The organism is Variovorax sp. J22G73, assembly GCF_030317035.1.
Classification (GTDB): domain Bacteria; phylum Pseudomonadota; class Gammaproteobacteria; order Burkholderiales; family Burkholderiaceae_C; genus Variovorax.
This window is the reverse complement of the sequence record NZ_JASZYK010000021.1, coordinates 57,672-111,621: the sequence shown is the minus strand read 5'-3', so window position 1 is coordinate 111,621 and position 53,950 is coordinate 57,672. Positions and strand designations below refer to the sequence as shown.

Below are 53,950 nucleotides of genomic sequence, written 5' to 3'. Positions count from 1 at the left end.
GTCGGTCTGACGCGTTTGCCCAGCTTGACGTAGAGCTCAACCGCTCGAATCCGATCTTCGTAGGAATACACGAACTACCTCCTGGTAGTCCAAGTTTTCGTCCGCACCCCCGCGTTTTCTGCGGAAAACTGCTCGCGCCACATTCTTGGGATGTCCGCACTGGGCAAGAACAAGGCGGTGATGATGGCCGAAAGGCTGAACTTGGAAATCCCCGGGACGCGAGTGCTAGGTGTCGCCGCGCTTGCCGTGCCCTGGATAGACCAGGTTTGCGTGCCTGGGGACTACGATCTCGTGATCGAGGCCACTGGGGAAAGCAGCGTGCGTACGGCGATCTCGCAACTGAAGGCTCGCTCGCTCGGTGCAGTTCCCGTTGTGTACGCCTGGATGGAGCCTCACTGCGCCGCGGCGCACGCGGTACTTGAGTGCGCCAGCGATTCTTGGCCTTCGAGCGATCCTGCAGATGAGCTTGTGAACGCGGCCGGCTGGCCAGAGCACACGCAAGTCGAACTGCCGGCATGCAGCGCTGGATTTCATCCGTATGGCGCTGCGGATGCCTTTTTTGCAGCGAGCTTTGTAGCAGAGCGCACGATTGCGGTGCTCGATGGCATGGTAGGTGAATCCACCGTCTGGTCATGGGTGCGCACGCAGGCGTTCTTCGATTCGCTTCCCGTGAAGCCGTCCACGCGGCACATTGTCCCGATCAACGGCGGTCATTTCGACTCCGCGACGCTCACGCGATCCTTTGATGAAGTTCTTCGCCAAAGCAAGTGAGCGCCGTAGTAAACGCGATAGTACGCGCGGTATTGCGTACCGACTGCCGGGTGCTGCTTGGTCTCTTGAGTTCGATCCGACAGTGATCGACTTCCTTGACAAGCACGTGCAGAGGACGCGCTGGGCGAGGGAGGCAACAGGTCAACTCTACGCGCGCGATCTGGCGCCGACCCCGTGCGTATTGAGCTCGCGACCGAATTGTGTGAGACGCGTGCTACGCGAGCGAGCGTTTTTGTCGATCTCTCACACGCGGAGGCCGAGCGTGCGGCTCAATTCGCGCAAGGCCTTCATTGCCTAGGTTTTTGGCACTCACACCCAGAGCCTGTACCGCGCCCCTCAGGCGACGACCTTGCGTTCGCCGCGGACCATGCGCGAGCTGCTCGATCGCACCTGAGCGCACTTGTATTCGTTATCGTGGGGACGGCACGCTTTCCGCAGGGACTATGCGTTGGGCTGCACGACGGCACATGCTGGATGCCGGCAGATTCAATATGTTCCCCATGACAGCCGCGTCGACCGATCCTGATCCTGAGTACCGATACCGTTTTGACAACCTGCACGGCTTGCGCTCGCTGGAAGGCGACTTCGGTGCTAGACGCTGGGACAACGATCCAAAGCGCTCGCCTCACAAGCCACTTTTTCAGGCATTGCGCCGCAAGCCCGATGGTCACGGTATTTATCGAATCTGCTTTTGGATCAATGAGGAAATCGCTCGAAGAGAATGGAAGATGAACCGAGGCGGCAATGACGTGTCGATCCTCTTGCGTGTCAGTGTGCATACGTTGCATCAAGTGTTCTACGGCTGGTCCTTTGCAGAAGATGACGCTCTTGTGGGCAAGGCAGACATGATCTGGACGATCGAAGCAACCCGTGCTGCAGCGGAGGCCGAGGAGGAATTTCGAGAAGGGGGCATCCCTCTGGAGTCGATCGAAGTCTGGTCCCAGGGCGGCGGCTGGCAGCCGTGGCATCTCGTGCCCGCCTTGTGGCCTGAGCCTGTGCGCATGGCGCGCATCGGCTGGGGCCGTATCGCTTACCGTGACGCGTGGAATCACGTGAAAGGTTGTTACTGGCAGATGCTGGCGGACCCCAGGCAGGACCATTCCAAGGTTCTGGAGCCTGTTGACTTCGGACGAATTGCTTGGCGGCACCTTGGTCAACGATTTGCGGGGTCTTTCGCGCGTCGTTGAGCAACTCGTCGCAGGTCCTGCAGCAGCCTATGTTGGAGCCGTGTGCGGTGTATTGGTCGTCGAGGTGGTGCGGCAGCCGCTGCCCGAGGTGTGGACTCGACAGTATGGTGTCCTGTGGTCGCCGATCGAGCAAAACAGATTCAATCATTGGCCTTGGGGCATTCGGCATTTCGCAGAATATTTAGTCACCTCTCGACGTGTCTTTGTGCCTAAAGTCGAGGCATGTTCTGTCCTCAAGTTGCCCGAGGTGCAAAAAATTATCGAGCGCTCAGGTCTGCGTTTGGCAAAAGAGGCGCCCAACGAAGCTTGGCTGTCGCGTCTAAGGTGAACGCCGTCGCGACGACGTGTGCGTCGTATGTGTCACGCGACAAGGGGCCGAGTGCCCGCTGTGCAGAAGGTGGAAGGTGTTGGGATTGTCGGGGTGTTTACCAAGGTGGTGCTGCTGCCTCTGCCGTGCCCACTGCCCCCTTGCGCAAGCGTACCCGTACGCAGGCTGAGAGCATCGTCCGCTCGACAAGACGTCGCGATCTTCGGCAAGGCTTGTTGCCATCGAGCAGGAAGTCTAGGTTGTTCGAAATCCCAGGAAGCGCAGGCATGAGTCATGCGGAGGCGAAATCAGCCGGGCGCTTGAGAGCCTCATAAATTGAGACTCTAGTGGGAGAGTCGATGAAAATTGACGATCTTGCGAAGCTGCGCGGGCTCTTTTGAGAACTTTGATTTTCAACAAGGTGCGCAAGAGCGCCGAGCCGCAAGCTTTTCTTGTCAGTCAGCTCCTACTCAGGTATCTTGATGTTTCAAAAAGATAATCTGGGGACCAAAAATGGGAGTGGTGGAGACGGTCGTGCAACAGCACGGAGATGATGGCGCGCCACGAAAAGCGGTCGAATCAGGCTTTGCTGCTGCGCCGGCGCTCGTCGCCCTGTGCACCATTGCGCGCTTTCATCAGGTCTCAGCGGATGCGCCTTTGCTGGCGCACCAACTGGGCCTTTCGTTGTCAGAGGTCCCTAACGCCGCGACACTGATTCTGGCGGCGAAGCACCTGGGGCTTAGAGCCAAGTCCTCCCAGAACACCATCGAGCGTCTATCGTTAACGCCATTACCTGCCTTGGCTGTGATGCGCAACGAAGACGGTAGCGATCGGTTCGTGATTCTTGCTCAATGCGACACGCAACGCGTCCTTCTTCAAGATCCTGCGGCAGACAGTGCACGGCCTGTGATCGAGCCGCTGGACGTCTTTGCCGCCCATTGGACTGGACGACTCATTCTCATCGCCAGCCGCGCCAGCCTCGCAGGCGAACTCGCCAAGTTCGACTTCTCCTGGTTCATTCCCAGCCTGGTCAAGCATCGCAAGCTGCTAGGCGAAGTGCTTTTCATCTCTTTCATCCTGCAGCTTTTCGCGCTGGTCAGTCCGTTGTTCTTCCAGGTCGTGATGGACAAGGTGCTGGTGCATCGCGGGATGACCACGCTCGACGTGCTCGTGATCGGTCTGCTGGTCGTAGTCGTCTTCGAGTCGTTGCTCAATGGCTTGCGCAGTTACGTCTTCAGTCACACCACGAACCGCATCGACGTCGAGCTTGGCGCACGGCTGTTTCGCCACCTCGTGCAGTTGCCCCTGGCGTACTTCCAGGCTCGACGCGTCGGTGATTCTGTGGCCAGAGTGCGCGAACTCGAGAACATCCGCAGTTTCCTTACGGGCAACGCGCTCACCGTGCTGCTCGACGTTGTCTTCTCCCTGGTCTTTGTAGCCGTCATGCTGTTCTATAGCGTGCCGCTGACCTTGATCGTGCTCGTGAGCATGCCGCTGTATTTTGGTCTGAGCCTGGCTGTTGTTCCCATCTTGCGCCGTCGCCTGGATGAGAAGTTCGCCCGCGGAGCGGAGAACCAGGCCATGCTAGTGGAGACCGTCAGCGCCATCCAGACCGTGAAGGCCACCGCACTAGAGCCGGCGTTCGGACGCCGATGGGACAACCAACTCGCGGCATATGTCTCCGCCAGCTTCAGAACGCAGAACTTGGCGAGCTGGGCCCACGAGGGAGTCAACCTTATTGGCAAGCTCGTCAATGCCGCCACTCTTTGGTACGGCGCACATCTCGTGATGAACAACGACATGACGGTCGGCCAATTTGTCGCCTTCAACATGTTCGCCCAACGCGTGTCCCAGCCCATCATGCGTATGGCGCAGCTGTGGACCGACTTCCAGCAGACCGGCATTTCGATGGCGCGCTTGGGCGACATCCTGAACACTCGCACCGAAGTCCCGCCGAGCACAGCTGCTCAGCTGCCGGCCCTCAAGGGCCGCGTCACGCTGGACAACCTGACCTTCCGGTACCGTCCTGAGGCTTCACCGGTGCTCAATGGCGTCAGCCTCGATGTGAGGCCCGGCGAAGTCATCGGCATCGTTGGGCGCTCTGGCTCCGGCAAGAGCACTCTAACCAAGCTGATCCAGCGCCTGTACTCGCCCGAGCAAGGCCGGCTGCTGGTCGACGGCATAGACATCAGCCTCATAGACGCGGCACAGCTCAGGAGGCAAGTGGGTGTCGTCTTGCAGGAGAACACGCTCTTCAATCGCAGCGTGCGAGAGAACATAGCCATCGTAGACCCAGCCGCTCCGCTTGAAGCCATTATTCATGCGGCCCGGCTGGCCGGGGCGCATGAGTTCATCAGCGAACTGCCTGAGGGTTACGACACTGTGGTCGGTGAGCAAGGTGCAAGCCTCTCAGGAGGGCAGCGCCAGCGAATCGCCATTGCACGGGCCCTGTTCACCCAACCGCGCATCCTGATCTTCGACGAAGCGACAAGTGCGTTGGACTATGAGAGCGAAGCCATCGTGCAACGCAACATGGCCCAAATCTGCAAGGGGCGAACGGTCTTCATCATTGCCCACCGACTGAGCGCGGTGCGGCGGGCAGACCGAATCATCGTCATGGACAAGGGGAGGATCGTCGAGGGCGGAACCCACGAGACCTTGTTGACGCGGCCCAATGGCATCTATGCCCACTTGTGGGCAATGCAAGATGGTGGCTTACCCACAGAGGGCGCAGGAGTGGGGGCCGGGGTATGACGACAGACGTCTCCACTGCGACGCCGGCCGCCAATGCGCCAAGCGTTCGCCATCCGGTCTTCGAGCTGTTGGGCCGTTACCGCGCGATCTTCAACGCCGCGTGGAGGCACCGTCACGAACTCGCTGGGCCTCGGCGCCTGGCTGACGAAGCAGCCTTTCTTCCCGCTGCGTTGAGCTTGCAGGACACACCCGTGCACCCAGCGCCGAGACGCCTGGCGTACGCGTTGATCGCACTGTTTGTCATGGCGTTAGCGTGGTCCATCTTCGGGCAGATTGACATCGTGGCCGTGGCGCCCGGCAAGATCATCGTGAGTGAGAGGACCAAGATCATCCAGCCGCTGGAGGTGAGCGTTGTCAAGCGCGTACTGGTGCGTGATGGCGACCACGTTGAGGCGGGCCAGGCGCTGGTCGAGCTCGATCCCACGAGTGCAAACGCTGATAAGACCAGCATCGATGAACAATTGAAGTCCATGCAGTCGGAGGTGCTACGCACGCGGGCGTTGCTGCAAGCGCTCAATGCGTCTGCTCGCAGCCCTGAGTTGGGCAAAAGCGTTCCGGCGGGTTGGACAGATCCTGATCTCAGTTCAGCGCGCGTACAACTGATTGACGAGTGGAGCGACATCACGGCCAAGCTCGCAAAGGCGGCCTCCGAAATCAACCGCCGCCAAGCCGAGATTTCCACAGTACGCGAGATGGTTGCCAAGCTCGAAACGACGTTGCCTATAGCCAAGCAAAGGGAAGCTGACTTCCATCAACTGGCCAACCAAGGCTTCATGTCCAGTCACGCGAACCAGGATCGCACGCGTGAACGCATCGAACTGGAGCGCGACCTAGCCACTCAGCGAGCAAGGTTGGCTGAGGCGAATGCCACGCTAAGGGAAAGCGAAAACACACGGGCTGCTTATATCGCCGAGACCAAGCACAGTTTGAGGACACGTGAGGCGGCGGCCGAACTCAAGCGTCAGCAGGGAACGCAAGATCTAGCCAAGGCCGGGCAGCGAGAACGCCTGACAACTCTGAAGGCTCCGGTAGCGGGCACAGTTCAGCAATTGGCTACGCACACGGACGGCGGTGTAGTCACAGAAGCACAGCCCTTGATGGTCATCGTGCCAGACGGCGCACAGATGACCGCCGAGGTGACGCTGGACAACAAGGACATCGGCTTTGTCAACACCAACCAGGAAGCAACGATCAAGCTGGAGACCTTCCCATACACGCGCTACGGCACGGTCAACGCGACGGTGAAGACCGTGACGGCAGATGCAGTGAATGACGAGAAGCGTGGGGCAATCTTTCCCGTCACGCTGAACCTCAACAACACAACCATCGATGTGGATGGCAGGTCGATCAAGCTATCTCCAGGGATGAATCTCACGGCGGAGATCAAAACGGGGAAGCGCCGAATCATTGAATTTCTGCTTAGTCCTGTGCAACGGGCTACGAGCGAGAGTCTGAGGGAGCGATAAGCGAGGCATCCGGCTCACAGTGCTGTCCATGGGTCGACAACTGCGTCATAGACCAATATGAAACCAACCAAACTAGTTTTCTTAACTTTAGCGACTGCGCTCGTCCATGTCTCGCTTCTATTGCCTGCCAACGGACAGGAGTCGACACCTGGCGGAACCTCATGCGAGGCCGATTGGAGCAACCGAAGTCGGTTTGACACGATGGGAAGCCTCGTCGAGCTTCGGAACCTTGAGCGGTTCGCGCAGCGCGGCGATGTTGGGCCGCAGCTTCGACTGGGAATGGTGCGCAGAACGCGCGATGGCAAGTGGAACGCCCCTGAGGACCGAAGCTACAACATTCAGTGGTTAGAGAAAGCGCAAATGCAGGGGAGCAAGACGGCATCCTGGGAAATCGCGCAAATCAGACAAAGGGAGATATCGCGCGAGCTTTATCTACGCAGCGCGGTTGCCGCTGCAGAAGAAGGCAATCCGTGGGCAGCGACAGAGCTGATGAATTTGACCAACGGGAGGTGGGGCAATGCAAAACCGACCGCATGCGCAGGGGGCGTGACCATTGGTGACAAGTGCGTAGAGGAAGCAATGCTCCCTAATGCTACTTCACGCAAATGGGCGGAAATAGCCGCAGAAGGCGGCAATGCAGCAGCTCAGGAATGGCTTTGCAGGGCCGCCGCGGAAGGCAATCCCGAACGAGGTCAACCCAGAGACGATGCAGCCGCGTTCAAGTGGTGTCAGATCGCAATGCACAACGCTTGCGCTGATAGCTCCCTCGGAACGTTACAACTACTTTATGCCGGCGGTCGCGGCGTTGAACAGAGCAAAAGCGAAGCTGATCGAGTAAGAGATATCAGAACCCAGCCGTGGCGCTCGCGTTTGAGTCAGTTCTTTAGTCAACCTTACTGATATACCAAAGGAGCGTCGAATGGAGAAGCTACTGACAGTCGTCGATCAAGTGACGGGTCAATCTCGCCAGCTGACCCGCACGGAAATTGCTGATCAGGTCACCCGCCTTCAGCCGAGGCGACAGGTGGCGGATGGCCAGACGATTAAAGTGGCATTTTTGGATATCGCGCCGGACTATGCGACTGGTTCACTAGAAACCTACTGGGCTAAATACTTTCCTCAGATCACACAAAACAATGCGAGCCAGGAATGGACTCAGTACATCCAAGCCGAGTATCGCGATGCCAAGCTGATACAGAACGGTTTCGCAGCTATATCGGCCGATCAGAGGCAAGCGGTTTTCGATCAAGCAATAAAGGCGTGGCAATCCACTTACGCCGACGTCACTTTTGAACTTGTGACTGACCCCGCACTTGCGGATGTACGCGTTGGCTTGTCAGGCGAAGACAACAGAAATTTCGCTCCAGGTTCTCTTCCTGACCATCCGCGCCTTGGAGACGTGTTCCTTAACACGTCGATAACGGGCCTAACCCAAGGGGCTATCGCAGACCAAGCCCTATCGGCGATGTTCCACGAATTTGGCCATGTTCTCGGACTATCGCACCCGACGCTCGATGGCTCGTTGCCGGGCGAATACGGAACGCAGCAATACTCCGTCATGTCATACGGAGCGGTCTCAAGCAGCTTCCGGCCCATTACCCCAATGCTCTTCGATGCCTTGGGTCTTCAGACAATGGGTTTGCTCACGGAGAACGTGAACGCCAGTAGCGGGAATTCCTACGTTTTTTCTAACAGCAACGAAGGTCGACTTCTCATAGATAACGGCGGAGAGAACGACAAGATTGACGCCAGCAATACAACCACCGACAACGAAGTCGATTTGCGTGCGACAGACTTCACCACCGGAAAGGCCTACTTCAGTTCGATTGGTGTCGGCGCAGGCAAATACAACGTTGCAATCTACGAAGCAAGCGAGATTGAGGACGCGACTGGCGGAATGGGCAATGACCTAATTATTGGCAATGGTTTAAAGAACGTCCTAGACGGCGGGGCTACTCCCTCGAGTAGTTCGACGGGTGCTAAGCGCCTTGGCGCGGACACACTCCGCGGAGGCGCGGGCGACGACGTCTACATCTTTAACGGCAAGTTTGGCCACGATGTAGTCGAAGACGCCGACGGCAGCCTGAAGTTCGATGGAATAGCGTTGAGCGGCACGATTCGCAAGATGACCGACAACGTCTGGCGAGACAGTACGGGGTTAATTACGTTGATCTGGAAACCTGGCGCCGGTGGCAAGGGTGATCTTTTGATCACGAAGTCGTTGAAGGGACCAGGAAACCGCCAGACGGTACAGGGCAGTGTCACCGTGCAAAACTTTAGCAATGGCGATCTTGGCCTGGTTCTGGCCGGAGTTCGGCTTCCCGCCTCCCCGTCCGCAGAAGCCGGTGGCATTGACGTATGGACCAGCAATCCGGGTGCCGCGGGAGCCAACCCCCCTCCTACAACTGTTGCTGGAACGAGTTACACCGACTTGAGCGCAACTGCGCACTGGATCAATGCCGCCTCCGCGAACAATGAGATCGTGCTGGGTAGTGGAAATGACTTTGTCAATGTGGGTGCTTGGTACAACCAAGTCTCTCACTCATGGAGTACGAACGACGAGGATTATGTCTCGGCGGGCGGTGGCAATGACAACGTCCGAGGCGGTTACGGAAGTGACGTTCTCGATGGAGGCAGTGGCGACGACTGGCTTTACGGGTCTCTGGCCGGCGCTGACTGGATTGCAGGTTTGGGCTTCTACACGTCCTATGACCCTTTAGACGCGTTGAACGGCGACCTGCTGGATGGCGGAGACGGGTCCGACCAGTTGCTGGGATCGCAGGGCAGCGACGCGCTGTATGGCGGCGCAGGCGTGGATGGCCTCAACGGGCTAGAGGGTGACGATCTTTTGGTAGGCGGCGATGGAAATGACATCTTGTCCGGTGACGGCGCCTACGTGCCGAGTGCCGATGCCGTGCTGCGGGGCAATTTCGTTGGATCTACTTTTTATGCCGACGGCGGTAACGATGTGCTTTTTGGAGGAGGCGGTGATGACCGTCTCACAGGAGGAGTCGCCGATGATGACCTTGTGGGCGGGGATGGCAACGACACGATGTTTGGCGATACCGATACCTACAACGACGGGGGATATGTCACCAACTGGATTCCCGGCAATCGGCATGGCGCAGATACGCTCAGCGGTGGGCTAGGGAACGATTTCTTACTCGGCGGTGGCGGGAGCGATCTTCTCGAAGGCGGCGTCGGCGACGACGTGATCTATGGAGATCAGTTTGATGTTGCCGGAATTGCGATCCAGTATCACGGAGACGACCTGCTGATAGGCGGCGAAGGAAACGACCAGTTGTACGGCGATGGCGGCGATGACGTTTTGATCGGAGGTGCGGGACAGGACACTTTGAACGGCGGCGTTGGCAAGAATCTCTATCTTTTCGAGCGAGGGGATGGACAGGACGAGATCAGCGCCGCAGCTTGGGGCAGTTCGGAGGACGACAATGTCCTGCGCTTTGGGGCCTCCATTGCGCCGGGCGATATCGATGTGACGCGCGTTGGGAATGACTTGGTGTTCAAGATCGCAGGCACCACTGACTCCGTCACGGTGAAGTCGTTCTACCTGGGCGGAAGTCCTACGAATTCAAGCAATGCTGTTCAGAATATCGAATTCGCGGACGGAACATCTTTGGCGAGCGGCGATGTCGTGGCGGTCGCTACGGGCACCGCAGCGCGAGATGATTTGTATGGTTCCGAAAACCCGGACAAATTAATTGGCGGCGGCGGCAACGACTTCCTGTACGGCCTCGGCGGCAACGACTATCTCGACGGTGGTAGCGGCGACGACGAGATGTTCGGTGGGGAGGGCAACGATACTTTCGTCGGTGGTGCCGGGGTCGACAGCGCGCGCGACTCCAGCCTCGTAAGCAATGATACCTACCGGTACCAATTCCCTGACGAGAGCTTGATCGTCGAGGACGCTGGTGGGACTGATCGCATTGAGATCTTGGGCAATGTTGACCCTGACAGTCTGAGCGTCTCAATTGACGCTGCCGGGATAGTGGAGATATCTAACGCTGCAGCAGCTTCAGGACACATTTTCTTCGGCAGATTCGACAGCGATACGGGTGCGCTGAAAGCTGGTTCGTGGATCGAGACCATGCATTTTGCAGATGGAACGATATGGACCATTGATGAAGTTCGAGCGAGGGCGCTAATTACCACGGCTGGCGACGATACGACCAACTCGTTTGAGACTGCAGAGGTCATTGATGGGCACGCGGGAAATGACACTATCAATTCTAAAGACGGTAACGACACAGTTTTCGGTGGCGATGGCAATGACCACTTGAACGGCGGCGGTGGAGATGACATGCTGTTCGGGAATGCCGGCGTCGATGAGTTGCAGGGGGGTAAGGGCGACGACACCCTTTACGGTGGTGCAGGCGATGATGGACTTAGTGGCTATTCCGGTAACGACACCTATCGCTACAACTTGGGCGATGGTAAAGATACTGTTTGGGACGACGGCGATTCTTCTGATCCAAATCGATCAGGCTTCGACATTGTGGAACTTGGCTCGAACATTTCGCTGATCAACGTTTCTGACGTGGAGTTAAAGGCAGACATCATTAAGTTCACGTTCAGCGACGGGGGGACGCTTTCGATCTACTCGATGTACTCCACCAGGGCTGATGGCACGATCAATCGAGACAACGCGATCGAGGAAGTTCGTTTCGCGGACGGCACGGTCTGGGCATGGGAGCAGCTTCGCGAACATGTCACGACATTGCGCGGAGACGCCAATGGGCAAACTCTGACAGGAAGCGATCGCGCCGAGAAGATCTACGGGCTCGAAGGAAACGACGAGCTTGTTGGCAACGGCGGGGATGATTCGTTGTACGGAGGGTCTGGCTACGACGTTCTTCGTGGAGGGGATGGAAGCGATCTGCTCTCCGGAGATGCTGGAGACGACTCTCTGATCGGCGGGCTTGGCGACGACGTTTACATCGTAGACAGCGCGGGCGATACGGTTATTGAATACTTGGACGAAGGCTTTGACTTGGTGCAAAGTTCTGTTTCGATATCGGTCAATTCCCAACATAACGCTGGCGTTGAAAATTTAACTCTTACAGGTGGTGCATCGATCAATGCAACTGGCAACGATCTGGACAACCTGATCATTGGAAATGGCGCAAACAACCAGTTGATGGGTGGCGATGGCAACGACACGCTGAACGGCGGGGCGGGCAACGATTCGATGATGGGAAATTTGGGCGATGACACCTATCTCGTGAATGCGGCAGGCGATGTGATCACCGAAGTTGCGGGCGAGGGCACCGATCTCGTGCAAAGCAGCGTGACTTACACGCTGGGCGCCAACGTGGAGAACCTGGTGCTCACGGGGACGGGGACGATCAATGGAACAGGCAATGCCGTCGCGAATTCATTGACTGGAAATGCTGCAGCCAATCGGCTGGACGGCGGGGCCGGTGCCGACCTGATGACTGGCGGCGCTGGCAATGATGTGTACGTCGTTGACCATGTCGGCGACGTCATCCTCGAGGTGACTGGCGGTGGAACAGACAGTGTCGAATCGTCAATCAGCTACAGCCTTGGCGCCGAGCTCGAGAAATTGACGTTAACGGGGACGTCGAACACGAACGCCACGGGCAACGGTCTAGCGAATGCGCTGCTTGGAAACACGGGGGTGAACCGTCTGGACGGCGGTGCCGGAGCCGACTCCATGACCGGCGGCGGCGGCGACGACACCTATGTCGTCGACAACGCGTCGGATCTCACCATCGAGGCGGCAAGCGGGGGCGCTGACTTCGTCGAGGCGTCGCTCAACTGGACGCTGGCATCAGAGGTAGAGAACCTGACCTTGACAGGCGCGGCCGCACTCAACGGCACTGGGAATGCGCTGGCGAACGTTTTGAGAGGCAATTCCGGAAACAATGTCTTGAGCGGAGGCGCAGGAAGCGACAGCATGATCGGCGGCGCGGGCAATGACACCTACGTCGTTGATGCGGCAGGTGACGTGGTAGCAGAGCAGGCAAACGAAGGGACCGATCTTGTGCAGAGCAGTGTGAGCTATGCGCTGGCTGCCAACGTCGAGAATCTCACGTTGACCGGCACTTCTGCCATCAACGGAACGGGCAATACCCTGAACAACGTTCTGACGGGGAACTCCGCAAATAACACGCTGACGGGTGGCGGCGGCAACGACACGCTGGACGGTCTCGGGGGAGTCGATACGCTCTCGGGTGGCGCTGGTGACGACACGTACTACGTGGACAACGCATCGGACGTGGTGACGGAACTGGCTGGCGAGGGCACCGACTCGGTCGTGTCGACGCTGACGCACACGCTGGTAGCCAACGTGGAGAACCTGCGCCTCAATGCCACGGGCGCCATTAACGGCACCGGCAACACGCTCGACAACATCCTGTACGCGGGTGCAGGCAACAACACGCTCAACGGCCTGGGTGGTGTCGATACCGCGTCCTACATGTACGCGGGCTCGGCCGTGACCGTGAGTCTGGCCTCTGCCAGCGCACAAACCACGGGAGGCTCGGGCAGCGACACGCTGCAGAACATCGAGAACCTTACAGGCGGCAGCTTCAACGACACGTTGACGGGCAACTCGGCCGCCAACGTGCTCGATGGTGGCGCGGGCAACGATGCGCTGATCGGTGGTGCCGGCAACGACACCTACTGGCTGGGCCGCGGCTCCGGCAGCGACACCATCACTGAGAACGACGCCACGGCCGGTAACGCCGATGCGGCGCAGTTCGGTTCGGACATCGCAACGGATCAGTTGTGGTTCAGGCAGACGGGAAATAACCTCGAGGTCAGTGTCATCGGCACAAGCGACAAGTTCACTCTGAACAATTGGTACCTGGGCAACCAATATCACGTGGAGCGATTCAGGACGAGCGACGGGCACACCCTTAGCGACAGCAACGTGCAGAACCTGGTGCAGGCGATGGCAAGTTTCTCGCCGCCGGCGGCCGGGCAGACGACCTTGCCGGCGAACTACCAGAGCAGCTTGAACACGGTCATTGCTGCGAATTGGCAATGACAAGCCTGCTTGAGCGGTGACTGGCGCGCTGCTTGAAAAGAGGCCGATCGCTATAGAAGACCTGACGGCTCCTGAGAGAAAAGATATTCGAGCGATTGGCAATGAAACGGTTGATCTCAGCTGCCCCACCTGAAAGACTCAAGCAAAAAATGAAAAGAATACTCTTGAATCGATGAGGAAGCTCCGCGACCACCATATATGACTCGGCGCACGACGCCAATAGCGCATGCAAGGAATCATCAATTCATGGACCCCGTAAAAAGCGGCGAATCGTAATTTTTGGGCCCAAAGAGAAAGTTGAAGCGTAGCGCACAGGAAAGCCGAATGATCCAGCGTCTTGTATTGGAAGAAATTTCCCTATCTTTTTGGGTTGAATCAAGACCATTGACAAATCGAGTAACCACCAAATGAAGCAATTCTGGTTTTTAATTTTCCCATTTTTTCTTTTCAGCCAAATCGCGTTGCCTGCTGCAATGGGCCAGACCCGCGGTGAAACGCCTCAAAACAGCATGCGGTTCGCGGCTGAAGTTGATCCGGCCCTTGCTGAAGTAATGTTGACAAAAGATGCCGTGATAATTGGAGAAGTGGAAAAATTTTTCTTCGTATCGCCAACGAACGGGTTTGGCTCGAAATATCAAATGGTCAGTGAGCCAACGAATAAGGCTTATGGGCTTGTAAGAAATTTCGAAGTGTTATCCGCGAATAAGAGGGCTAGGAAAAGATTGCGCAAACCGTTTTACATAGGCGTGATCTCCCCGGCAGAAATTAAGTTGTATGAAGGTCGCAAGGTGTTTTTGCTTAATGTGTTCGATGGCCCGGAAAGCGATGCTTTAGATCGACAGTCATTTCATCTTCTTGACGACCCATTGCCAATTTCACGCGCAGCTATTGCAAGGGCTTCGGCCGAGGCAGCCGCCAAGCCACCATATACCTGGAGAAAATGATGGAGCAGCCATTTTTCGATACACGAATTCTTATTGATCCGGCGACAGTTTTATATACGCCCGGTCAAATAGTATCCTATTCGTTTCTGATGGCCGCGCCCATCTATGAGGGCCATCCAGAACTATCTGCCCTTCAAGCTGGATTCAAGCCGTTTTCGCCTGAGCAAAGGATTTTGGTAAGAAGAATCCTTGACGAAATTGAGTCTATCACCACGCTAAAGTTTGTAGAGGCAGATCGGGCTGACCCTACAACTACGCCAATCCGTTTCGGAAACGTAAGCCAAACAATTAATGGCGGCCAGAATATACAGTTCCCGCCGAATTCAACGGTCAATGATATCTACATTACGAACGATCCTGCAGCCGCCGACTCGGATATTCGAATTGGAAAAAAAGGAGTTGAGACGCTGATTCATGAAATCCTTCATTCTCTCGGTCTAAAGCATCCATTTGACGGGGGCATTAGTTCGGGCACAGAGAGGCGCTCTACCTCTGTAATGTCCTATACGTCCTCATATTACAGTAAAGAAATCTCTGCGATAACGCCCCTCATACACGATGTTGATGCCCTCCAAGCTATTTATGGATCCAATTCGACCTTTTCCCTTGGATCGAATAATTATTCTTTTTCGGAAGAAACGGCGCCGACCGATTTTAATGGGATAAGAGATTTTGAAATTTTTCGCGCTCAAAGGAAAAGCATTTGGGACACCGGAGGTATTGATACGTTAGACGCAAGTCTTTATAAAAACGACTCAGTCTATATTTCGCTCGTACCAGGAAGTCTGAGTTCAATCGGCGCTACCTACAACATTGGAATATCCAGCGGGTCTGTAATTGAAAATGCCATCGGCGGCGCAAAAGCCGACAAGATTATTGGAAATGATTTTAGCAATAATTTAAATGGAGGCTTGGGGAACGACACGCTGAGCGGCGGCTCAGGTAAAGACCAATACATTTTCAACGGCGCTTACGGAAAAGATGTAGTTTACGATGCGGACGTTGATAGTATTCTGAATTTCGGAGGCACCGTTCTGAGTGGAAATGCCAAAGCCATTGGTGGAAAGTTGGAGTGGCTTTTGAAGGTTGGTGCTCAGCAATTTGTGCTGCGTATCTTTGGTGATGCTGAACACACAAATCTTTTAATAAATAAAAAAGGAGATAACACAAATTCGGTTACCGTTGCTGATTTTGATTTGGAAAAGGCCTTTGCTAGCCAGGTTAATGGGATTAAGCTAGAGCGTCCCGCTGTGACGATAAAGAAAAAAATTAGCGCGTCTCCATATTTTGACCCGGAATATACCGCAAGTGCAGGCCAAATTAAAATAGGCAACGGCGGCGGCGACTTCTTCACCGCGTTCTTGAGTTTGCCGGTTCTATCTAGCGGAAAATTGGTTTTTTCCTTGGAAGGCTCTTCTGCTGGAAATTATCAAATAACAACAGGAGACCTAACACTCCCTGCCGACGGCGCCGAAATTGATTTGTCCCGCGGAATGAGTCAAGCGAGCTTTATGTTGCATCATGTTGGCGGGGCGGACGACGGTACCGTTTCTTTGCATGTTTCGTATGTCGACAGCGATGGCACTATCGCTTCATCTCAGTCTTGGCAGATTTCGCCAACTGAGCTACTGACAGCGTCAAGAACGTTCTTTGGAGATCAGCGAGCATTGATAAGCGGGGTTGAGATTCCGCAGAACGGTGCCGTCTACAACACCTATGACTGGAGTCAAGTCTCTTGGGCAAGCAATGGGGACCTAGTCGGCGGGAAGTCTGAGCCAGACTTCAATGATGTCATTTTCGGCAGCGCTGGGAATGATGTAGTCAAAGGCCTTGGCGGGAATGACGCATTGGACGGCCGAGCAGGTAACGACAGCATTGAAGGCGGGGCTGGGGACGACCTTCTCGGTGGAGGGGCTGGGTCGGACACCCTGCACGGCGGCGCTGGTAACGACTATATCTTTGGCGCGACTGGTATCAATATACCGCTGCGTTACGGCCCCGACGACAGCTGGCACCCTCCGACCGGCGAGCCGGTTGTAATTCAAGGCAGCAATTGGGGTATCTACACTGAAGCCAATGGAGACTATGCAGTAAGCGGTGGTGGATTTCTCCCGATGGACACGGACGGAGATGTCGCCTACGGAGAGGCCGGCAATGATCGTATTGTTGGCGGTTTTGGCGCGGACTATCTTGATGGCGGAGCTGACAACGACGTATTAACAGGCCACGGTGGCGACGATGTCCTTTTAGGCGGTGCCGGTCACGACTATTTGAACGGCGACGGAATTAAGAAGCTGGACCGCTATGAATCCCTGGACGCAGCTTTACATGGAAGCGATTTCCTAGACGGTGGCACTGGCAACGACACACTTTTAGGCGGAGGAAGGGATGACGTTCTCTTTGGTGGCGCCGATGACGACATGCTTTGGGGTGACGACTCCGATGCTGAAAAATTGCCTGGCATTTATCATGGCGCGGACTATTTGAATGGGGAGGGTGGAAACGACCAAGCCATCGGCGGAGGCAAGGACGACACTCTTTACGGCGGAGCCGGCAACGACACGCTCGTAGGAGATTCTGAGGACGAGTCTAAGTTGGGAGGTGCGTTTCACGGAAATGACTATTTGGATGGCGGTGCGGACGACGACTTCCTGGTCGGCGGCGGCAAAGATGACACCTTGTACGGTGGGATGGGCAACGACAACCTCAGCGGAGATGACAGCCAACAACACCTTGCAGGCGAGTTTCATGGCGCCGATTTGCTCGATGGCGGGGAGGGCAATGATCAACTTGTCGGGGGTGGCGGAGATGACTCGCTCCTAGGCGGAAAAGGAACCGATGCGCTGTACGGTGACGACAGTGAAACACAGTTCATCGCCAGCTCTTTTCACGGAAACGACTATCTCGACGGAGGCGAGGGAAACGACCAATTGCGCGGCGGTGGCGGCAATGACACCCTGGTCGGTGGCAAAGGGTCTGACACTTTAGAGGGCGGGTCGGGCGATGACCGATACGTGATCAGCAGTGCCGACGTTGACGCGGATGCCGCGACCGTCGAAGTTGTAGACGATTTTCTCGGCATCAACGTCGTAGCGTTCGACAGCGAGGTTACAGCAGTAGGCGGGACTGGCGGGGACCTAGTTGTTGCAATAGGCGCCCCAGAGGATCACCGCTACGTCTTACTCAAAGGCGGGTACGTCGGTGGCATCGGCAACATCGAGATTAACGGATACTCTCGGTCGATCGCACAATGGCTCCAGGAAAACTCTTCGTCGAGTGTCAACCTTACTGCACAAGCCAGTCAGACCTTGTATGGCGCAGCCGGAGATGACACATTAACGGCGGCCGGCAGCGGCGTCGCGTTATATGGCGGCGCAGGGTTCGACACTTTCGACTTGAGCGAGGTTAACACTGTTGGTGGTGTGACGATTGACCTGCACAGCGGTGATGGCCGCGACAGCATGAATGCCTCGTTGCAACAGGATACAGTCGGTCGCGAATTGGTGAGTCTCCGATTCACGCAAGGCGTTGCAAGATCCAGCTTACGCTTGTTTAAGCAGGGCACGACCAACGGTCCCAAGTTTGGCCTGTCGTACGGTAGCGAAGGTGACGTGATCTACTTCACCGGCGATCAGGATTCCGGTAGCAAGCGCCCCTTTGACGTAGTTGCGTTGGCTGATGGGTCCTCGGTTACCTGGGAGCAGCTTCAAGCCGAGGGAGTTGTGGTGAATCTGCCTGAAGACGCCGGCAATTTTGACGGCTCCGGGACTTTCTATGCGGACCGCATCGTTGGCCGTATTGCTGCCGACTCAATCGATGCATTGTCGGGAGACGACATCATCGATGGGGCTGCCGGGAACGACACCGTTGACGGTGGACTCGGCAGCGACGTTTTCCTGTTTGGAGTTGGTGATGGACAAGACATTGTCGTCCAGTCCGCCAGGCAGGTCGGCGATCAAGATGTTCTGAAGTTTAAATCCGACGTGTCCCTAGCGGACGTGGTCTTCGTGCGTTCTGGTGACAATCTGGTTGCTCGAATCCTTACCAGTTCGGATACCGCGATCACTGTGCTCGGCGCTTTCACAACCAATGCTTTGCATCACGTTGAGTTTGCAGACGGGACATCCATAGCGCTTGCCAATTTGCCTCTCTCGCAGGCACAGGAGCAGGCGACGATCGGTAACGACACGATCTATCTGGATTCCTCGGGACAGGCGATCGATGCACTAGCAGGAGATGATCTTGTGTACGGTGGCAGCGGGAACGATTCCATCTTGGGAAGTTCGGGCACTGACACTTTGTACGGTGGTGCGGGCGACGACCACCTGAATGGCGGCGACGGCGACAATGACGTGCTCTATGGCGAAGCAGGGGACGACGTGTTGCATGACACACGCGCCTATCGCATATTTGGGGGTGACGGAAACGACGTCATCACAGGGTCAGCGCAAGAGGTGAATGCTGGAAGCGGCAATGATATTGTCGACGCTATTGCACCCACCATCGACTTGGGCCGAGGCAATGATACCTACGTTGTGCGGCCTTCATTCAGTGCCGCTACCAGCGGCACCACGTACCTCAACGCCACAACCATCGCCGGAGAAACGAAGACGATTCGATTTGCTGACGGACTCCGCCTCAGTGATTTGACCGTCCACGCGGTTGGCTCTGACCTTCAAATCAAGGTTCGGAATTCTTCGATCACGCTCGTGTTGTCAGGGTTTATGGATTTCTCCTTGCCCTCGCAACAGCTATTTCGGTTTACGTTCGAAGCGGATCCAGGAGCGGACTACAGCTACTCTGATTTCTATGCTTTGGGTAACACCCCTACAGCGGGCGACGACTGGATACGAGGGGCGGCCTTTGGAGAAAGTATCAATGGGCTTGCCGGCGATGACACCATCTTCGGCTACGGCGGCGACGACACGTTGGAGGGCGGCAGCGGCAACGACATCATCTTGGGTGGCGACGGCGACGACCTACTTATAGCCGGATCTGGTTCTGACACGCTCAGTGGCGGGGCTGGAACAGACACATACAAGGTGTCTCGAACTGGGGGCTACGCCGTCATATCTGAGCAGATGTCCTGTGACGCGGACATCATCCTGTTCGACACAGATGTGTCTCCCGATGATGTTCGCGTGCGGCATCAGCCAACGATGCACGGAACTACCGCCGTTGACCATGACATCGTCCTTGAAGTAGTCGACAGCGTGAGCGGTAGCGTCATTAACACAGTAGTAGTGACCAATGGGTTCGCCACAGCGGTCAGCGCAGGCGGAATCGGCAGCGTACGCTTTGCAGGTCATCCAAGTGTTATTTGGACCTCGGAAATGATTCGTACCGCGGCGCTGAGCGGCGGACAAAAGAACGATGTGCTGCTCGGCTTCCAAGGCCGCAATGATGTCATTGCAGGCCAGGAAGGCGATGATTCGCTCAGCGGCTTCGGTGGCGACGACATTTTGTTTGGCGGAAACGGCGCGGATACCTTGCGCGGCGGTGATGGCGATGACTTGCTTGAAGGGGGCGTAGGAGACGACCTGTTGTATGGTGATCTGGGCTCAGACACCTATCACTTAGGTAACGGCTCTGGCTTTGATCGCATCTACGAATCAGGACATTCAGGCATACCGGCTATGGACACCGTGCGCTTTTCCAGCAATGTCCAACCCACACACATTTCACTGCAGCGGCACGGGAACGACCTTGTCATTCTGAACAACGCGACGCTTGACCAAGCTTGGGTGGTCTCGTATTTCAGCGGGTCGGGTGACAGCAAGATTGAGCGAATCGAATTTTTTGACGGTACCGTATGGGACGCTGCAGACATTGCAGCAAAAACTGCGTTCGGCACGGCGAACACGATGACAGGTGGCGCCGGCAACGACAACTATGTTGTTGACAACGTCGATGACGCAATCATCGAAGGCGTAGGCCAGGGCATCGATAGCGTTTCCTCGTCGGTCACATGGACCGCGAGTGCGAACGTTGAGAACGTCACATTGACAGGAGGGCTGCGCATCGATGTCACTGGCAACGCGCTCAACAATGTGCTGATCGGAAATGCAGCAGGCAATGTACTTACAGGCGGCGGCGGGGTCGATACCCTGATCGGTGGCGCCGGGGACGACTCCTACTACGGTGCGAGGTTCATTACAGAACTCGCGGGCGAAGGAATAGACACGGTCTACCAGACTGAGGATTACACCCTCGGCGCCAACCTCGAGAACCTTACGCTGATCGGCTCTAGCTCCTTTTCGCAAACGGCCACCGGAAACGACTTGGACAACGTAATCATCGGTCGTGCGGATAGGTTTGACACGTTGGACGGCGGGCTCGGCGCTGACACGATGATTGGTGGGCAAGGAGCGACTTTTCGAGTCGACAATGTAGGCGATGTACTTATTCTGAACAGTGTGTTGACGACCTACTCGATTGTCCAAAGTGCGGTGAATTGGACACTGGGGTCCCAGATGGATGAGCTGCGCCTTCTCGGCGGAAGTTCTGCCACGACAGCCTATGGAAACAATAAGGACAATCTGTTGTTCGGGAACCAGAACAGCAACGTGCTCTATGGCTACGCTGGCAAGGACCGCATATACGGGGGCACCGGCGCTGCCACTTTCTACGGTGGCACAGGTGACGACACCTACTATGTCGACGGCGGCCTTCGAAATCAAGTGCGGGTTAGGTCGAACGGTGCTGCGATGTCCGTTGACCGGGCCTACATCGAGTCGCCGAGCCTGAACAATAAGACGGTGGTTGAGCTCGCTGGCGAAGGGATCGATCTTGTCTACAGCATTTACGACTACACACTGACCGACAACGTAGAGAACCTCAAGCTCGAGAGTTTTAACGACTATTCGGCGGGCGCCAATACGCTGCGCTATGCATTAGTGGGAACAGGAAATGCACTAAACAACGTTATTTCCGGCAATGCAGGAAACAATGTGTTGGATGGCAAGGCTGGTTTCGACACACTCGAAGGCGGTGATGGGAACGACAGCTACTATGTAGACAGCGTTGGCGATGTCATCGTCGAGTCCAGCGGCTACGACATCGTTTACAGCTCAATCAGTTACACCTTGGGCGCGGCACTTGAGCAACTGGTGCTCATCGGCTCGGATGAAGTTTCCGGGCAGGGCAACGCAATGGATAACACGCTGGACGGATCCCAAAACAGCGCGTCGAACGTCCTGAGCGGTGGCACCGGCGATGACACCTATTTGTTGGGCCTGGGAGACACCATTGTGGAACTGGCCGGGGGAGGTACGGACACCGTTCGTTCTTTCGAGACGATAAGTTTGAGCATCTTCGACAACGTTGAGAATGCGACGCTTCTCGGATCGAGTGCTGCCAGTGCTACTGGCAATGCGGGGAGTAACCGTCTTGATGGCCTTCAGAATATCGCGGCTAACGTTCTGGCTGGCGGTGGCGGCGACGATACCTATATCGTCGGTACGGGCGATACGGTGCTGGAGGCGGTCGGCCAAGGGACCGACACAGTGATTGCGGACGGCTCTTACACTCTTGGTGCCAACTTGGAGAATTTGACGCTCACCGGTGCTGGAACTGCGACCGGAAACGCGCTCGACAACGTTGTCACGGCAGGTGCCTCTGGCTCGACGCTTGACGGCGGAGCTGGCGCGGATCGTTTGGTCGGAGGAAGCTACGCGAACTTGACCTTCGTGGTCGATAACGTCGGCGACTCGATCGAAGTGAACACCGCGAGCCAGCCGCACGCGGTGCGCAGTTCGATCTCCTACGTTCTGGCCGCCAACAATCTTTTCAACAATCTGACGTTGACAGGCAGTGCTGATATTGACGCCACTGGCAACGCGCTCGCCAACGCGTTGACTGGAAATGCCGGCAGCAATCTGCTGAACGGTGGCGCCGGCGACGACATCATGGCCGGCGGCGGCGGCGATGATACCTACGTGGTGGACAGCTTCGGAGATGTTGTCGATGAATCTGTGGGTCAGGGGACGGACTCTGTACAGAGCAGTGTGAGTTACGGGCTGGGAGTAGCTCTGGAAAATCTTACGCTGACTGGTGCAGCATCCATCAATGGCACCGGAAACGATCTAGCCAATATGCTCACGGGAAACGCCGGGGCAAATTTGCTAGACGGTAGGATGGGGGCAGACACCATGGTCGGCGGTGGTGGCGACGACACTTATGTGGTGGATGACCAGGCAGATGTGGTCGCAGAGCTGGGTGGCGGTGGCATCGATCTCGTGCAATCCTTGGTGACCTACACGCTCGCCGCCAACGTTGAGCACCTGACGTTGACGGGCTTATCAAACATCGACGGGACAGGCAACAGCTTAGCGAACTGGCTCAACGGCAATGTTGGAAACAACGTGCTGGATGGCGGGTTCGGCGTCGATACGATGACCGGCGGAGCCGGCGATGATATTTACGTTGTCGACAGTGCGGCCGACATCGTCGTCGAAGGCGCGGATGGCGGTTTCGATACCGTGCAAGCACTTGCCTCCTACCAACTGGCTGCGAACGTTGAGAGCCTGACCTTGCTCGGCTCATCCGATGTTGATGGTGCCGGCAACGCCGGCAACAACGTCCTTCGTGGAAATACGGGTAACAACGTTCTTGTTGGCGGCGCGGGCAATGACACAATACTCGGCGGCGCAGGGAACGACACTGTTCGCTATGAACTTGGCGATGGCGACGATTTCGTAGATAACCGCGGATCGGTTTTGGGCGAAACTGACGACATCGAATTCGGGATTGGCATCCTCGCGAGCGAGACGACGTTTACATCGCAAGACGATGATTTGATCGTGCATATGGCAGGTGGATTGGGAACCGTCACAGTTGCTGGATTCTTCTCCAACGCGGGCAACGAGCGGCTGTTGTTTCAAGGCGGTGTCATTTACACGCGTGCCAATCTTCCGCTTTCACGCGGAACGGAAGGCGACGATGCGCTGGTACTTACCAGTGCGAATGACGTAGTCGACACACTTGGGGGCAATGACTTCGTTGATGGCGCGGCCGGAGAAGACAGCTTGGCGGGTGGCACCGGCGACGACACACTCGTGGGCGGCGCCGGGAACGATTCGCTAAGCGGCGGCACAGGAGACGATCTGCTCGCTGGAAATCAGGGTAACGACGTCTACGTGTACAACGCGGGGGACGGATTTGACGTGATCGACAACCAGGGCGCACTTGCCACCGATGTCGATGATTTGGTCCTCGGCCCGAGCGTTATCGAAACCACGACAACCTTCTACAGAGAAGGCGATGATCTGCGTATCGGATTTTATGATTCGCAGGACGGAATTCGCGTCCTCAACTTCTTCACGGGGTCGAGTGTGCAGCGGATTGTTTTCGCTTCTGGCACGGTATATACCAAGGACAACCTCCCCAATTCTTCGACCCATACAGTAGTCGGTACCGAGAACGATGACTATCTGTTCGGCAGCGCGGAGGACGAAACGATTCTCGGATTGGGTGGTGACGATAACCTGGCTGGGAATGGCGGTAACGACACGCTTGATGGGGGCGCGGGAGGCAACAACCTCAATGGTGGTGCGGGTCGGGATACCTATCGGATTGCGAAGTACGGCGACGGCCAGCATGTCTACGCACAAGCAACGGGGGATGGTGACATCATCGAGTTCGGCGCCGGAGTACTGCCCGAAAACCTTGTCGCGTATGACACCTATGAGTATGTCGACGGCGAGCGCCATCCTGGCACCAGTCTAATCCTTCACATCGTTAATGCGTCGGATCGATCGATCACGAACTCTTTGAGCATTGACAGCTTTTTTTCGTCAGGGTCGGGCTTTGCTGGGATCGGAAAGTTTCGGTTCACCGATGCGCCGGAGATCGTTTGGACTCCGGCCGATATTCTGGCGCTTTTCCCGAGCTCGGGCGACGACCATCTCATCAGGGGCGTCAATGGTGACTATGTTGATGCAGGCGAAGGCAACGACTATGTCGACGGGGGGGCGGCGACTGACGAACTCTTCGGCGGTGCGGGCGAAGACACCCTGCTTGGCGGGGCCGGTCAAGATTACCTTTACGGGGGCGATGGCGACGACCAACTCCATGGCGGCGAAGGCGTTGACTATCTGACCGGCGACGCGGGCATCGACACGCTCGCCGGCGGGGAAGGCGACGACGTCTACATGGTGGGTGACTCGTTTGACCAGATCATCGAACTCTCGGGCGAAGGTCTCGACACCGTGTACGCCACTGCTTCCTACGTCTTGGGTGCGAATGTCGAGACCCTTTATCTCCAGGGAGAAGGGAATCTCGATGGGACCGGCAACGCTTCCGACAATCACATCTACGGAACCGATGGAGACAACGTTCTTAATGGAGGAGCGGGTGCTGACACGCTGTCCGGAGGGGGTGGCCACGACACTTATATCGTCGACAACGTGGGTGACGTCGTGGACGACTATGACGGATCAGTCGATCTGGTGATTTCGAGCGTGTCGTGGAACCAGGGCGACTACATATTCGACCAAGACTTGACGCTGTCCGGAACGGCGGACATCGATGGCAGGGGGAGCGGCGGCGCCAATCGGATTACCGGGAACAGTGGCAACAATGTTCTAGACGGTTACCAAGGAGCCGACACCCTCGTCGGTGGTCTAGGAAACGATACCTATATCGTGGACAACGCGAGCGACACGATCATCGAAGAGATCAACTCGGGCATCGATACAGTTCGCACATCTGTTGCGTGGGTACTTGGCGACAATCTGGAGAATTTGGAGCTGGTCGGGTATGTGTCGCAGGGCACAGGAAACGCCGCCGACAACCTAATCAGAGGCAGCTTCGGATCCAGCACGATCGATGGCGGCGCCGGCGCAGACACCATGCTTGGGGGCGCAGGAGATGACACTTACGTTGTTGATCAGGTAGGCGATGTTGTTATTGAGGCGGCTGGGGAAGGTAACGACGCCGTCAGGGCAGCAGTCAGCTATGCGCTTACTGCCAATGTTGAGAGTTTGACGTTGACCGGCTCAGCAGACAACGACGCGACCGGGACATCTGCGAACAATTTCCTCTACGGAAACAGCGGGAGCAACGTCCTGAACGGCGGTATCGGCAACGACTACATGGCTGGAGGTGTCGGCGACGACACTTATGTTGTGGATGCAACTGGAGATACGGTCTTCGAAGCTGCGAGCGCCGGCGTCGACTCCGTGCTCTCTAGCGTGTCCTACACGCTGACATCCAATGTTGAGAATCTGATTCTCACGGGCAGTAACTCTGTGAATGCAACCGGAAATGCGCTGGCGAACGTGCTAAACGGCAATTCGGCTGCAAATTCACTCAATGGAGCAGCAGGTGCCGACACGATGGCCGGTGGTGCGGGCAATGATGTTTATGTGGTCGAAAGCTCCGGAGACGTCGTCAGCGAGAACGAGTCCGAAGGGATAGATCTTGTCCAGGCTGCAATCACATACAGCTTAGCCGCGAATATCGAGAACTTAACGCTGACGGGCACAGGCAACCTTAATGGCACCGGCAACGAACTTGACAATGTCTTGGTTGGAAACGCGGGCAACAACGTGCTGTCGGGCGACGCTGGCGCAGACTCGATGAGCGGCGGTGCCGGCAACGATACCTATGTGGTCGATGACCTAGGTGATACGGTAACGGAGGCGTCAGCTTCTGGTACCGACACGGTCCAGTCTTCGGTCGACTACACACTAAGCGCTAACGTCGAAAATCTGACTCTCACAGGGTTGGCTAATCTTGTCGGTACCGGGAATACGTTGGCGAATAATTTGGTCGGCGGTGTTGGCGACAACGTCCTGAATGGCGGCGCAGGCGCGGATACGATGGCCGGAGGGCTCGGCGACGACACCTACGTTGTAGACAACTCGGCGGACGTCGTCACCGAGGGGGCCGGCGGGGGAACGGACACGGTGCAGTCCAGCGTTACTTTCGCCGCGAGCGCCAACGTCGAGAATCTGATACTGACTGGCACCGCTGCGATCAATGCGACGGGAAATACGCTGGCAAACTTCCTCACCGGGAACGGCGGAGCTAACACGATCGACGGGGGCGCAGGTGCTGACACGATGTCTGGAGGCGCTGGCAACGACGTGTACGTCGTCGACAATGTCGGCGATGTGGTTGTCGAACTGGCTAGTGGCGGCACGGACACCGTTCAGTCCAGCGTGACCTACACGCTCAGCGCCGAAGTGGAAAAATTGACTTTGACGGGGACCGGGGGGATTGGCGCGACGGGCAACGGCTTGGCCAACACGCTGACCGGAAACGCCGGCAACAACACTCTCAACGGTGATGTTGGTAACGATACGATGATCGGCGGTGCTGGTAATGACACCTACGTCGTGGACGCGGCAGGTGATGTGGTCACCGAACTGGACGCCGAAGGAACTGACACGGTCCAGTCTTCAGTCACCTACGTACTCGGTAACTTCGTCGAGAACCTCACACTGACGGGCTCTGGCGATGTGAACGGCACGGGCAACGCGTTGGCCAACAGCATTGTTGGCAACGCCGGCAATAACCTGCTCAATGGGGGCGCCGGCACAGACACTATGGCTGGTGGGCTCGGCGACGACACTTACGTGGTGGATGTAGCCACAGACGTAGTCACTGAAGCCGCTAATGGCGGTACGGATACCGTGCAGACTGCATTGAGCTACACATTGGGCGCCAACGTCGAGAACCTGTTGCTGACGGGCTCGGCTGCAATGACTGGCACTGGCAATGGACTGGCCAATGTGTTGACTGGTAACAGCGCAGACAACACTCTTAACGGCGGTGTGGGCGCGGACACCATGGTCGGTGGCGCGGGCAATGACACATACGTTGTGGACAACATCGGCGATGTGGTGACGGAAAACGGCGGTGCCGGAACCGATCTGGTGCAGTCGAGTGTGACCTATGCGATCAGCGCCAACATCGAGGCATTGATGCTAACGGGAACCGCGGCGATCAACGCGACTGGCAATGCCACGGCCAACACGCTCACCGGCAACAGTGGCGCCAACACGCTCGATGGCGGCGCGGGTGCAGACACAATGGTGGGTGGGGCCGGCAACGACATCTATGTCGTCGACAGTGCGGCAGACGTGGTCACTGAACTGGCCAGTGAGGGAACGGACATGGTCCAGTCGTCGGTCAACCATACCTTGGCTGCGAATGTCGAAAGCCTGACGCTCACGGGCACGAGTGCGATCAACGGAACAGGCAACACGACCGCCAATGCGCTCACCGGCAATGCGATGGCCAACACATTGGACGGCGGGGCGGGCAACGACTCGTTGGTGGGCGGACTCGGAAACGACGTCTACCTGCTGGGGCGAGGCTACGGTGTCGATCAGATCACCGAGAACGACAGCACGGCGTCAAACAACGATACAGCCAGATTTGCAGCCGATGTCGCCAACGACCAGTTGTGGTTCCGAAAGGTCGGCAACAACCTGGAGGTAAGCATCATCGGCACGAGCGACCAGTTCTTGATCAACAACTGGTATCTTGGCAATGACTATCACGTCGAGACTTTTAAGTCCGGCAACAACAAGACCTTGAGTGACACGCAGGTTCAGAACCTGGTGCAGGCGATGGCAGCGTTTTCACCACCGGCGGCGGAACAGACCACCTTGCCCGCCGCTTACTCAACAGCACTCGCGCCGACCATCGCGGCCAATTGGCAATGAAGGGAGCCGGCGCAAGAAAACGCTTCCTGTTTGTCCACCAGAATTTTCCCGGCCAGTTTGTGCATCTGGCCGGGGCACTGGCGCGCGACGGTCACGAGGTAGTCGCTCTTGGCATTGAGGGACGCGAGGTGCCCGGCGTGCGCTACTTTCGCTACAAGCCTGCCATCCCGAAGGTGCGAAGCTCCGCGCCCCTGATGCGCGATGTGGAGGTCAAGCTGATAAGGGCCGCCGCCTGTGCCGCTGCGATGCAAAAGCTGGATGCAGCAGGCTTTCGCCCGGATGTGATCGTGGCCCATCCCGGTTGGGGTGAGCCACTTTTTTGCAAGGACGTTTGGCCCGCGGCGCGACTGATAGTCTTTGCCGAATTTTTTTACAATGCCGAGGGCGCCGACTACAACTTCGACCCGGAGTTCTCTACGGACAGTGCTGCGGCAAGATCCTCATTGCGTATGAAGAACACTGCGCTGTTGCATGCGCTGCACGCTTGCGATGCGGCGTACGCGCCGACTGCGTGGCAGCATAGCCAACTGCCGTCAGAGTACCGACACAAGGCAGCTGTCATCTTCGACGGCATCGATACGGAGCGGGTGAAGCCGGATCCCGAAGCTTCGTTGACCCTCCCGGGGAGCGGCATCACGCTGAGCCCCGCAGACGAGGTGGTGACGTTCGTCAATCGGAACCTTGAGCCTTACCGTGGCTTTCACACGTTCATGCGCTCCCTGCCTATGATCATGAAAGCTCGTCCCCATGCGCATTGCGTCATCGTCGGTCGCGACGATGTGAGCTACGGGCGTCGGTCGGCGACCGGCAGCACATGGCGTGAAGTCATGCTCAAAGAGGTGGGGGATCAACTGCCGATGGGCCGTGTCCATTTCGTGGGCGGACTGCCCTATGCCGAGTATCTCAAGGTGCTTCAGGTATCGACTTGTCATGTCTATCTAACTTATCCGTTCGTGCTCGGATGGAGTTGCGTGGAAGCCTTGAGCGCGGGATGCGCGGTGGTCGGCAGCGATACTGGCCCTGTAAGGGAAGTCATCGAGCATGGCCGAACGGGCTTGCTTGTCGATTTTTTTGATGCCGAGGCTGTCGCTAAGCAGGTAGTCGAAGTGATGAGCGATCCGCGAAGTTTTAAGTCGCTAGGGTCCGCAGGACGCGACCAAGCACAAAGCCGCTACGATCTTCAGGCAGTCTGTTTGCCCACGCTTCGAGCAATGGTAGAGGAGCATGCGTAAGTCAGGATCCAAGGACACCGCGGTAAGCAAACAGCCATCCCATCTTGACGAAGCGATGCCACCCCGGCCGGCGGGCTAGACTTCGGCTGTCGGCCAATACGTTGGTGAACCATCCTGCGGCTAGACAGCCAGATAGTGCCTGATTGAAGGCCCGCAGATTCAGATACTGCGGCAGCATTGTTGGCCACAGGCCCCGTATAACCTTGCGACGACTCAAGACTTTTTGGTCTTGCGCACGGCCAGGTCGTGGACGTCACCATCGTCGCTGGTACAACGCCCGTGACCAATCTGCTGCTGTTACCTCAAGCCCCAGGGCAATGAGCACGACACGCCGGCTAAGGCTGCTGGATGGCCCGCATTGGTGCGACGCTTACCGTTCTTGCTAACGGTGGCTTCAACTCGATCGCATCCCTCAAGCCACGGTCTACCGCGAACTTTGTAGCACCCCCTCGGACTCCAGTTTTTCGTAGCTTCGGGGTAGTTGCCTTCTACGCAAATTGTGTCGAAGGCGCCGCGAAACTTCTGCCGCGCAAACCCTAGGCGCTGGCCGTCACCATTGGGCGAGTTCACGGTTCGGGCGGGTAGGGCTAAACCGGCAGGATACATGGCGGTCCTGCCCAAGCCTCTTTATGGTTATGTCGCAATCGGCACCGATTTCCGTGGCAGCCTGGCAGTGTTGGCGGGCCAAGTCGGCGGGCGATGATAGGCGCGCCGATCTAGCTTTTGTGTGCACTGATTGGACCTTTCGCCCAATGAGCCAATTTTTCGTGGCCTGCGTCGGCGGAAGACGTGTCAGTACTCGACGAGCGCGGACAGCCCGCGGCGCGTTTGCACGCCGATAACGAATCCAAAGAGCATGGATGCGACGTCTGCGGCTGTGCTTAAGTTTTTGTCAAAAGGATCCAGGCGGGTTCTGCGTCTGTCTCTAATTTTTTGTCCAGAAAGGCTCAACGTTTCTTGCGAGAGTCCTGCAGTTTTTGTCCTAACACTCCGGCTGTCATGTAGTTCTTGTCCCTTTGTCTTGAAAATTAAGTCTAAGTGTCATCAACTTATTGTCCCCGACGGCTAACGCTCGAACTTTCAGTGGGGAGGGTCATGACGGGAGGCGAATCCAGGCCTATTATTAGGGTCGATAAGTAAAGTTATGGCGCTTTATATATCATTAGAAATGATGAGATATCAGATAAACAACGTATCGTATGCAACGAAAGTGAAGCTATTTTAGCCCCCGTATGTCCCCCGTCCGCAGGAAAACGTCCAGGGAGCCCAACCCCACCGCCTTGCCGCTCGAGTTGATCGAATTGGCGCCGCCACCCGTCGGCGTCGCGCTCGAAATGCTCGATCCCCGTCGGCTGTCGCATGCAACCGAGGACGCGGCGCGCGAGCTCGTGCGACAGGGCACGTCCGCCAACACGCTCGCCTCGTACCAAGCGGCCATGCGCTACTGGGCCGCCTGGTTCAATGTGCGCTACGCACGCGCGCTTTCGCTACCGGTCGAGGTGCCGGTGGTCGTTCAGTTCATCGTCGACCACGCGTCGCGTGAGGTGCCGTCGGAGGAGGGCAGGGACGCGGTGACAGCGGACGAGGTCGGCGCATTGGCCCTGCCCGATGCGGAAAGACCTGATGCGCGGCCCGATGTCGACCCCCTCGACGTGGCGTCATCGGAGACTGGAACCGCCGCGGCCGCGCGCGCGAAGGGCAAAAAACCGGTGCTGGCCATCGGGCTGCCGGCCGAGATCGATCGCTATCTGGTGGACGGGGGCTCCAAGGGAAAGTTGGGGGCGTTTTCGTTGAACACGCTCGTGCACCGCGTGGCGGTGCTGTCGAAAGCGCACCAGAACCTCGATCTGGACAACCCTTGCGATCACGCCCAGGTGCGTGAGCTGCTGAAATCGGTGCGGCGCGCCTACGCCGCGCGCAACGTCAGGCCGCACAAGCAACAGGCGCTGGCCAAAGACGATTTACTCAAGGTGCTCGAGACGTGCGACGCGTCGCCGCGCGGGCTGCGTGATCGCGCGCTGTTGCTGTTTGCATTCTCAAGCGGTGGGCGCCGGCGTTCTGAAATCGCCGGCGCGGTGATGGACAACCTGCGCAAGGTCTCCAAGGGCTACACCTACAGCCTCGGACAGTCCAAGACCAACCAGGACGGCACGCACGACGATGAGAAACCCATCAAGGGGTTGGCGGCGGCCGCGCTCGACGCCTGGCTTGCTGTGGCGAAGGTCACCGAGGGGCCGATTTTCCGGCGGGTGCTGAAGGGTGGAAAAGTAACCGGCGATGCACTGGATCCCAAGGCGGTTCGGAAGATCGTGCAGGCGCGGTGTCTGCAGGCGGGGCTGAGAGGGGACTTCTCAGCGCACTCGCTGCGATCGGGGTTTGTGACCGAAGCAGGGCGCCAGAAGAGCCCGATGGCTGACGCCATGAAAATGACCGGGCATCGGAATTTCGATACCTTCATGGGGTACTACCGAATCGGAGATCTGATGGACAGCGAGGCTGGCGACCTGATGGAGTAGAAGCGACGATGCGCCGCAAAAGCGATCTAATCGGTGTCACGATTTGGCGAGAAGACGTCTGGCTGCCCAATTCATTCCAGCGTTGACGAAGGCGCAGGAGAAAAGAAGCGGATCGTCCAACTTAACAACGTATGTTGTATTCGACTACAACGCGAGAGACGCATTTATGTTCACCATCGGCAGGAGATAGTGTAGTCCGCGCCAGAAGCTGCCTTTTCGAAGAGAGCGGAGGTCACGAGCTTTACATCCAACTTGGATTGGGGTGCAAGGAGTGCATGGGGAGGAGATTTTCGAATCCATTTGCAAGCCCTGTATTGACGGAGGTTGGCAGCGCAGTAGTTGTTAACCCCTTCGTCATTTTTAGCCTTCATGCCCTAGAGATGCCCTTAACGGCAGCGCTTCCATGATTTTCAGAGCCTGCCAGTTTTTATGGGTGCAGATGAAAAATTGGACCAGAATAAAAGCATCCCTTCAATGGCTGAGCAAGGTTTGATAGTTTCCGGCACGGGGCAAGTAGCGCGCTGGGGGGCGGGGACTTTTTTCGACACTCTTCGATCTGCATTGCCGCAACTCCGAGCAACTTCCGTTGCTGGATAGGTTTGCGGACTCATAATCCGTTGGTCGATGGTTCAAGCCCATCACGGCCTACCACCCGCAAGCCGCATGGGCACTGATTAAGGCGCTATTTAATCGATAGCGCCTTTTCTTTTTCTCACTACTTTGTTGATGGCATGTAGCCACCATGTAGCCGGCGGTACAGCGTTTTGTACGGGTGCATGGTTTGCGAATCCCCATCCAGGGCCGGACAATCAAGGCTCACTAACAAGGGGTTGCGATGCTCACCGGTCTTGGTCGATTCAGCGCAGTGGTGTGGACCCTCATGGGTCTGCTGGTGTTCTGGCTTCTGACCGGCGCCGCATTCAGCGGGCCAGCGGTTCCGGCTGGAGAGGCATTCAAAGCCTGGGTGTTCATAGCGCTTGCCATGGCCGCCTGTTACCTCCTGCACCGTGCTACCTGCTGGTTGTTCGGCGCCGCCGCACGCAAGCCGCGCAAGTTGAGCCACTGAGGTGCACCATGGCAAAGCAGAAGAAATCGAGCAATGACCTTGCTGGAATCATTGCGGAACGCGTCGGAGACATGAAGGGCGGGCGCGTGGGGATTCCTTTACCGGTGCAGGCGCACCCAATCGACGCTGAGGGGCGCTCATGGGACACCGCGGAGCCTGCGCCGTCGCCAGCAATCCGCAGCATCATCGACGCCGTGCGGGACGAATACGACCTTGGTCCGTGAAAACTGAGCTGATGCTCCTGTTACTGGTCAACAGACCGGTGCTGCGTCTTCATGAGGTCGCCAACTTGCTGAGCCTCGACCCCAGGTCGCTGCAGAACAAGATTTACCGTCGCCAAGTACCGTTCCCAATGTTCAAGATGCTGTGGTCTGGTAGCTGGGTTGCGCATGTCTCCGACGTCGCCGCATACATCGATGAGCAAAAGCGGGATGCTGAGGCGGCCGTTGTTCGGTTGTTGATGCAGCAGAACGCTAGCCCGAGTTGAGGCACCCATGTATTACGACATCGTTGGCTGCAATATGCGAATACTCGGCGCCGTGCACCATCTTCCGCCGACAGGAGGTGCATTTCCGTCGTGGGTCTGGGATGCGTTCCAGTGGTCCGAATTGATCGAAATGGAACATGACAGGGCAGAGTTGGGCGCATGTGTGTTGGACCCGCAAACAAGAATGCTGAAGCCCTGGGCAGCCCTATTTGCAAAACTGGGCCAAGCATTCAGCAGCATCTCCGTGCTGCCTGGCGTAGAGACCGTTTTTTCGAGTGCCTTAGAAGCTACGCGCAGGCCCCCGATGACCTATATCGAGTCTGGGCGCTTTCTCGGCGCTCTACTTGACTCAGTGCCTGCTCCAGACATCGGCAAGGCGGAGGCAGCAATGGATGCTGCGATGCCCAATATGCTGGCAAATATTAAGAGACTGCACTCTGCTTGGGAGCAATCGAATATTCCAGCGCTCGAGGCTGCCCAAGCGGAAAGTCCGCTTGGATCTATCGCGTCCATGCGACATGCATTCTTTACCGCGCGAAATGAAAACTGGGCTAACACCATTGCATCTCGCGGGGCTCAGGCCAAACGTCATCTCCTGGTCGTTGGCGCTCTGCATTTAGTGGGGCCTGAAAACCTATTGGATCAATTGACCTTTAGGGGGAGATCTGCAGTTCGGTTGATCAGCTAGGGTTGGGCCGTACATGATCTCAATGAATCATGCGCAAGCAAGTGCAGGTTGCCAAGCGGAGAGCCGCCGCGAGTAGGGAGATAATTTCACGCTCGGGAATGGTCACAGGATGGAGTTTGGAATTTCATGCGTGGGCCATCGAAGATCCAGCGCTGGGCAAACGGTCCCGCAGTGATAGCTGTTATCTTGAATTTACCGGGTCATTTAATGAAGCGATCGGAACAACGAAAGATTTCGTCGTCATGATTTCTGCTGCAGATGAGGTAGGCGCGGGGGCGGCGGAAATTCCATGTGTTGGCGTAGTCACTCGAGCCAAGCCGCAGTTTCAGGCGGTTATTACCGTCTCGACGAAAGACTTTCAGGCGTTGGCCACTTTTGCTGCGGCGGAGAAAATTTGCTCCGTCGATCTGACGTTCCAGAAGCTGCGGTACGGCAGCGGTCTCATCTCGTCTGCCCTCTTCGCCACGAACAAGGCGAGCGACTTATCTTGACAGTTGATCCAGAGACGATTTTCCGTACTGGGAAGCACTCCATCAGGGCGGTTTTCGCTGAATGGCTAATAGCTGCTAAGGATTCTGGTAACAACTCGGGGAAATGGCGGCGTTGGTGCGTGCGCCTGATTGCTAGTAGCCATGGCTACTATCAATCGCGTGGCAAAACTCATCACTCCGGCCATGCATTCGTGGGCGACACCCTTCCATCGCCCACGGGACGCCTGAAAAGCCGATCCGCGGCTGCACCGTGACGACTGACTGCGAGTGACGTGCGCCCTACAGTAGCCGTCAAACGGCTGGATAACGGTCAACCAACCGTTCCGCAAGTCACCCTGGCTTCATCCGATGTGCAGCCACTTCATCCGGCGCTTCTCAGCCGATCTATCAGACGAGGCGCTGAGGGAATTTCAGCAACATGTCGCGCGTCGGGATCCACGTAATACGTGCGCCCAATTTGACTGGAGCAGGGACAATGCGGCCCTCGCGGAGCCAGATGCGAAGGGTGTTTTTCACAGGTGGTGGGTCGTAGTGCCTTGAGGCCCACACCGGAAGTGTGATTTTCGGCTTCATCTAGTTCCTTCACAGGGACGGTGCAGCTTAGTCTTTAGGGCCCGACAAACCTACTAGGCGTCGGCATCCAGATCGGATCCGGTTTTCGAGGTCAGACCGAATTTCCAAGAAAGGGCCACCCGGGTGGGCTACAAAACCTACAAAAGCCCGATAGACCCCCTTTTTTTTCAGAAAAGGGCCGGGGGACAGGGCTACAAAACCTACGAAAGTCCTCTATCCCTCGCGTCGTTTTGCAGATTCGCGCCATGGATGCGTTGACGCCGGGCCTGCAGTCAGGATCTGGGCAGTGCGTGTCATCGGATCAACCGCCTCGAGCTTCGGCCGTTCTGGCTTGTTGCTGGGATGGTCAGGGTCTTGAGACTCAATAAAAGGTAAATCCGCTGCCCCTTTAACTACGGTGGCGAATTGGACCTCTACCCGCGCTGCGTCAATGATCAAGCCTGCAATATCTGCAGTCAAACGCATGCGTCTGAGATCAACCTTGCGCGATGGGTCGTCGAGTGCCTCGAGCTGCTTGAACAGGTGTTCCCTCAAGTCGGCGATGTTCTTCATCTCTCAACTTCCTTTTTAACTTGTTGTGCAACAAGATGGCCTGTTTTAGCTCGAGCGGCAGCGCGTGAAATTTTTGGCCATATTCAAGATAGAACGAAGTCGGCCGCACGATCCTAAGGGCTCGCATCTTCTTGCGAATTGCCGATTCGGATCGCCCAATTAGTTCCGAAATTTGCGGTGTCCGCATAACTGCCGCGAAATCGCGCAGGAGGTTCATCTCATCCTCACTCCAAATGTTAGGGCCAGCGAAAGGTGCTTGGATTTCGCGGAGGTGATACCAAACGGTCCCTTTACTGAATCCCATCAGGGCAGCCATCTCCCGCACCGTCAAGCCGTCTTCTAAAAGGCGGCGCACGAGCGCATTTTCTGGTTTCTCCCAACTCATAACACCGCGTGAGCGAGAGCCGAACTGGCCATTGCACTTAGGCGAGCAGCATTTGTTGACTCTTCCCGGGAGTCGGCCTTGATGCCAGCGGAAAGACTGATCGCACACCAAGCACTGTCTAAGCATCGAAGAGCCGTCCATGGTCAGATATCCTTGGTGCTTGTAGGCTGGTTGGGATCTTCTGCCTGAATCAATGCCTGGCCACACAGAAGTCACGCAATGCGCAGGGGCAGCGCTTCCCCAAGGCACGATGCTACTGCTGCATTCGGTGCCGGGGCAACCCAAAGAGGCGGCCTTTTTAGCCTGCGCCCGCCTGCCATCATGTGTGCCTGGCTGCATTTCGTCTGCACCGCACGCGTCGCCCAGCAGAACGTCAATTTGCGCTTGCAATAGCATCGGAATCATCCGACAAGTTTCGAAGTCTCAAGTGTGAACAGTGCGACCCATGCGAGGCCAGCCATGACGCTCAGGTATTTAAAGCAACTCCAGCACGCCACCTTTCCGCTCACCGTAACCGACCCCGAGGAGATTAGGCAGGTAGAGATGCTCCGCGCCGCGCTACTCGTCAACGCGTCGGTGCAAAACATCGACCCGGACCTACCGCCGCGGACTGCTCGCGTCCTAGAGATCACCAATACCGGTCACTTCATACTGAAACGCATGAAAGACTAGGGCCGCGGCACGTGCGTGCCGGCGTCCAAAAGCTCCAGGTAGGTGCCGCGTGCCTCGAGCGCAGCCTTCAATTCGTCGACGCTGCCCGCAACGGCGTGCGGACCTAGAAATGCGCTGCGCTCCGCTCCGAAATTCGATGCGCTTCGGCGACAAGAGCAACCAGCCGATCAGCCAACTCTCGCGCTTGGCTTGGAATGGCTTCAAGCAAATAGGTGCCAGTTGAAAATGCGCTATATCGGATCTCCATGAAGCTTGCGAAGCCGTCCGGCACAGCTTGTGCCTCCGCTCGTATCGCGTCCTCGATTGAGCTGTATGCGTCAACCTCTGCGGTCACGCGGCCACCGCTGCTGTCCAAAACCGACGCCGTGTAGAAGCCCGGCGCTTCCTTGTCGATGCTCAATGTCAGAACCATCTCAATAGCCATCAAAGATCCTCTCTCAGCCGTTGCGCTTTTTGTCGATGGCAAGGTGCACATCGTCCGACACGTCACTGCCCAGCTTTGAAGTCACGAAGGCGCGCATCGCCGCGATCAATGCCGTCGGACCCTTGGACATGTGCCCGCTTGGGCCATCCACGTAAGCTGTGACTCCTGAGATCCACTCACCGGCGTTCCACGCAATCATGATTTTCTCGCGCTCAATGATCGGACCGGCCTGCCCCCAGTTGGTAGACGGCATGAACCTGAGTTGAACCTCAACGGTTGGAGTGATTCCCTCCGCCCGGGCCACCCAGTAGTCGAGCGAAGTGCCTGTTAATTCAGCGGTTTTCATGGCGCGATCCTACTGCTGTGTTCGGTTCGAGGCCAACTCGTAAGAACCGGCACTCGCCGCCCGCGCTTACCGCAGACCTTTAGCAACCTCCGCGGGCATTGCGCCATCGACGTTCTGCACCATCATCATGGGGCAGCTCTGCGATACGCGCCGGTCCACGGCCGGGCTCCCGTCAAACAGGTGCACTGGCGCCAGCTCAAGCATCACTCACGAGGATGCGGGCTTGGAGATCACAGTAGGGCACCGCGCTTCGTCTCGCATCGGAAGCGAGATGAGATCTAGCCGCTGCAGTTGCCCTTCCACTTCATCACATAAGACGTCTCGATCAAATTCGGTGGAAGAGCTGCCTCGCGAATAAAGGCGTTGGAGACAAGCTTTCGACATGCAAGTGCAAGTTTGAAAGGATGTTCGGCCAGCGCGCACTGAACACCTTTTCGGAAGCCATCTCCCTCTGGTGTCTTAAGCGCCTCAATCGATTTGTTGTACACGGTAACAGCAAGCTCGACGGTTTCTTTATCCAAATACACCAACGCTTCGCCGTGCTTTATCTCGGCAAACTGATCATGGAGTTGCAGAAGTTCCTCGGGTTCGGTTGCCGAGAACATTTTGGACGCCACGTTGACGAGACCGATACAAATCCTTCTCTGCTCTGTGTGAAGCGCTCTGGTCGCCTGCAGTGTCGCCTGCTGCCGATAGTTCAGGTATGCCTGAAGTCCGCCGAACAATGCGGCGGCTACGGTCAGGCACGACAAGAACGCCGTCAAAAGTTTGAGCCTGTACTCCGCCTTTTCTGTAGACCCCTTCACTTGGCCTTCATCTCGCTTGTGGGACGGCCCGCGCAATTGAACTTTTGTTCGCCCTGGAAGGCTATTTCGAATGTTCATGCGATTCCCCTAGGTTAAGGAAGCACGGCAACGCGAACGCAAGGCATGGGATCTGAAACTCGTTGCCGAGGCAATCTGAGCAAAGTTGTCTTGCACGCACAAGACGTTTCCAGTTTCGGCGGCGAGCCCAGGATTTACTCCTGCGACTTCGTCCCGACCTTGCCTGTGTATGGATTCACGTTGCCCTTGGTAGACCAGTTGTCCGCTTTCGTGCCGTTCGGATTGGTCGCATGGCTTGGCGCGACGTATGTTCCGTTGCTCTTGACATAGCCGCTGGTCGAGTGGCTCCCGGTCGACGACGTGCCCGAGCTGTACGAGTGCGAGCCGCTGTAGCCGCTCGAGCTGTGGCCACCGCCGCCGCCCTTGGCAAAGGCCGTGGAGCTAAGAGTGAGGACGACGGCCAGGAGGACGATTGATTTCATTCTGATGCCTCCGATCAGTGGCAATGTGTGCCGCCGTTTTTGTGGTCACGGTGGCAACCGTTTTTATCGGTGCCCCCAGAGTGGGAGAGAGCGCCGCAGCTCACGCATAGCGCCGCGATCAGGACCGCAATCTTTTTCATGTGTCTCCTCGGTTGGTGATGCCGAAGTGTGGTCCCGTGGTCGAGCAGGTCCACGAGGGTTTGCGAGCGCTCTCCCATATTCATGTGAGAGCCTCTCAGCTGACTCAGGAAACACAATCCGGCACCCTGCGAAGTTCTTGATCTCCACGAACCGCGGATGGCAGAGGGCTAGAAGCATGAAGCTAGATCGCGACTTGCAGCGGAGGATTCTTGAGGGCCTTCGCGATGAGTACCCGCTGCCCGATCATCGAAAGCTGTTCTCCGACGTTGAAGACGGCTCTGACGAAGACCAACGCATCGTGGCCAATCTTGTTTACTTGGAGGAGCATGGCCTGATCCGAAGCGGAATTACCTTTTCCCTAAGCAATGAGCCGATGTACTCCGGCGCCAAGATCACCGCCGCAGGCATGGATTTCCTAGAGGACGACGGCGGGTTGACGGCCATCTTAGGCACCGTCACCGTAAAGCTTCATGCCGACACGATCCGGGAATTAATGTTGGCAAAAGTCGATGCGTCATCGATACCTGCGCCAGAGAAATCGAAGATCAAAAATGCCATCTCTGCACTCTCCAACGAGGCTCTGAAGGAAGTGACGAAAAAGTTGGTTGCTGCGGGATTGGAAAACATCCCAGATGCCATCGGATATGTGCGACAAGTGACCGGACTTTGAGGGGCGCTCATGACGATCTGGCACTGGTTGGTTCTTATCATCGTTGCGGCGCTCGTATGGGGCGCGATCAGGATGAATAAGAAGGCTGTTGAGCCTAAGGCGCCTATGACTTCTTTAACGAAGCCAGTCACTCCGCCTGGAACTGGCGTCGGCGGATGGCTCGCGCTGCTGGTCGTTGGTTTAGTGCTGCTTGGGCCATTGAGGTCCGTTCAGCAGATCAGCGAAGCCTTGTCTTCCTTGGAAGCTGCGACACCCCAACTTGCAACGCACCCGATCTGGGAAAACTACAAGACGTGGACATGGGCCATCGTTCTCAGTTCGGCCGCGCTCAGCATATTTACTGGAGCCCGCCTGAGCGTTTCGCGTGAAGCATCTGTTGTCAAATATGCAATCGCCGCGTTGTGGCTCTGCGGCCCTGTGTCGGCTGTTGCCATTGGGATCGCAGTGCCGCTGCTCACCTTCGGCGCCTATCTAAAAGCTGACGACGTATTCGGGGACAGCGAAGTCCTCGGGGGCGTCCTCGGCTCTACAGTCATTGCGATCATTTGGACGATCTACTTGGCGAATTCCAAGAGAGTGCGCGACACCTACACGTTGAACCGTCGGCGCTGAATCGGCGAGCGTCTTCTGCTGGTATGCCGGCATTCAACGTCTCAGTGCTGCGTTTTGGGGGCGCTGCGTTTATATCGGGCCTACATGGTCACGCTATCGTCGTGGGAGACAGCGGACGCAGCCGTTTTCCGGCTCATGGGGTTGGTCAATACACAGCTCAAGGCCGTAGCTGACATCAGTTTCGCTCAGCACGCGCTAAGTCGATAAGCTTTACATGCGAACGAGCTGCGGCTACCTAGGCAGTTGCACGATACTGAAGTCTTTTGACGATCGCCCTCGCAAGCCCCTTGCTAAATTCCTTTGGCGTTTCACGCCTGATGTCGGAAAAAGCTTTGATGAGTGCGTGTGACGGATTGTCATGGAGAACAGGATCATTCACGACGGGGTCGTCTTCTACAGCCACGCCTCTGTTCGACTCATGACCATGAACAGTATCCGTCAGGTCATTGACAGAGATAAGCCCAGCATGCTCAATCTTTTCACCTGGTTTTGCTACATCGAGTTGAAATAGCTCAACGATGCTTTCGAACGAAAGCACCTCCAGTCGAGACACTGAAATCTCTTTTTGGGTAAAAGCATGAGAGAGTGCCCTAGCCTCAACCTCATCCCACAGCATATTTGGCAGGGCCCTTACCAAGACCTCTTCGCCGTCCAGTGCAGCCATTAAGCGGCAATAGCTTCCTGTTGAAAGAGTCGGTCGCGAAGTGCCGAGTAATCGCTTCGCGAAACAACGCCCTCGTCTTCTTCGTCCTCAAAGAAGAAAGAAATTGAGCCTTCTCGAAACTCAAGCTCGACCAGCTGATCGTCCTGAATAGGCCAACTGAGGACTACGTTTCCTAGATGCGACATGAAGACACTGACTCTTGCTGGCTTCTCATCGAGGGTTGAGACGAAGTAATCCATCTCCGCAACTGAGACCAAACTCAGTGCTCGACCCGTGCCTTGATCCCAGCCAGAACGTGCACGGCCAAACTGTCGAAGGCGATCAAATCCTCTTGCAGTAATGAATTGCTGGGTGGAGGGCCTAAGTTCCACCGAGGATCGCGGCTCCTCATAGGACACATCAACGTTTCCAGTCAGGCTCAACGTTGATCGCGTATTTGCAGCCAAACTCGTGCTTCGTCGACCAGGGTTCACAACATTTGGACTGGCAAATGCTGCGTCGGCAAATTGCGCCCAAAGCTCCTGACCTGTTGCCGACCTGTTTTCAGCAAATGCAACAGTGATCCCACGCGATGCCACTGTGTTCGGGGTTCGGACAGAGAGCGGCGGCGTCACGGCTGCTTCCGTCGACTCAATCTTGCCGGACCGCTGAGCATAAGTTGGCGAGGTCAGCACTAATGCACTGAGCATGGCTCCGATGAGTGCCACAGTCTTTATGCCCGTCTTTTTCTTAAGTCCACGGGAGGCTCGATAAACCTTGCGAGTGCCACTAAACAAGGCATTCGCGGTCCAAGATCTGACGTCGTACCGCTCGAACTGATCGAAGGTTTTCACTGTGAGTCCTCAGCCGTGCGAATGTTCGACAGAGCGTCGATGATCGTCGCGAAATCTTGGAGGCCCAGCTGAACCCGAACAGCACTTTCAACAAAAAGTTCTGTGGTTCCAACGGAGTGGCTAAGCGAAAACGGGGAAGCGTAGTAAAAGTCCATGACGCATCCGCTAACGTTATGAGCGGCACGTGCGAAGTTAGACGCGAACGCGACAGTCACTGATGGCTCCTCCGCGATCTCAACCATTTCCCCTGGTTCGTCTTTATTTAAAGATGAGATCCCGCGAGCCAGCGCAGCTAGAGCCTTGGGCGTCATGTGCACATCTAGGATGGCGCGCAGCCCGCGACCGTCTAGACGGGACTGCGTGAACACGAGCCGTGATTGGCTATTGCTCTGGCCCTCTATCAATCTGAATCCGTCGGCGACGAAGCTCCGAGATGGGGCCGGAGCGGCGTTCAAGTCAACGTGTAAATTGACTTCTCCAGGTGCCGCATCCTCACGAATCACGCGCGCGAAAATCGGCGCCCCTTCGCCATCCATCGGGTCTGCGAACTTCGGAGTCTTCTTGCCTTGGGTCGCCATGTGCGGTGCTTGGTCCGTGGGGTGTATCAGTTTGATACAACAAAAGTCCTTGTTTATATCACCGATGAGATTTCAACGGTCCTTCGGCCGCAAAGACAGCACGCGAATGTCTCGCTGAACGGTGCCCGCTCTCGAGCGGAAGACGCATGAAGCGAAGCCGGCTTTCGCAGGCCTAGGCCTGTTCGGCGGCTCTTCTTCAGGGTGACGATCCTGGCCTAACCATCAGCACTCTAGTCGCCAGCAGCCCCGCTGTCGGAACACGTTGGGCTTCTTGGCTTCATAGAACATGGCGCTGACAATGAGAGTTAGGCAAGGGCCTCGACTGTGTCCCGCTGCTCCCGCAGCAGTGCGTTCATTTCTTTGGAGAGTTGGCGCGCTTCACGCCAGGCACCTCCGGTATAGGCGTTAAGCGACACCTTGGCTTTTCCTTCGGGTGTTTTTGGCCCGGTGGTCTTCTCCCACGGTCGCCAGGTGCGGATAAGCAGGGACTGCCGCTCTCGGCGTTCTTGTGTCCATCCATTCGCCATTGCTGTTCTCCAAAATTTTGTTTTGCGTGCTTTCGCTGCTTTCCGCCTGCGCCTGTGCTGGAGCGGGAACGCCGTTGTTGATCTGCTGTTGGCCGTTGTTGATGTTGGCGTTCTTCGAGTACACGATCTGGCGCGGGAACTTCAGCTCTACCAGCGCCTGAATCGTGGCCCGGCTCTGGGCCTGCGTCTTCAATGCCATCCCGTAGAACGCCTCTAGGTTGAGGTACTGAGCCAACGCGGTGTCAAAGGCCACAGGATCGGCCAGCAAGCCCCCGATTCGTGCCACCTTGCCGGCCCGCCCTGGCAGTGTTCTGCAGCGCCTCGAGCATCGGGCCTGTGATCCTGCCAATCACTGGTGTCCGGTTCAGCACAGCTTTCAAAAGCTTGTTGTCGAGCGCTCCCAGGCTCAGAGCGTTCTGCACCGTGGGCGAGCCCTTCGCCATGTTCAGCGATGCAGCCTGATCGGCCCTGGCCAGGTCCGTGGCCACACCGCGAAGCTGTGCCCGCTCCCCTTCAGTCATGAGCCCGCTTACCGCACCGCTGCGAGCATCTAGCCATTGGTTGAATTTGGCGTTCGTGAGGTTGCCAAGCCGGTCGGTCTGATTCGCTGCGTCGGTAATCGCGTAGTTCTTCAGCGCGGCCTGCGTCTCCGGCGTGGCGACGCGGTTGAACGATGCAATGTCCGACGACTGCGACATACGCGGGCTGAAGAACTTCGCCGCCAGCTCGGCGCCTTGTGCCTGCGGGAGGCCATCGCCGCCTTGACGGAAGATTGACGCTTGCGGGCCAGTGCGGAAGGTTGCCATGCGCTCCGCATGCAGGTCTCGAGCGGCCTGCCATGCCTGAGCCATCTCGGGCGGGAAGTGCTCTACAGCCGTTGCCCCGCCTTGTGCTGCGCGTCGGACGCTTTCGTCAATGCTCCCCAGCATGCTGTCGAGCGCTGCGGCCTCCCTGTTGCTGCCTGCCAATCTGGCTTGCTGGGCGGCTTCAGAGATCGAGGAACGCAAGTCTTGCACTTCCCGGAACGGGATCGCGGCCGGGCGGGTCGTTGCCGTTCCTGCGGGCTGTGCGCCGCCGAGTGCTGCCGCAACCGCCTGACGGTCTGCAGCGCTCAGAGGGACACCGCCGCTCGTGAATACTGGTGCTGTCCCTGCCTGGGCTGGTGCGACTTCCGTGCCGATGCGCTGGGCGGCTGCCAGGGCTTGATCTGCGCGTCCACCGTTGCCGAAGGTTGCGCGGCCCACCTTGGCCACAATGCAAGCGTCCGTCATCGCGCCGTTTGGATCGGTCAGGTGCGAATCGGCCTTGCGCATGCTGGCGAACACATAGTCATTTGTCCTGGGCAGCGCCGATAGAAGGGACCAAACGTATGGAGTCAGCGGGATCTGTCTCACGCCCTCCACCTTGTCTCTGATCGTGATTCCCTTCCACCGCTCATCTATATCGGTCTACTTTAGAGCCAGCAGTTCACCGCGCCGGGAGCCGATGAGCAGTAGCGTCTGCAGGTAGGCCGCCGTGACAGGGGAGGGGAGGGCACGCACTGCAGCGAACCATGCGGCCATCTGTTCTCGCAAGAGGACGTCTTTCTTGCTGCCCGCCTTGCCGAATGCGTCTCTGGTCTTGCGGGTCTTGGCTGCATCTGGGATGACGATTGCCTTGTAGTCGGCTTCCTCACTGCACCAGGTAATGAACGCCTTTAGACAGCGCCATGCAAGCCGGCCGTAGGTCTTGCGCTCCTGCCCCTGCTGCGCGGACCATGCTTCTATCGCCTCCGGCGTGAGGTCTGCCAGCTTCCTTGCGAGCAATGGATAGATTGGGCCGGGCCTCGTCTGTCCGGTGCCGCGGGTGCCCCGATTGAGCACCTTGCCGCCCTCCTGGGCGAGCTTTTCATGGTCGGCGTAGTGACGTACCCCCCACTTGGGTTTGCGGGCCTGTAGATAAACAGTCCATGCATCCCCCACGGTCACAGCATCTTTCACCGCCTGCACTGCTGCTGCGGCCTTGGCTCCTTCGCGCTGGCGGGCAATCTCGCGCGGATCGTTCCCGCCGTCCATGGCGACACGGTGGCGGAAGGCTTCAGCTCGAGCGGCATCAATGCGCCAGGCTCGCACATCCCCAATCGTGCGCCGGATTGTCTGCCGGTCTAGCTTGGCCTCGAATACGAATGACTTGGCGCCGTTGGCAGTGACACGCACGCGCAGGCCGGGTGCCTTGCTGTCGCGCAGAAATGCCTGTTGCTTGCCAGGGGGGCACGTCAGCCGCTCGATTGCCCCAGTGGTGAGGTCGATGGCTTCGGAGAGGTCGAGTGCTTGATTGCGCGGGGGGCGGGCCATGGCTGTTCCTTGCCGTGTAGCCACCATGTAGCCGGATCAAACCAATTTAGGCGTATGCGGCCATATCTTGGACTCGGGACAGGTGAGGCTTCTAGAGGGGAAATTCCCGTTTCCGCCTGAGTTTACCTATCCAACCGTATGCCATCATATTTTCTGTCTGTCGGACTCATAATCCGTTGGTCGATGGTTCAAGCCCATCACGGCCTACCATAAAAAAGAGCCTACAGCTATTGAAGAGCTTGCTACCAATTTGGTAGCAAGCTCTTTTTCTTAGGCTTCTTCTGTCTTTCGATGTAACGGAGGATGTAAGGGGGTTTCAGGGGCTGAGCGGCGCAATCACCATGGCGTCTGAAGTCGGTAGTGCCGGCGGGTGTCGCAGGCAGTACGCCGTCGACGTGGGGGCGCTCGAGTCCTCCAAGAACTCCGTAAACAGCCGGACCGGTGGGCTCCCGCCGCCGCGCGCCCGCCGCTACGCCGCGGTCACTGATCCACATCAACTTGTACGGCTACTGCGCGATATCCACGCCTACAAGGGCAACGTCATCACTCGCGCAGCCATGCAGCTTTCTCCCCTGCTATTCCAGCGGTCCGGGCAGCTGCGGCTCGCGCATTCGGAGGACATTAGTCTTGAGCGCCAACTCTGGCGCTGCCCCTCTGAAAAGATGAAGCTGAGGGAGTGGAAGAGGTGTGACAGCCGCACGCTGGCGCACCTTGTGCCGCTCCCTCGCCAAGCCATTGCTATCCTGGAGGACCTGTATCCACTGACAGGACCTACGGGGCCAATCTTCCGCAGCATTTCCAAGCGCTCTGAGGCCACGCGGTACGAGCTGTGTTCCTAGCCGGCGCGCAGGAACTCGTCCTTAGAATTGGTGTGAGGAGGCATCATGACAAAAGAGACGGCGGCGCAACCAAGCGACTCGACAGAACCTGCGAAGAAGAAGTTTGTCGTCTTCAACTCTTGGAAATCTGACAACGCGTCTACTCGCAGCTTTGTCAATGCATCGTTGGAGCTCGCTGCCAAGCAGGTGATGCAAAAGCTCCCGGACTATGAGGTTCTTGTCGACGAAGCGACCCGTGGCAAGACGGGTTCGCCCAATATTCCGGTGAGCATCATGGACAAGATCAAGGCGGCCGACATGGTGGTGTCCGATGTGACGATCATCAATCCCAAGGCAAAAAGCCGTCGAGCGCCGAATCCGAACGTTGCTTTCGAGTTGGGTTTTGCTGCCGCGCATGTAGGGTGGGATCGGATCGTGATGGTGTTCGATACCGGAGTCGCGAATATCAAAGACCTACCATTTGACTTTGATAGGCATCGCGCGCTGGCCTTTTCAAGTGTCGTCGAGGACGAGGCGGTCCCGGACGCCAAGAGCAAAGCCCGGAAGGCGCTTGCAAATAGGCTCGCAGCGGGCATTTTCCAGGTCATCAAAGACGACCCCGCGAGGCCCACTGCGACGATGAGCCTCGAGCAACTGCGGCGAGAGCACGACCGCAAGCAGCTTCTATGGCTGCTTAGCCAGTTCGACATCGACACGATCGACCAGTTCATGGTCTACCTGCCAAAGGTGATCACCGACAGCGGACACCACATGTGGCTGGGCGTGTGGGGCGTCATGGAAAGCAGCGCTTTCGCGCTTTACGACGACGAGCTGCGCCAACTGGCGACGGAGTTTCGCGAAGCGTATCGCGAGGCGTTGGCGCATGATGACCATTACCACCACACGCCCGATTTGACGCGCTATGTGTTCGACAAGACGCTCACCTCCGCGAAGCGGGCGGAAAAGGCATGGGCTGCGGTCAGCGGGGCGCGCGACAAGCTCGCCGTGGCGTTTCCTTCGTTGCTTCAAGCTGTGCGTCGAAAATTTCCTGACATCGATCTGACGGCCACGAGCAAAGCTGCGATGGATGATTACCGAAATCATCGGGCAACCGTGGAGGCGGGGCTCGAGTGAGCGCTTTGTCCGCGAACCGGCAGATCTGCTGCAAAGATGGGCGAATGTTGTTCCCCATCCGGTGTCGGTATGGTGGGAATGTGCGTGAGCAGAGCATGCGAGCCCGTGGGCTCAGTCTCTTGGCAACGGACGTGCTGGCGTTCGGCTTGTTTTACATCGACAACAAGATCAGGGGCTGCGAGGCGAAACTACCAGTGCCGACTCTCGGTCGATGAAGCAATTGACATGCCGAAGCCCACTATCTTGCTGAAGGTTCGTTCGCTACACGGGAGACGAAGATGAAACGTTGGTTCTCGCTGCTGCGCTCCGACGGACAACTGCATTTCTGAGGGAGCCCGCGATGCCGCCTTCTTTTTTCCTCGACGAGAGCGGCCATAGCGGCGATCTCATCAAATCGGGCGTGGCCTACGACTTCCTTGATCAGCCCTTCTTTGTATTGGCGGCACTGGGCTTCGAGGATGAGGTGCCGCTTCTGCGGAAAATCGAAGCCTTGAGAGCTCGGCACAAGATACCGACGGGTGAACTCAAATCGAAGTCGCTGCAGAGTCAACCTGTCTTTGTTGCAGAGGTGTTAGCCGAAGTTCTCGATGCAGAGTTTCCGCTGTTCGTCGAGGTCGTTGACAAGCGATTCTTCATCTGCATGAACCTGGTGACGAACCAGCTGCTACCCCCGGTGATGGGGTTTCCCGACGGCCCCGAGCTGCATTTCCTGAAAAATGGTGCCGTCGATTTTCTGTATGACGAAGTTTCGGAACACGTCCTCAACCAGTTCGTGCAGGCTTGCGTCGACCCCTCAGATCATTCGTTGATGAGCGCATTCGGAAGTCAACTGGTGTTTGCGGCAGAGGCATCCAAGAAGAACCCGGAGATGGGGGAGGGGGTGCGCCGGATGGTAATGGAAGCGGGCATACAGTACGTCAAGATGCGCGAGTCGGACGTGAACGCCTATCTTCGATTTCTTCCCCCACCTGATCGAAACAAATTCAACAAGCAAGTTTGGATGCTCCCCAACCTTTCGTCGTTCACGAACATCTACGCAAGGATCAATCTATTTCGCGGGCGAAAGCTTAAGGGGGTGCGCCTTGTGCACGACCAGCAACTGGAGGTTGAGGAAATTCTGCGCGATGCGAAGCAGTCGGCGGAAAAAATAAAGGATGCTGGATTGGAGGTGTTTACGCCCTCTGCCGACTACATGTTTCACGAGCAGGCAACGCTTGAATTTTCGGCATCACACGAATCCATAGGAATTCAGGTTGCCGATGTGATCGCAGGGACGGTGATGCGTTTTTTTCGCGACAGGCAACGCAATCCGGAAAAAATTCATCCAGACATCAACAAGGTGATGCATGCGTTGGGAAAACGTTCTGATGCGTCCACGGCATTCGGCATGAACCAGGTCGTTCCTCATCGGTTCCTGTTTTGACAATCAACAAAGACGATGGAGGTTGCAGGTATGAGCTGGATGGAGATACTGAAACTCAGCATCAGTGCGTTGACACTGGTGTCTATCGGTATAGCGTACTTGGCCTATCGAACCAATCTGCAGAAGCAACGCGAGGACAGAGTTCGAGATAGCGATAAAGAACTGTTGGCGCAGGCTCAGAAGTCCTTGCAGTGGGCCTATGACGTCCTGACTGAGCAGGGAGAGCACATACCCCCTCGGGCTGACCGCCTGAACTGGTTGACGTCCGCTCGTCATTTATTGAGACAAAAAAAGATTGCGAAGCGCATCACTAGTGAGACCTATCGAATCGTCTATGCCGAAGTGGAGGAGTATTGGCGGCATAGGTTCTATACGGCGTTGGACCACCCTAGCCTACTCAGTCGAGGCTACTTCGCGAACCTAGAGAATCCTCATTGGCCGGAAAATCTGGAGATATCCTCCGCGCTTGTCATCGTCGACTTTTCGGGGTGGAACAAGGCAAACGCTGATCCGACCGACGAAGTGGATCGCGATGCACTGTTGAAAAGTGATGCGCTGCGCGGCGGTAACGCCGGAAGAGGCTTGCAAAGCTATGTGGCATGGATTCAGGGGGAGAAAGCTCGCCGTACGATCGGTGGAGCCCCGCCAACGCTGGATGCCAGTTCGGAAGGAACGCAGAATGGCTGAGAAGGATGCGCACATACGAGTTCTCAATGAATCTGGCTTTCCGTTGCAGATTGCTCTCGAGCATCTCGTCAGAACGACGGCACCCGGTGGATGGCGCATGCGCTACTCGGAGCATGCATGGCGCGGTCAAAGCGATGCGCAGGCTGGGTTTATTGATCTTGTGGTGCAGAATCAATACGACACAGCAGTGATGGTCGTGGAATGCAAGCGCGTTTACGATGCCAGCTGGTTGTTTCTTTCGAGCCAGGGCACGGCCCGCTCCCGTGCACATTGCAAGGGTTGGGTTTCGCACTGCCAAGGAAACTCGTTCAAGTTCTTCGGCTGGGAGGACTTCAGCGTCGATCCGCAGACTCCAGAAGCTTCGTTCTGTGCAATTCGAGACCAGGACGCCAACGGTCGAAGGCCGATGCTAGAGCGTATCGCCAGCGAGGTGGTCGCATCGACGGAGGCGCTCGCGCTGCAAGAGAGGTCTCTTCATATCCCGCCATCGTCGAGACTGTTTCGGATGTACTTCAATGTCATCGTGACCACGGCTCCATTGTTGGTCGCCCATTTTGAGCCAGCCAAGATATCCCTTGCCGAAGGCATCTTGGAAGGCGCAAGCTTCACTGAAGTGCCATTCCTGCGCTTCCGTAAGCAGCTTCTGGACGCATCTACGCCTGCTGAGCTGCTCGATTATCAGAACGGTGCCGTGGCTGGAAGCAGGGAGAGTACGGTGTTCATTGTGAATGCTGAACACTTTGCGGAATTCTTGCGAGAGTTCGAGGTAAGCGATCAGGGTGCTCGAAAATTCATGTAAAGGGTGCGGCAGTGCCTGCGGCTCAATGGACCTGCTGCTGGCCTGAATCTGCGAACTCGGTTCTCCGGAGCGGGTGGCGAGGGACGACCACCAATAGTCAGGCTTTCGTTCGCCACGCTTGTATCCTGGGGAGAACCAGGGATGCAAGATGGCGTGTGTCTTCCGCTGTGCCGGAGCAGTCGAATGACAGGGAGACGGTCACGAGACAGGCCGCAGTGATGAGTGGCCGGACTGTGTCGAGAAATCCCAGCACTTCTTCGTCCGTCCAGAGATCGCCTTCTTGGAACTGATCCGATCGGTTGAAGAGGTCGAGGCAGAGATCAAAGATCAGTGTGAGCGTCCAGTCCGACCATCTTGACCAGCCGCACGCGGGTCACTTGGACTGCAGCTGTGCTCCGACGTAAGCAACGCACTCAACTAGGTTTAGGGCGGCCAGCAACAAGAACTTCTCGGCGTCAGTTCGCACGCGCAGCAGATCGTGCTGGCCGAGATAGCCGTACACAAACGCCAGCAGGTAGCGCTCGGGGTGGCCGAGGCAGGACTTCGTGATCATCTGCGCGACGAGGTCTTGCGGCACGCCCTCGGTGAACTGCATCGTCGCCGTCAGCCGCCGCAAGCAGGTCTCCTGAACGTCTTCAGAGATCGTCGGCAAGGTGTGCCCGCAGTGCTTCATGGCCTGGAAGGCGACCAGCAGAACGTGGATCGGCACCTCAAGCTGCAGCATGTCCACACCATACCGAGGCAACACGAGGATAGAGGGTAGGAGATTCGGCTGCTGAGCGTAGATTTCGTCAGCCAGCTCAACCTTCTGTTGTGCGCTCATGCGGTCGACGTCGATGTTCGCCCGCACCATCACGGCCTGCGTGAGCAAGGTCATGGTGCCGCGCCGCACGCTGGCTGCCATCGGTGCGGCAGCAAGTCCTCGATCTGGCTGGCGCGCTGCGTCGGCAGGCGCTGCAGCACGTCGCGCATGTAGGCCCAGGGGTCATGGCCGTTCAGGCGCGCCGACTGCACCAGGCTCATCACGATGGCCGCGCGCTGGCCAGCCAGTTCACTGCCCACGAACATCCATGCCTTGCGGCCCATCGCCCAGGGTTTGATCTGGCGCTCGAGGTGGTTGTTGTCCAGCGCGACCGCACCGTCGTCCAGGTGCCGCGTCAACGCGGTCCAGTGCCCAAGGGTGTAGTCGATGGCCTTGGCCGTCGGGCCGCCGTCGGCCACCAGCCGGCGCTCCAGTTGGAGCCACTGCCGCAGCTCTTCCCACAGCGGCTTGGCGAGCTGCTGACGTTGCGCCCGGCGCTCGTCATCGCGGAGGTCTTTGAGCTGCGCCTCGACGCCGTAGATGCGCGCGAAGCGACGCACCGCCTCCAGGCCCACCACGCTGGTGCCGTCGTGCGTCAACTCTTCGAAGTTGCGGCGCGCGTGCGCGGCGCAGGCTGCGCCCAGGCGGTCCGGATACAGCCGCGGATCGACCACGGTCTCGTAGACGCTGTAGCGGTCGGTCAACAATGTGCCCGACCATCGCCTGCCGTGTCTCTCTCGGCCTCCCAGGAATGCCAACGGGTACTGCGCCCCGCGTCCCGGGCAGAACTCGTAGATCACACCAGGCACTTTGTCATGCCAGCTTCTGGCGTAGGCCCAGACGTAGGCTCGTCGCGTCTTGCCCGCGCCCGGGTCCAGCAGGGCCACGGGGGTCTCATCGGCGTGCAGCACCGCGCAGCTGAGGATGAAGCGCCTGTGCGCCTCGTGCAGCGGCTCCAGCGCCGCACCGGCCTGGCCGGTGATGGACGCCAGCGTCGAGCGCGGTGTGTGCACGCCGCTGCGGGCGTTGATGGTCGCTTGCCGGTAGTACGGCATGTGGTCCACGAAGCGGCTGATCAGCGTGTGCGCGACGAAGCCGCTGGCAGCGATACCGCCCTCGATGACTTCTGCCACGCTGGGCGCCTGGCGCAGCACCTGGCAGCAGCGGCAGGCCCACTTGCCGTAGATGTGACGGTGCACGAAGAACTCGGCCGGCACGATGTCCAAGCGCTCGCTGACCTCCTGGCCGATGCGTGTCATCGGGCGCCCGCAGCCGGGCTCCAGGCAGTCGGTGCGCTCGGGCTCGTGGTGGTGTTCCACACGGCGCAAGTGATCCGGGAACGGGTTGCGGCGCGGCCGGCGCGGGGGCGCGTTGGTCGTTGTGTCCGAGGCAGCCGCGCCGGCTGCGGCCGCGGCGGCTTCACGCCGAAGCCGCTCGAGCTGCTCGCGAAGGCCCGCTTCGTCCTCGGCCAGCGTCTCCTCGAACAGGCGGCGCTGCTCGGCATTCATGGCCTCGGACTTGGCGCCGAACTTCCAGCGCTTGAGCCTGGCCAGCTCGAAGGTGATCTTCTCGATCTTGGCCTCGCGCAGAGCGATCTCGCGGTCCTTGCGCTGCAGCAGCGCGTCGCGCTCGACAAGTGCCTGGTCGCGTTGCGCAAGGACACGGCCATGCTCGGCCAGCTGCTGCTCCTGGTCTTGCAGACGCTGGAGTAAACAACCAACCAGCGCTGCTGTCTCGGCGGACATTCCCGAAGGATTCGCTACAGGAAGACCACGCACGCCAAGCATGCGTTAATGATGGCAGTGCACGGCGATGATGCCATCGGCACATCCACTGTCACGCATGCGAGGGCGGTTGTGTCTGGGACTCAGGCTCGCGTAATGACGCTCAGCTCTGGAAGGCGCTGCCACGGCAGGCCCAAGACCAACGCGTCGAACTGCGCAGGTGTGAGCGACAGCAAAGGCGTCGCATCGGTGGTGCTGGGCCAGACGAAGCGCCCCGCGTTGAGCCGGCGCGCCGCGCACCACACGCCGAAGCCGTCGTGCACCAGCAGCTTGACGCGCGTGCCGCGGGCGTTCGCGAACAGGTAGCCATGGTGCGCCTGCGCTGCGCCGAAGACTTGCACGACGCGCGCCAACAGGCGCTCGGCGCCGGCACGCATGTCGATGGGGTCTGCCGCCAGCCACATCGCGTCGATGCGGATCATCGAAGCAACTCGCGCATCCAGGCCGCGCACTCGCTGGCCGCACCGCCCGGCCAAGTCACCGTGACCGTCGTTGGTCCACGCCGCAGCTCGATGCGAATGTCTGGCGCCTGCGCAGATGGTGCCGGTGCCGGCAAGCTGACCGGGACGAAGACGGTCTTGCGCTCTTGCGCCTTGGCTCCATCATCGACCTCCGCGCGCACGGCGTCGCTCGCTGGCTTCATCTGCGCCTCGTGCACCCATCGCCGGAGCAGATTGGCGTTGATGCCATGGGCCATCGCCACTGCGGCCATCGACATGCCAGGCTGGGTGCAGGCCGCCACCGCATCCGCCTTGAACTCCTCGCTGTGGCGGCGCCGACGACGGCCACCCTCAAAAGCTGCAGGCATAGTGTTCACGAATCCACCTAGAGTTAAGTGGATTCGAGACTCCTATACCTCTTTCCGAAACTCAAGATGGGAGGACTGGACGCTCACAGATCAGTGGGGAAATTGCCTCCAGGGAAGCCAGGGACTCGGGCGTCTCGTGGATGACTTGGTCCGTTTCTGTTGATTTCCTGAGTTCCTCGTCGATGGCGACATCCCACTCGTCGCCCTGCAGGCAGTAGAAGTGCAGTGCATCGAACATACCCCGCGCCACGGCGGGCGCGATGAAGGAGTCGTATCTGATCCACTCGTCTTCCTCGATGAAAGCACGCAGGCGCTGCATGTCCGCGGCGATCAGTTCTCTCTCCTGCTCGGCGTCGCAGTGAAAGTCATAGCCGCCGTCCCAGTGGTAGTCGGCATGTGCGAGCGTGAAGCGGCCGCCTCCCGCCTGCTGGCGGAAAATCTCCCAGACGTAGAGTGCCCAT

42 protein-coding genes and 1 tRNA gene (1 of these 43 running past the window's edge) are annotated in these 53,950 nt (G+C 57.6%); 25 read left to right on the top strand and 18 right to left on the bottom strand.

Annotated features, from left to right (window positions below):
- The first annotated feature begins 150 nt into the window (after positions 1-150).
- The 17 genes from QTI51_RS37535 (at position 151) to QTI51_RS37455 (ending at position 34,618) form a co-directional block, all read left to right on the top strand.
- Complete coding sequence (locus QTI51_RS37535) at positions 151-771, top strand: hypothetical protein (RefSeq protein WP_286517709.1); 621 nt, start codon at positions 151-153, stop codon at positions 769-771.
- Positions 772-945: 174 nt separating this feature from the next.
- Positions 946-1,275, top strand: a complete 330-nt coding sequence (locus QTI51_RS37530) for a Mov34/MPN/PAD-1 family protein (protein ID WP_286517711.1) — start codon at positions 946-948, stop codon at positions 1,273-1,275.
- A complete protein-coding gene (locus QTI51_RS37525; RefSeq protein WP_286517712.1) occupies positions 1,272-1,958 on the top strand; it encodes a hypothetical protein in 687 nt (228 codons plus the stop codon). The genes QTI51_RS37530 and QTI51_RS37525 overlap by 4 nt, the downstream gene beginning before the upstream one ends.
- Positions 1,891-2,286 (top strand): hypothetical protein, encoded by a 396-nt coding sequence (locus QTI51_RS37520; RefSeq protein WP_286547713.1) that lies wholly within the window; start codon positions 1,891-1,893, stop codon positions 2,284-2,286. Before QTI51_RS37525 ends, QTI51_RS37520 begins: the two co-directional genes overlap by 68 nt.
- A 492-nt stretch (positions 2,287-2,778) precedes the next feature.
- Positions 2,779-5,019 (top strand): type I secretion system permease/ATPase, encoded by a 2,241-nt coding sequence (locus tag QTI51_RS37515; RefSeq protein ID WP_286517713.1) that lies wholly within the window; start codon positions 2,779-2,781, stop codon positions 5,017-5,019.
- Positions 5,016-6,485 (top strand): HlyD family type I secretion periplasmic adaptor subunit, encoded by a 1,470-nt coding sequence (locus QTI51_RS37510; protein WP_286517715.1) that lies wholly within the window; start codon positions 5,016-5,018, stop codon positions 6,483-6,485. The genes QTI51_RS37515 and QTI51_RS37510 overlap by 4 nt, the downstream gene beginning before the upstream one ends.
- 201 nt (positions 6,486-6,686) lie before the next feature.
- Positions 6,687-7,385 carry an SEL1-like repeat protein gene (locus QTI51_RS37505; protein ID WP_286517716.1) on the top strand — a complete coding sequence of 233 codons (699 nt, stop codon included), beginning with the start codon at positions 6,687-6,689 and terminating at the stop codon, positions 7,383-7,385.
- 19 nt (positions 7,386-7,404) lie between these two features.
- Complete coding sequence (locus QTI51_RS37500; RefSeq protein ID WP_286517718.1) at positions 7,405-13,518, top strand: calcium-binding protein; 6,114 nt, start codon at positions 7,405-7,407, stop codon at positions 13,516-13,518.
- A gap of 407 nt (positions 13,519-13,925) precedes the next feature.
- Positions 13,926-14,462: a hypothetical protein gene (locus tag QTI51_RS37495; RefSeq protein WP_286517719.1), complete on the top strand. Its 537-nt coding sequence runs from the start codon at positions 13,926-13,928 to the stop codon at positions 14,460-14,462.
- Entirely contained in the window at positions 14,462-28,138 is a 13,677-nt protein-coding gene (locus QTI51_RS37490; protein WP_286517720.1) for a calcium-binding protein, read from the top strand. Before QTI51_RS37495 ends, QTI51_RS37490 begins: the two co-directional genes overlap by 1 nt.
- Positions 28,135-29,370: a glycosyltransferase gene (locus tag QTI51_RS37485; RefSeq protein WP_286517721.1), complete on the top strand. Its 1,236-nt coding sequence runs from the start codon at positions 28,135-28,137 to the stop codon at positions 29,368-29,370. Before QTI51_RS37490 ends, QTI51_RS37485 begins: the two co-directional genes overlap by 4 nt.
- Positions 29,371-30,650: 1,280 nt before the next feature.
- Positions 30,651-31,886 carry a site-specific integrase gene (locus QTI51_RS37480; protein WP_286517722.1) on the top strand — a complete coding sequence of 412 codons (1,236 nt, stop codon included), beginning with the start codon at positions 30,651-30,653 and terminating at the stop codon, positions 31,884-31,886.
- An 835-nt stretch (positions 31,887-32,721) separates the two neighbouring features.
- Positions 32,722-32,952, top strand: a complete 231-nt coding sequence (locus QTI51_RS37475) for a hypothetical protein (protein WP_286517723.1) — start codon at positions 32,722-32,724, stop codon at positions 32,950-32,952.
- A gap of 8 nt (positions 32,953-32,960) precedes the next feature.
- Positions 32,961-33,176 (top strand): hypothetical protein, encoded by a 216-nt coding sequence (locus tag QTI51_RS37470; protein ID WP_286517724.1) that lies wholly within the window; start codon positions 32,961-32,963, stop codon positions 33,174-33,176.
- Positions 33,173-33,439: a pyocin activator PrtN family protein gene (locus QTI51_RS37465; RefSeq protein ID WP_286517725.1), complete on the top strand. Its 267-nt coding sequence runs from the start codon at positions 33,173-33,175 to the stop codon at positions 33,437-33,439. Before QTI51_RS37470 ends, QTI51_RS37465 begins: the two co-directional genes overlap by 4 nt.
- A gap of 7 nt (positions 33,440-33,446) precedes the next feature.
- The gene (locus QTI51_RS37460) at positions 33,447-34,127 is read left to right on the top strand and encodes a TraB/GumN family protein (protein WP_286517726.1); all 681 of its coding nucleotides are present in this window, start codon (positions 33,447-33,449) and stop codon (positions 34,125-34,127) included.
- A gap of 29 nt (positions 34,128-34,156) precedes the next feature.
- On the top strand, positions 34,157-34,618 hold the full coding sequence (locus QTI51_RS37455; protein WP_286517727.1) for a hypothetical protein: 462 nt from the start codon (positions 34,157-34,159) through the stop codon (positions 34,616-34,618).
- A 387-nt stretch (positions 34,619-35,005) separates the two neighbouring features.
- On the opposite strand, the gene QTI51_RS37450 is transcribed toward QTI51_RS37455, so the two are convergent.
- Positions 35,006-35,191 (bottom strand): excisionase, encoded by a 186-nt coding sequence (locus tag QTI51_RS37450; RefSeq protein ID WP_286547711.1) that lies wholly within the window; start codon positions 35,189-35,191, stop codon positions 35,006-35,008.
- A 213-nt stretch (positions 35,192-35,404) separates the two neighbouring features.
- Entirely contained in the window at positions 35,405-35,743 is a 339-nt protein-coding gene (locus QTI51_RS37445) for a hypothetical protein (protein WP_286517728.1), read from the bottom strand.
- Positions 35,744-36,587: 844 nt separating this feature from the next.
- On the opposite strand from QTI51_RS37445, the gene QTI51_RS37440 reads away from it, so the two are divergent.
- On the top strand, positions 36,588-36,800 hold the full coding sequence (locus tag QTI51_RS37440; RefSeq protein ID WP_286517729.1) for a hypothetical protein: 213 nt from the start codon (positions 36,588-36,590) through the stop codon (positions 36,798-36,800).
- A gap of 103 nt (positions 36,801-36,903) precedes the next feature.
- On the opposite strand, the gene QTI51_RS37435 is transcribed toward QTI51_RS37440, so the two are convergent.
- From QTI51_RS37435 to QTI51_RS37415, 5 genes are all read right to left on the bottom strand, one after another.
- Positions 36,904-37,200 (bottom strand): hypothetical protein, encoded by a 297-nt coding sequence (locus tag QTI51_RS37435; protein ID WP_286547710.1) that lies wholly within the window; start codon positions 37,198-37,200, stop codon positions 36,904-36,906.
- Between the two features lie 37 nt (positions 37,201-37,237).
- Complete coding sequence (locus QTI51_RS37430; protein ID WP_286517732.1) at positions 37,238-37,570, bottom strand: phage protein NinX family protein; 333 nt, start codon at positions 37,568-37,570, stop codon at positions 37,238-37,240.
- Positions 37,571-37,848: 278 nt separating this feature from the next.
- Positions 37,849-38,454 carry a hypothetical protein gene (locus QTI51_RS37425; protein ID WP_286517735.1) on the bottom strand — a complete coding sequence of 202 codons (606 nt, stop codon included), beginning with the start codon at positions 38,452-38,454 and terminating at the stop codon, positions 37,849-37,851.
- Between the two features lie 134 nt (positions 38,455-38,588).
- Positions 38,589-38,876, bottom strand: coding sequence for a hypothetical protein (locus QTI51_RS37420; RefSeq protein ID WP_286517738.1), 288 nt, complete (start codon positions 38,874-38,876; stop codon positions 38,589-38,591).
- 14 nt (positions 38,877-38,890) lie between these two features.
- Positions 38,891-39,016, bottom strand: a complete 126-nt coding sequence (locus QTI51_RS37415; RefSeq protein ID WP_286547709.1) for a YHYH domain-containing protein — start codon at positions 39,014-39,016, stop codon at positions 38,891-38,893.
- Between the two features lie 176 nt (positions 39,017-39,192).
- On the opposite strand from QTI51_RS37415, the gene QTI51_RS37410 reads away from it, so the two are divergent.
- A complete protein-coding gene (locus QTI51_RS37410; protein WP_286517740.1) occupies positions 39,193-39,687 on the top strand; it encodes a hypothetical protein in 495 nt (164 codons plus the stop codon).
- Positions 39,688-39,696: 9 nt separating this feature from the next.
- Positions 39,697-40,299, top strand: a complete 603-nt coding sequence (locus tag QTI51_RS37405; RefSeq protein WP_286517741.1) for a DUF2569 family protein — start codon at positions 39,697-39,699, stop codon at positions 40,297-40,299.
- Positions 40,300-40,534: 235 nt separating this feature from the next.
- On the opposite strand, the gene QTI51_RS37400 is transcribed toward QTI51_RS37405, so the two are convergent.
- The 6 genes from QTI51_RS37400 to QTI51_RS37375 form a co-directional block, all read right to left on the bottom strand.
- Complete coding sequence (locus QTI51_RS37400; protein WP_286517742.1) at positions 40,535-40,963, bottom strand: hypothetical protein; 429 nt, start codon at positions 40,961-40,963, stop codon at positions 40,535-40,537.
- A complete protein-coding gene (locus QTI51_RS37395; protein WP_286517744.1) occupies positions 40,963-41,796 on the bottom strand; it encodes a hypothetical protein in 834 nt (277 codons plus the stop codon). The genes QTI51_RS37400 and QTI51_RS37395 overlap by 1 nt, the downstream gene beginning before the upstream one ends.
- Positions 41,793-42,374: a hypothetical protein gene (locus QTI51_RS37390; protein ID WP_286517746.1), complete on the bottom strand. Its 582-nt coding sequence runs from the start codon at positions 42,372-42,374 to the stop codon at positions 41,793-41,795. The genes QTI51_RS37395 and QTI51_RS37390 overlap by 4 nt, the downstream gene beginning before the upstream one ends.
- A 405-nt stretch (positions 42,375-42,779) precedes the next feature.
- Positions 42,780-43,169 carry a hypothetical protein gene (locus QTI51_RS37385; protein ID WP_286517748.1) on the bottom strand — a complete coding sequence of 130 codons (390 nt, stop codon included), beginning with the start codon at positions 43,167-43,169 and terminating at the stop codon, positions 42,780-42,782.
- Complete coding sequence (locus QTI51_RS37380) at positions 43,144-44,226, bottom strand: hypothetical protein (protein ID WP_286517749.1); 1,083 nt, start codon at positions 44,224-44,226, stop codon at positions 43,144-43,146. The genes QTI51_RS37385 and QTI51_RS37380 overlap by 26 nt, the downstream gene beginning before the upstream one ends.
- A gap of 123 nt (positions 44,227-44,349) precedes the next feature.
- Positions 44,350-45,234: an integrase family protein gene (locus QTI51_RS37375; protein ID WP_286517750.1), complete on the bottom strand. Its 885-nt coding sequence runs from the start codon at positions 45,232-45,234 to the stop codon at positions 44,350-44,352.
- Between the two features lie 80 nt (positions 45,235-45,314).
- Between QTI51_RS37375 and QTI51_RS37370 the strand changes: the two genes are divergently transcribed.
- The 5 genes from QTI51_RS37370 (at position 45,315) to QTI51_RS37350 (ending at position 50,095) form a co-directional block, all read left to right on the top strand.
- A tRNA-Met gene (locus QTI51_RS37370) sits at positions 45,315-45,444 on the top strand.
- A 674-nt stretch (positions 45,445-46,118) separates the two neighbouring features.
- Positions 46,119-47,186, top strand: a complete 1,068-nt coding sequence (locus tag QTI51_RS37365) for a hypothetical protein (protein ID WP_286517752.1) — start codon at positions 46,119-46,121, stop codon at positions 47,184-47,186.
- 340 nt (positions 47,187-47,526) lie between these two features.
- Complete coding sequence (locus QTI51_RS37360) at positions 47,527-48,609, top strand: DUF3800 domain-containing protein (protein WP_286517755.1); 1,083 nt, start codon at positions 47,527-47,529, stop codon at positions 48,607-48,609.
- Between the two features lie 30 nt (positions 48,610-48,639).
- Positions 48,640-49,296 (top strand): hypothetical protein, encoded by a 657-nt coding sequence (locus QTI51_RS37355; RefSeq protein WP_286517756.1) that lies wholly within the window; start codon positions 48,640-48,642, stop codon positions 49,294-49,296.
- Positions 49,289-50,095 (top strand): hypothetical protein, encoded by an 807-nt coding sequence (locus QTI51_RS37350; protein WP_286517759.1) that lies wholly within the window; start codon positions 49,289-49,291, stop codon positions 50,093-50,095. The genes QTI51_RS37355 and QTI51_RS37350 overlap by 8 nt, the downstream gene beginning before the upstream one ends.
- Positions 50,096-50,468: 373 nt before the next feature.
- Here the strand turns inward: QTI51_RS37350 and QTI51_RS37345 are convergent, their stop codons facing one another.
- From QTI51_RS37345 to QTI51_RS37325, 5 genes are all read right to left on the bottom strand, one after another.
- On the bottom strand, positions 50,469-50,972 hold the full coding sequence (locus QTI51_RS37345; RefSeq protein ID WP_286517761.1) for a hypothetical protein: 504 nt from the start codon (positions 50,970-50,972) through the stop codon (positions 50,469-50,471).
- A complete protein-coding gene (gene tnpC, locus QTI51_RS37340) occupies positions 50,969-52,405 on the bottom strand; it encodes an IS66 family transposase (protein WP_503011588.1) in 1,437 nt (478 codons plus the stop codon). The genes QTI51_RS37345 and tnpC overlap by 4 nt, the downstream gene beginning before the upstream one ends.
- Positions 52,406-52,764: 359 nt before the next feature.
- Complete coding sequence (tnpB, locus tag QTI51_RS37335; RefSeq protein ID WP_237677819.1) at positions 52,765-53,103, bottom strand: IS66 family insertion sequence element accessory protein TnpB; 339 nt, start codon at positions 53,101-53,103, stop codon at positions 52,765-52,767.
- Positions 53,100-53,489 (bottom strand): IS66-like element accessory protein TnpA, encoded by a 390-nt coding sequence (gene tnpA, locus QTI51_RS37330; RefSeq protein ID WP_286517893.1) that lies wholly within the window; start codon positions 53,487-53,489, stop codon positions 53,100-53,102. Before tnpA ends, tnpB begins: the two co-directional genes overlap by 4 nt.
- Before the next feature lie 61 nt (positions 53,490-53,550).
- Positions 53,551-53,950 carry the 3' portion of a peptide arginase family protein gene (locus QTI51_RS37325; protein ID WP_286517768.1) on the bottom strand. It continues 98 nt past the right edge of the window, so 400 of the gene's 498 nt are visible here — the last part of the coding sequence; its start codon lies off the right edge, out of view — the gene reads right to left on this strand; it ends in the stop codon at positions 53,551-53,553.

Bases quoted from the DNA above. Each gene is read 5' to 3' on its own strand.
- QTI51_RS37410 (WP_286517740.1), top strand. From the start codon at position 39,193: ATGAAGCTAGATCGCGACTTGCAGCGGAGGATTCTTGAGGGCCTTCGC.
- QTI51_RS37485 (WP_286517721.1), top strand. From the start codon at position 28,135: ATGAAGGGAGCCGGCGCAAGAAAACGCTTCCTGTTTGTCCACCAGAAT.
- tnpB (WP_237677819.1), bottom strand. From the start codon at position 53,103: ATGATCCGCATCGACGCGATGTGGCTGGCGGCAGACCCCATCGACATG.
- QTI51_RS37425 (WP_286517735.1), bottom strand. From the start codon at position 38,454: ATGAACATTCGAAATAGCCTTCCAGGGCGAACAAAAGTTCAATTGCGC.
- QTI51_RS37355 (WP_286517756.1), top strand. From the start codon at position 48,640: ATGAGCTGGATGGAGATACTGAAACTCAGCATCAGTGCGTTGACACTG.
- QTI51_RS37475 (WP_286517723.1), top strand. From the start codon at position 32,722: ATGCTCACCGGTCTTGGTCGATTCAGCGCAGTGGTGTGGACCCTCATG.
- QTI51_RS37460 (WP_286517726.1), top strand. From the start codon at position 33,447: ATGTATTACGACATCGTTGGCTGCAATATGCGAATACTCGGCGCCGTG.
- QTI51_RS37415 (WP_286547709.1), bottom strand. From the start codon at position 39,016: ATGAAAAAGATTGCGGTCCTGATCGCGGCGCTATGCGTGAGCTGCGGC.
- QTI51_RS37455 (WP_286517727.1), top strand. From the start codon at position 34,157: ATGCGCAAGCAAGTGCAGGTTGCCAAGCGGAGAGCCGCCGCGAGTAGG.
- QTI51_RS37430 (WP_286517732.1), bottom strand. From the start codon at position 37,570: ATGAAAACCGCTGAATTAACAGGCACTTCGCTCGACTACTGGGTGGCC.
- QTI51_RS37450 (WP_286547711.1), bottom strand. From the start codon at position 35,191: ATGAAGCCGAAAATCACACTTCCGGTGTGGGCCTCAAGGCACTACGAC.
- QTI51_RS37365 (WP_286517752.1), top strand. From the start codon at position 46,119: ATGACAAAAGAGACGGCGGCGCAACCAAGCGACTCGACAGAACCTGCG.
- QTI51_RS37510 (WP_286517715.1), top strand. From the start codon at position 5,016: ATGACGACAGACGTCTCCACTGCGACGCCGGCCGCCAATGCGCCAAGC.
- QTI51_RS37445 (WP_286517728.1), bottom strand. From the start codon at position 35,743: ATGAAGAACATCGCCGACTTGAGGGAACACCTGTTCAAGCAGCTCGAG.
- QTI51_RS37345 (WP_286517761.1), bottom strand. From the start codon at position 50,972: ATGACCTTGCTCACGCAGGCCGTGATGGTGCGGGCGAACATCGACGTC.
- QTI51_RS37495 (WP_286517719.1), top strand. From the start codon at position 13,926: ATGAAGCAATTCTGGTTTTTAATTTTCCCATTTTTTCTTTTCAGCCAA.
- QTI51_RS37470 (WP_286517724.1), top strand. From the start codon at position 32,961: ATGGCAAAGCAGAAGAAATCGAGCAATGACCTTGCTGGAATCATTGCG.
- QTI51_RS37405 (WP_286517741.1), top strand. From the start codon at position 39,697: ATGACGATCTGGCACTGGTTGGTTCTTATCATCGTTGCGGCGCTCGTA.
- QTI51_RS37525 (WP_286517712.1), top strand. From the start codon at position 1,272: ATGACAGCCGCGTCGACCGATCCTGATCCTGAGTACCGATACCGTTTT.
- QTI51_RS37440 (WP_286517729.1), top strand. From the start codon at position 36,588: ATGACGCTCAGGTATTTAAAGCAACTCCAGCACGCCACCTTTCCGCTC.
- tnpA (WP_286517893.1), bottom strand. From the start codon at position 53,489: ATGCCTGCAGCTTTTGAGGGTGGCCGTCGTCGGCGCCGCCACAGCGAG.
- QTI51_RS37505 (WP_286517716.1), top strand. From the start codon at position 6,687: ATGGGAAGCCTCGTCGAGCTTCGGAACCTTGAGCGGTTCGCGCAGCGC.
- QTI51_RS37390 (WP_286517746.1), bottom strand. From the start codon at position 42,374: ATGGCGACCCAAGGCAAGAAGACTCCGAAGTTCGCAGACCCGATGGAT.
- QTI51_RS37420 (WP_286517738.1), bottom strand. From the start codon at position 38,876: ATGAAATCAATCGTCCTCCTGGCCGTCGTCCTCACTCTTAGCTCCACG.
- QTI51_RS37535 (WP_286517709.1), top strand. From the start codon at position 151: ATGTCCGCACTGGGCAAGAACAAGGCGGTGATGATGGCCGAAAGGCTG.
- QTI51_RS37500 (WP_286517718.1), top strand. From the start codon at position 7,405: ATGGAGAAGCTACTGACAGTCGTCGATCAAGTGACGGGTCAATCTCGC.
- QTI51_RS37375 (WP_286517750.1), bottom strand. From the start codon at position 45,234: ATGGCCCGCCCCCCGCGCAATCAAGCACTCGACCTCTCCGAAGCCATC.
- QTI51_RS37400 (WP_286517742.1), bottom strand. From the start codon at position 40,963: ATGGCTGCACTGGACGGCGAAGAGGTCTTGGTAAGGGCCCTGCCAAAT.
- QTI51_RS37490 (WP_286517720.1), top strand. From the start codon at position 14,462: ATGGAGCAGCCATTTTTCGATACACGAATTCTTATTGATCCGGCGACA.
- QTI51_RS37515 (WP_286517713.1), top strand. From the start codon at position 2,779: ATGGGAGTGGTGGAGACGGTCGTGCAACAGCACGGAGATGATGGCGCG.
- QTI51_RS37350 (WP_286517759.1), top strand. From the start codon at position 49,289: ATGGCTGAGAAGGATGCGCACATACGAGTTCTCAATGAATCTGGCTTT.
- tnpC (WP_503011588.1), bottom strand. From the start codon at position 52,405: ATGAATGCCGAGCAGCGCCGCCTGTTCGAGGAGACGCTGGCCGAGGAC.
- QTI51_RS37360 (WP_286517755.1), top strand. From the start codon at position 47,527: ATGCCGCCTTCTTTTTTCCTCGACGAGAGCGGCCATAGCGGCGATCTC.